The sequence below is a fragment of the Pseudomonas sp. B3G-3 genome, from assembly GCF_028640915.1.
GTDB classification, from domain to species: domain Bacteria; phylum Pseudomonadota; class Gammaproteobacteria; order Pseudomonadales; family Pseudomonadaceae; genus Aquipseudomonas; species Aquipseudomonas chlororaphis_I.
This window is the reverse complement of the sequence record NZ_JAQZAB010000065.1, coordinates 168,410-209,121: the sequence shown is the minus strand read 5'-3', so window position 1 is coordinate 209,121 and position 40,712 is coordinate 168,410. Positions and strand designations below refer to the sequence as shown.

Sequence of the window (40,712 nt, the reverse complement as noted above, 5' to 3'; positions counted from 1 at the left end):
TTGCCCGCGATGAGGCCGGTACTGTCAGCTCATGGCTTTCAAATCGCCGGCTGACTGTGGGGAAACAGCAGGTCGACGAACCTTTCGGCCGTCGGCTGCGGCTCATGGTTGGCCAGGCCGGCGCGCTCGTTGGCCTCGATGAACACGTACTGCGGCTGGTCGGCCGCCGGCACCATCAGGTCGAGGCCGACCATGGGGATATCCAGCGCCCGCGCCGCACGGATCGCGGCGTCCACCAGTTCCGGATGCAGAATCGCGGTGACATCCTCCAGGGTGCCGCCGGTATGCAGGTTGGCGGTGCGCCGCACGAACAGCCGTTCGCCGGCCGCCAGGATGCTGTCGTAGCCATGCCCGGCGGCCTGCAGGGTGCGCTGGGTTTCGTGGTCCAGGGGGATCTTGCTTTCGCCGCCGGTGGCGGCCTGGCGACGCCGGCTTTGTGCCTCGATCAGCTCTCTGATGGAATGCTGGCCATCGCCGATCACCTCGGCCGGCCGGCGAATGGCCGCGGCGACCACCTCGAAGCCGATCACCAGAATGCGCAGGTCCAGACCCTCGTGGAAGCTCTCGAGCAACACCCGGCTGTCGAACCGCCGAGCGTTGTCGATCGCCTGTTGCAGCTCTTCGATGGTACGCAGATCCACGGCCACACCCTGGCCTTGTTCCCCGTCGAGTGGCTTGACCACCACCCGTTCATGCTCGTCGAGAAACGCCAGGTTGTCGTCGGCGTTGCCCGCGAGTTGTTGCGCCGGCAGGTTCAGCCCGGCCTGTTTCAGCACCTTGTGGGTCAGGCTCTTGTCCTGGCACAGGCTCATGCTGATGGCGCTGGTCAGATCGCTCAGGGATTCGCGGCAGCGCACCCGGCGGCCGCCATGGCTGAGGGTGAACATCCCGGCTTCGGCGTCGTCGACCTGCACGTCGATGCCGCGACGATGGGCTTCCTCGACAATGATCCGCGCATAGGGGTTGAACGCTGCCTCGGGCCCGGGGCCGAGGAACAGCGGCTGGTTGATGCCGTTCTTGCGCTTGATGGCGAAGGTGGAGAGGGTGCGAAAACCCAGCTTGGCGTAGAGGCTCTTGGCCTGGCGATTGTCGTGCAGTACCGACAGGTCGAGGTAACTCAGGCCGCGGCTCATGAAGTGTTCGATCAGGTGCCGGACCAGCACTTCGCCGACCCCCGGGCGGGTGCAATGCGGGTCCACCGCCAGGCACCACAGGCTGCTGCCGTGCTCCGGATCGTGGAAGGCCTTCTGGTGATCCAGGCCCATGACGCTGCCGATCACCGTGCCGCTGTCTTCGTCTTCGGCCAGCCAGTACACCGGCCCGCCGGCATGGCGCGGGGTCAGCAGATTCTGGTCGACCGGCAGCATGTTGCGGGCCAGGTACAGCTGGTTGATGGCCTGCCAGTCCGCCGCGCTCTGCGCCCGGCGGATGCGGAAGCCGCGAAACACCCGGGTGGCCTGGCGGTAGTCGCTGAACCACAGGCGCAGGGTGTCCGACGGGTCGAGGAACAACTGGGTCGGCTCCAGGCCGAGAATCTGCTGCGGCGCGGCGACATACAAGGCGATGTCGCGTTCGCCGGGGTGTTCGTTGAGCAGCTCCTCGGCCAGGCTCGTCGGGTCGGGAAAGGTATGGCCGATCAGCAGCCGGCCCCAGCCGCAGTGCACGGCGATGGGGTCGGTGCCGAGGGCGCTGCGGTCTTCGGCGAAACGCGCCTGCAGACGCTCGTAGGAGGGCGCCTGACCGCGCAGCAAGCGTTGGCTGTAAGCCGTGGCGTGGGGTTTCATGGGTCAGATTCCTTGTTCGCTGAGCCACAGGTTCAGCGCGGCCAGTTGCCACAACTTGGAGCCGCGTAACGGCGTCAGCTGGCCTTGTGGGTCGGTCAGCAGGCGGTCGAGCATCGCCGGGTTGAACAGGCCGCGGTCCTGGCTTGGGTCGAGCAGCAGCTCACGCACCCAGTCCAGGGTGTCGCCCTGCAGGTGCTTGAGGCCGGGCACCGGGAAGTAGCCTTTCTTGCGGTCGATCACCGCGCTGGGGATCACCAGGCGCGCGGCTTCCTTGAGTACCTGCTTGCCGCCATCGGGCAGTTTGAATTCGGCCGGTACTCGCGCCGACAGCTCCACCAGCCGGTAGTCGAGGAACGGCGTGCGTGCCTCCAGGCCCCAGGCCATGGTCATGTTATCCACACGCTTGACCGGGTCGTCGACCAGCATCACCGTGCTGTCCAGGCGCAGTGCCTTATCCACAGGCGCGGTGGCACCAGGCTGGGCGAAGTGCTCACGGACGAAATCGCCGGCGGCGTCGTTGGCGGTCAGCCACTGCGCTTGCACGGTGGCCGCGTAGTCGTCGTAGCTGCGGTCGAAGAACGCCTCGCGGTAGGCCGCGTAAGGGTCGCTGGCGCCATCCACCTGCGGATACCAGTGGTAACCGGCGAACAGCTCGTCGGCGCCCTGGCCGCTCTGCACCACCTTGCAGTGCTTGGCGACTTCCCGCGACAGCAGGTAGAAGGCGATGCAGTCGTGGCTGACCATGGGTTCGCTCATGGCGCGGAACGCCGCCGGCAGCTGTTCGATGATCTCGCGCTCGTCGATGCGCAACTGATGGTGATCGGTGCCGTAGTGCTGGGCAATCAGGTCCGAATACTGGAACTCGTCGCCGCGTTCGCCCCCGGCATCCTGGAAGCCGATGGAGAAGGTCGACAGGTTATCCACTCCCACTTCGCGCAGCAGGCCGACCAGCAGGCTCGAGTCGACGCCGCCGGACAGCAGCACGCCGACATCCACCGCCGCCCGTTGGCGGATCGCCACGGCTTCGCGAGTGCTGTCGAGCACGCGGTCGCGCCAGTCTTCCAGGCTCAGCCCGGCTTCATCGGCGCGCGGGCCGTAGGGCAGGGTCCACCAGGTTTGCTGCTCGGTGCGGCCGTCGGCTTCGATGCGCATCCAGGTGGCCGGCGGCAGTTTCTCGATGCCCGCCAGCAGGGTGCGCGGCGCGGGCACCACGGCATGGAAGTTCAGGTAATGGTTGAGCGCCACCGGGTCGAGCAGCGGGTTGATGTCGCCACCCTTGAGCAGCGCCGGCAAGGCTGAGGCGAAACGCAGGCGCTGGCCGGTGCGCGACAGGTACAGCGGCTTGACGCCCAGGCGGTCGCGGGCGATGAACAGGCGCTTGGCGTCACGTTCCCAGATGGCGAAGGCGAACATGCCATTGAGCCGCGGCAGCAGCTCGGTGCCCCAGGCGTGATAACCCTTGAGCAGCACCTCGGTGTCGCCGCCGGAGTAAAAGGCGTAGCCCAGGCTTTCCAGCTCGGCGCGCAGTTCGGGGAAGTTGTAGATCGCGCCGTTGAAGGCCAGGGACAGGCCCAACTGGTTGTCGATCATCGGTTGGGCCGAGCCGTCCGACAGGTCCATGATTTTCAGGCGTCGGTGGCCCAGGGCTATCGGGCCCTGGCTATGGAAGCCCCAGGCATCGGGGCCACGAGGGGCGAGGTGGTGGGTGATTCGTTCAACCGCTGCCAGGTCGGCGGGTTGATGATCAAAACGTAGTTCTCCAGCTAATCCGCACATAAGTCCTTACCGGTTTTTCCGTTGGGGAGGGGGGAATCGCGACCGGCCAGAAACGGCAGGTACCCGGAAACTGACCTAGGTGAAACCCTGGAGTTTTAGACCGATGGGTTATAAGCGGCGGGGTGCTAGTGCGTTGCGGGCCGAGGTAAAGGCCTTGATCTGCCTGGAGTTTTGCCGCTCGGGCAGGGCCCGTGGGCGTTTGCGCGGCGATGCCAGGGCGCCTGGCATCGCGGTTTGTTTTCATGGCTTGCCGCGAATCAACCGACGCAAGGCAAAGCGATTGGGGTGACAGGCTTCGGCCACGCTGCGTGGCAGGGGTAGCGGTTCATTGTCCAGCCAGGCGGCCAGCAACTCGCCCGACAGTGGCGCGGTAATCAGCCCGCGCGAGCCGTGGCCGCTGTTGATATACAGGCCGTCCAGCCAGGGGCAGGGCAGGTCCGGGACCTGGCGCGCATCCTTGCCCAGCACCGCGTAGACCTCGGCGAATGTCGCCTGGTCCGCCAGGGGACCGACGATCGGCAGATAGTCCGGGCTGGTGCAACGGAAGGCGGCCCGTCCTTCGAGGGTTCCCGCTTGCAGGCGGTCGGCTTCCAGGCGTTCCACCAGGTCCTGGGAGATCTCTTCGAGCATCTGCAGGTTGCCCGCGTGCTCGGCGGCGGTGGGCGTCAGGTCTTCGCTCTTGAAGTCGAAACTGGCGCCCAGGGTGTGTTCGCCCAGGCGCGCGGGGGCGACATAGCCTTCGGCGCACACCACCGTGGCCAGGTCCTGGCTGCGCGCGGTCTGCGGCAGGCGGGTGATCTGCCCGCGGATGCGCTTGAGCGGCAGCTCGGCGCTGGGCGGGAAGCGCTTGATCTCGGCGGCGCCGGCGAGGATCACCACCTCGGCACTGGCCAGCAGCCGCTCGCCGTCCCAGGCCTGCCACTGGCCATCGACCCGGCGCAATTCCAGCACATCGTGATGGGGCAGCAGGCGAATCCGTGGATGCGCGGCTTGCCACTGGCACAGGGCCGGCGGGTGCACCCAGCCGCCTTCCGGGTAGAACAGCCCGCCGTGGGCCAGGCCGATGCCGGCCAGGGCCTGGGCCTGGGGTTGGTCCAGTTGATGCAACAGGTCCGTCGGGAAGGCGGCCGCCAACTGCGCCTGGCGCTCGGCTTCCTTGGCGTTGAAGGCCAGTTGCAGCACGCCGCAGCTGTCCCAGTCGACGCCCCGTTGCAGCTGCTCGAGCAGGCGCCGGGTGTAGCCGAAACCGCTGAGAATCATCTGCGACAGGGCGGTGCCGTGGGCCGAGAGTTTCAGGTACAGCACGCCCTGCGGGTTGCCCGAGGCTTCCTGGGCCAGTTGCCCGTGGCGCTCCAGCAGGCTGACCTGCCAACCCCGCGCGGCGAGGCTGGCGGCGCTGGCGCAACCGGCCAGGCCGGCGCCGATCACCAGGGCGTGTTTGTCCTGGATCCGTTGAGTGGGGCGGGCGAACCAGGGCTTGCTGGCGGCAGGCTTCGGCGTGTCTTCGGGCCAGCCGAGAAACTCGCCGCGCAGCACTTCCCACTTGTGGCCGATGCCCGGGGTGCGTTTCATCTTGAAGCCCGCGGCATTCAGCAGGCGGCGCACCCAGCCGGTGCTGGTGAAGGTGCTGATGCTCGAACCCGGAGCGGCCAGGCGCGCCAGTTCGGCGAACAGCTCGGCGGTCCACATCTCGGGGTTTTTCGCCGGGGCGAAGCCGTCGAGGAACCAGGCATCGACCTGCCCGTCGAGTTGCGGCAACTGCTCCAGGGCATCGCCGATCAGCAGGGTCAGGGTAACGCGGCCCTCGTCCAGCACCAGGCGTTGAAAGCCCTGATGCACGGCGACATAGGCGCGCAACAGGCGCTCGGCCAGGGGTGCGAGCTCCGGCCACAGGGCCAGGGCGCGCTGCAGGTCGGCTGGCGTCAGCGGGAATTTTTCCACGCTGACGAAATGCAGGCGTGCGCTGGGGTTGGCCTGTTGCTCGAACAACTGCCAGGCGCAGAGAAAATTCAGGCCGGTGCCGAAGCCGGTCTCGCCGATGACGAAGCGGCCACTGGGCGGCAACGCGGCAAAACGCTCGCGCAGGCGGTTCTGTTCGAGAAACACATGGCGGGTTTCATCCAGGCCCGAGTCGGTGGAGAAATACACGTCGTCGAAAACCCGCGAACGCGGGCGGCCCTGGTCGTCCCAGTCGAGTTGGGCATGGGACTGGGCATGGGGCTGGGTGTGGGACAGTTCAGCGGTCATGTTCGGCTCGGTAACGGCAAGGCGACCATTCTAGCCGATCGACACAGGGGGTAATGATCCACGGCAATGGCTGGCATCTTCCCTGCCGACAAATCAGGTGTCGATCCGCTAGTCTTGCTCCATCTTGCCAGGGAGTCGCTCATGTTCGAATCAGCCGAAATCGGTCACGCCATCGACAAAAAAACCTTTGACGCCGAAGTCCCGGCCCTGCGCGAAGCCCTGCTGGAAGCCCAGTTCGAGCTGAAGCAGAAAGCTCGTTTCCCGGTGATCGTATTGATCAACGGCATCGAAGGCGCCGGCAAGGGCGAGACGGTGAAACTGCTCAACGAGTGGATGGACCCACGCCTGATCGAGGTCCGCACCTTCGACCAGCAGACCGACGAGGAGCTGGCGAGGCCACCGGCCTGGCGCTACTGGCGGATGCTCCCGGCCAAGGGACGCATGGGCGTGTTTTTCGGCAACTGGTACAGCCAGATGCTCCAGGGACGGGTGCACGAGCTGTTCAAGGACGGCCGTTTCGACCAGGCCATCGCCGGCGCCGAACGCCTGGAGAAAATGCTGTGCGACGAAGGCGCGCTGATCTTCAAGTTCTGGTTCCACCTGTCCAAGAAACAGATGAAGGCCCGCCTCAAGTCGCTGCAGGACGACCCGCTGCACAGCTGGCGCATCAGCCCGCTGGACTGGCAGCAGTCGGAGACCTACGACAAGTTCGTCAAATATGGCGAGCGGGTGTTGCGCCGCACCAGCCGCGACTACGCGCCCTGGCATGTGATCGAAGGCGTGGACCCGCATTACCGCAGCCTGGCGGTGGGCAAGATTCTCCTCGAGGGCCTGCAGAGCGCGCTCAACCGGCCCGCGGTCGAAGCCGAGCCCCATGTGGCGCCGTTGGCCGAGGCGGTCGACAAGCTGACCCTGCTCGACAGCCTGGACATGAGCCAGCAACTGGACAAGGACGACTACGAGGAACAATTGATTACCGAGCAGGCGCGCCTGGCCGGCCTGCTGCGTGACAAGCGCATGCGCAAGCACGCGCTGGTGGCGGTTTTCGAGGGCAACGACGCCGCCGGCAAGGGCGGGGCGATCCGCCGGGTAGCGGCGGCGCTGGACCCGCGCCAGTACAGCATCGTGCCGATTGCCGCACCGACCGAGGACGAGCGTGCCCAGCCTTATCTGTGGCGCTTCTGGCGGCACATTCCGGCCCGGGGCAAGTTCACCGTGTTCGACCGTTCCTGGTACGGCCGGGTGCTGGTGGAGCGGGTCGAGGGCTTTTGCAGCCCGGCGGACTGGTTGCGCGCCTATGGCGAGATCAACGACTTCGAGGAGCAGCTCGAGGACGCCGGGGTGATAGTGGTCAAGTTCTGGCTGGCGATCGACAAGCAGACCCAGCTGGAGCGTTTCCAGGCCCGCGAAGAGATTCCGTTCAAGCGCTTCAAGATCACCGAGGACGACTGGCGTAACCGCGAGAAATGGGACGCCTACCGCGCCGCCGTCGGCGACATGGTCGACCGCACCAGTACCGAGGTCGCGGCCTGGACGCTGGTGGAGGCCAACGACAAGCGCTGGGCCCGGGTCAAGGTGCTGCGCACCCTCAACCGCGCGCTGGAAGAGGCATTCGACAAGTCCGAGAAAAGGGACAAGAAAGGCAAGAAGAACAAGAAATAACCGTCGCCGGCGATGAGCGGGTCAAGGCACGGGCCCGGCGGCGCGATGGTTTTGCATATGCCGGATGAATGATCGTCGCGGTCGGGCAAGGGCTGGATTTATGCTCGACCCACTCACAACCGACAACAACAATGAGGTATGCCATGCGTGAAGTGGTGATCGTCGATAGCGTGCGGACCGGCCTGGCCAAGTCCTTTCGCGGCAAGTTCAACCAGACCCGTCCGGATGACATGGCCGCCCATTGCGTCAATGCGCTGCTGACCCGCAACGGTATCGACCCGGCCAGCGTCGAGGACTGCATCGTCGGCGCCGGTTCCAACGAAGGCGCCCAGGGCTACAACATCGGGCGTAACGTCGCGGTGCTGTCCCGCCTGGGCACCGGTACCGCGGGCATGACCCTTAACCGTTTCTGCTCTTCCGGCCTGCAGGCGATCGCCATCGCGGCCAACCAGATCGCGTCCGGTTGCAGCGACATCATTGTCGCCGGCGGCGTCGAGTCCATCAGCCTGACGATGAAAAGCGTCAACACCGACAACCTGATCAACCCGCTGCTCAAGGAGCAGGTGCCGGGCATCTACTTCCCCATGGGCCAGACCGCCGAGGTGGTCGCCCGGCGTTACAACGTGAGCCGCGAGGAGCAGGACCTGTACGCCCTGCAAAGCCAGCAGCGCACTGCGGCGGCCCAGGCGGCCGGGCTGTTCGACGACGAGATCGTGGCGATGGCGGTGAAGTACAAGGTCGAGGACAAGAACAGTGGCCAGGTACAGATCCTCGACGGCGTGGTCGATCGTGACGACTGCAACCGCCCGGACACTACCCTGGAAAACCTGGCCGGCTTGAAACCGGTGTTCGCCGAAGACGGTTCGGTGACCGCGGGTAACTCCTCGCAGCTGTCCGATGGTGCGTCCATGACCCTGGTCATGAGCCTGGAGCGGGCCCTGGCGCTGGGGCTCAAGCCCAAGGCGTTCTTCCGCGGTTTCACCGTGGCCGGTTGCGAGCCGGACGAAATGGGCATCGGCCCGGTGTTCTCGGTACCCAAGTTGCTCAAGGCCAAGGGCCTGCAAGTGGATGACATCGACCTCTGGGAGTTGAACGAGGCCTTCGCGTCGCAATGCCTGTACAGCCGCAACCGGCTGCAGATCGACAACGCCAGATACAACGTCAACGGTGGCTCGATCTCCATCGGCCACCCGTTCGGCATGACCGGTTCGCGCCAGGTCGGCCACCTGGTGCGCGAACTGCAACGGCGCAACCTGCGCTACGGCATCGTCACCATGTGCGTCGGCGGCGGCATGGGCGCGACCGGGTTGTTCGAAGCGGTGCGCTAAGCCCGTCAGGCGGGGGCGGATCTGTCTGCCTTACGAACCTATCGCGGGCAAGCCTCACTCCTGCAGATACAGCACTGNCTGTTCTGTAGGAGCGAGGCTTGCCCGCGATGCTTTTTACGACCAGCACAATCCCAATCACGCTCAGCCGGCAATTGTCCCTGTGTTCGTCACAGCCCCCGGGCCTAGAATGCGGGCTCCCTCCATCAGGCTTTTGGGGTTCGCATGCACATCTCGTCCGGTCGCTGGGTCTACGGCTTGTTCCTTGCGCTGCTGACGGCGCTGTTGTGGGGCATCCTGCCGATCAAGCTCAAGCAGGTGTTGCTGGTGATGGACCCGGTGACCGTGACCTGGTTTCGCCTGTTGGTGTCCGGTGGTTTCCTGCTGGTCTACCTGGCGGCGGTCAAGCGTTTGCCGAGCTGGCGGGTGCTCGGGCCGCGTGGCGGCTGGCTGGTATTGATGGCGGTCTGCGGGCTGGTGGGCAACTACGTGCTGTACCTGATGGGGCTGAACCTGCTGAGCCCCGGCACCGCGCAACTGGTGGTGCAGATGGGGCCGATCCTGCTGCTGATCGCCAGCCTGTTTGTGTTCAAGGAGCGTTTCAGCCTGGGGCAGGGGATTGGCCTGGCGGTGCTGCTGATCGGTTTCGGGCTGTTTTTCAATCAGCGCCTGACCGAGCTGCTGACGTCCCTGAGCAACTACACCGCCGGGGTGCTGACGGTGCTCGCCGCCTCGGCGGTCTGGACCTTCTACGCCCTGGGCCAGAAACAGTTGCTGACGGTGTGGAATTCCCTGCAGGTGATGATGGTGATCTACCTGTTCTGCGCGCTGTTGCTCACGCCGTGGGCCCATCCCCTCGAGGCGCTGGAGTTGAGCCCGCTGCAAGGCTGGCTGTTGCTGGCCTGTTGCCTGAATACCCTGATCGCCTACGGTGCCTTTGCCGAAGCGCTGGCTCATTGGGAGGCGTCGCGGGTCAGCGCCACGCTGGCGATCACACCCTTGGTGACCTTCGCCGCGGTGGCTGTGGCGGCCTGGTTGTGGCCCGAATATGTGCATGCCGAACAGATCAACGGCCTGGGTTATGGCGGGGCGGTGTTGGTGGTGCTGGGGTCGGCGTTGACGGCCCTGGGGCCGTCGCTGATGGCCGGGCTCAAGGCGCGGCGGGTGCGTATGCAAGTGCCGGAGAGCTAGGGCGCGTTATCCTTGATCGCGGGCAATCCCCCTATCCTGTAGGAGCGAGGCTTGCCCGCGATAGCGTCTGTTCAATCACCGCCTTCCATCAGCCCTGCTTGCCAGCCTCCAGCATGTTTTCCGGCCGCACCCAGGCATCGAACTCTTCGTCCGTCAGATACCCCAGCTCCAGGGCCGCTTCACGCAAGGTGCGGTTCTCGGCATAGGCCTTCTTGGCGATCTCGGCGGACTTGTCGTAGCCGATATGGGTGTTGAGCGCGGTGACCAGCATCAGCCCGCGTTCCAGGTGGTCGGCCATCTGCACCGGGTCGGGCTCCAGCCCGGCGATGCAGTGCTGCTGGAAGTTGCTGCAGCCGTCGGCGAGCAGGCGTACCGATTGCAGCAGGTTGTGGATGATCACCGGCTTGAATACGTTCAGCTGCAGGTGGCCCTGGCTGGCGGCGAAGCCGATGGCGACGTCGTTGCCCATCACCTGGCACGCCAGCATCGACAGGGCTTCGCACTGGGTCGGGTTGACCTTGCCTGGCATGATCGAGCTGCCCGGTTCGTTGGCCGGCAGCCTGACCTCGGCCAGCCCGGCGCGTGGCCCGGAGCCCAGCAGGCGCAGGTCGTTGGCGATTTTCATCAGGCACACCGCCAGGGTCTTCAGGGCGCCGGAGAGGGTGGTCAGGGGTTCATGGCCGGCGAGGGCGGCGAACTTGTTCGGCGCGGTAACAAACGGCAGTCCGGACAAGGCCGCCAGCTCGGCGGCGATCGCCTCGCCGAAACCGTGGGGCGAGTTCAGCCCGGTACCGACGGCGGTACCGCCCTGGGCCAGTTCGCAGACCGCCGGCAGGGCCGCGCGAATGGCGCGCTCGGCGTAGTCCAGCTGCGCGATGAAGGCCGACAGCTCCTGGCCGAAGGTGATGGGCGTGGCGTCCATCATGTGGGTGCGCCCGGTCTTCACCAGCTTCATGTGGCGTGCCGCAAGTTCGGCCAGGCCGCCGGACAGCTCGGCGATCGACGGCAACAGATGCTGCTGCACCGCCTGGGCCGCGGCGATGTGCATCGCCGTGGGGAAGCAGTCGTTGGAGCTTTGCGAGCGATTCACGTGGTCGTTGGGGTGCACCGGCGACTTGCCGCCGCGCGGGTTGCCGGCCAGTTCGTTGGCGCGACCGGCGATCACCTCGTTGACGTTCATATTGCTCTGGGTGCCGCTGCCGGTCTGCCAGACCACCAGCGGGAACTGGTCGTCATGCTGGCCGTCCAGCACCTCGTCGGCGGCCTGTTCGATCAGCCGGGCGATATCGGCGGGCAGGTCGCCGTTGCGGTCGTTGACCCGGGCCGCGGCCTTCTTGATCAACGCCAGGGCATGCAGGACCGACAGCGGCATGCGCTCGTTGCCGATGGCGAAGTTGATCAGCGAACGCTGGGTCTGGGCGCCCCAATAGGCGTCGTCCGGGACTTCAACCTGGCCAAGGCTGTCGGTTTCGATTCGACTCATCGTGCTCACTCCTGTAGGTCTGATTGCGCAGTTTAGGCCGTGATCCACAGCCTGGGTTCCATAAAGCGCCTTTTGTGTCATTTGGTCGAGCAAATGCAGGCACCACAAGGCTTGGGGTTGAGCGACAGAGTTTTTTAGGCGCAGAATGGTCGCCCTTGGGGTTATACCTCGCCTGCTAGAAAAGGAAACTCGATGACTCGTCTTCGTGCCATCTGTACCGCGGTTGCTCTGGTTTGCGCCAGCGGCCAGGTGCTTGCCGATACCGCCAGCCACAACGCCAGTGCCGAAGCTTTCCTGACCCTGGCGCACGCTGACAAGCTGGGCACTCCGGTGTACATGCAAGTGCAGCAAATGTTCGCTCAGCGCTTTGAACAGACCAAAGCCCCAGAGTCGAAAAAAGCCGTGCTGGAAACCTACCAGGCCAAGGCCAACGCCGCCCTGGACCAGGCCATCGGCTGGAACAAGCTGAAGCCGGACATGGTCAAGCTCTACACCAGCAATTTCAGCGAATCCGAGCTCAAGGACCTGGTGGCGTTCTACCAGTCGCCGCTGGGCAAGAAAGTCCTGGAAAAAATGCCGCAGCTGACCCAGCAATCGGCCCAGATGACCCAGGCCAAGCTGGAAAGCGCGGTACCGGTAGTCAACAAGCTGCTGGCCGACATGACCGCCGAACTCGAGCCTAAGGCCGCACCGGCGAAGAAGAAGTAAGCGGAGCCAGGAATGACCATGCAACAACGTATCGAATCGGCACTGGGCGCATTGCAGCCTGAGCATTTGCAGGTGCTGGATGAAAGCCACATGCACAGCCGCGGCCTGGAGACCCACTTCAAGGCCGTGCTGGTCAGCGAGCAGTTTGCCGGGCTCAACAGCGTCAAGCGTCACCAGAAGGTCTACGCGACCCTGGGCGAGCTGATGGGCCAGTTCCATGCGTTGGCGCTGCATACCTACACGCCGCAAGAATGGGCGAAGATTGGCGTGGCTCCGGCCTCGCCGACCTGCGCTGGCGGCAGCAAGCATTAACCACAGGTTTTTTGCTAGAATCCGCAACGCGCCGCTCAGTCGGCGCGTTTTTTTTGCATCCGGTTCACCCTTTACGAGGGTAGCCACCTGGAGAATTACCCATGACACAACCTATTGTCGTGGCGGCACTGTATAAGTTCGTCACCCTCGAAGATTACGTTTCCCTGCGCGAACCGCTGCTCAACGCGATGCTCGACAACGGCATCAAGGGCACCCTGCTGATCGCCGAAGAAGGCATCAACGGCACCGTTTCCGGCAGCCGCGAAGGCATCGACGGGCTGCTGGCCTGGCTCAAGAACGACCCGCGCATGGTCGACATCGATCACAAGGAATCGTACTGCGACGAGCAGCCGTTCTACCGCACCAAGGTCAAGCTCAAGAAAGAGATCGTGACCCTGGGCGTGCCCGGCGTCGACCCGAACAAGAAGGTCGGCACCTATGTCGAGCCGCAGGACTGGAACGCGCTGATCAGCGACCCGCAAGTGCTGCTGATCGACACCCGCAACGACTATGAAGTGTCGATCGGCACCTTCGAAGGCGCCATCGACCCGAAGACCACCAGTTTTCGCGAGTTCCCCGACTACATCAAAGCCAACTTCGACCCGAGCAAGCACAAGAAGGTCGCGATGTTCTGCACCGGCGGCATTCGTTGTGAGAAGGCTTCGAGCTATATGCTCAGCGAAGGTTTCGGCGAGGTCTTCCACCTCAAGGGTGGCATCCTCAAGTACCTCGAAGAGGTGCCGCAGCAGGAGAGTAAATGGCAGGGCGACTGCTTCGTCTTCGATAATCGGGTGACCGTGCGTCACGACCTCAGCGAAGGCGACTACGATCAATGTCATGCCTGCCGCACACCGGTAAGCGTCGAAGATCGCGCCAGCGAGCACTATGTACCGGGTATCAGCTGCCCGCATTGCTGGGACACGCTGAGCGAGAAAACCCGCCGCAGCGCCATCGACCGGCAGAAGCAGATTGAACTGGCCAAGGCTCGCAACATGCCGCACCCGATCGGTTACAACTACAAGCAATCTTCTTCCGAGGCCTGAGCCATGTCTGCCCGCCTGCTCTATGTGATGGACCCTATGTGTTCGTGGTGCTGGGGCTTCGCTCCGGTGGCCGAGGCCCTGGTCGAGCAGGCGCGCGCAGCGGGCGTCGAGTTGCATCTGGTGGTGGGCGGCCTGCGTACCGGCAGTGGCTCGGCACTGGAGCCGACCACTCGCCGCTACATCATCGAACACTGGCAGGCGGTCACCGAGGCCACCGGCCAGCCGTTCAAGTTCGAGGGCGCCTTGCCCGACGGTTTTGTCTATGACACCGAGCCTGCGTGCCGCGCCATTGTGACGGCGCGCAGCCTGGCGCCGGATTGCGCCTGGAAACTTTTGCGGCTGATCCAACAGGCTTTTTACGTCGAAGGCCGGGATGTCACTCGCGCCAGCGTTCTGGTGGAACTGGCCGAAGCAGCGGGTGTGCCGCGCATCGAGTTCGCCGAGGCTTTCGATCGCGCCGAGCAGCATGCCGCCACCGCCGCCGATTTCACCTGGGTCCAGGACCTGGGGATCGCCGGCTTCCCGACCTTGCTGGCCGAACGCAATGGCCAGCTGGCCTTGTTGACCAATGGCTACCAGCCCCTGAGTGAGCTGTCTCCACTGCTCGGCCGCTGGCTGGAGCGTGCCGCCTGTGCGTGACCTGGTTGGTGATCCACAAGCGCCGGAACCCGTCGATCGCCTGAGCTGGGCGGAAGTCCGCCGGCTGGCACTGCAGCATAAAAAAGCGTTGTGGATCGCCAATGGCGTGGCTGTCCTGGCGACGCTGTGCAGCGTGCCGATTCCGTTGCTGCTGCCATTGCTGGTGGACGAAGTACTGCTGGGGCACGGCGATGCCGCGCTGAAGGTGATGAACCACGCCTTGCCTGCGGGCTGGCAGAGCGCCGCCGGCTATATAGGCCTGATGTTGCTGATCACCCTGATGCTGCGTTGCTCGGCGCTGCTGTTCAACGTGCTGCAGGCCCGGTTGTTTGCCGGGTTGGCCAAGGACATCGTCTATCGCATCCGCCTGCGGCTGATCGAGCGCCTCAAGCGCATTTCCCTGGGCGAATACGAAAGCCTGGGCAGCGGTACGGTGACGACTCACCTGGTCACCGACCTCGACACCCTGGACAAGTTTGTCGGCGAAACCCTCAGCCGTTTTCTGGTGGCCATGCTCACGCTGGTGGGTACCGCGGGCATCCTGATGTGGATGCACTGGCAACTGGCGCTGCTGATCCTGCTGTTCAACCCCCTGGTGATCTACGCCACGGTGCAGCTGGGCAAGCGGGTCAAGCACCTGAAGAAGCTCGAGAACGACAGCACCTCGCGGTTCACCCAGGCCCTGACCGAAACCCTGGATGCGATCCAGGAAGTCCGCGCGGGCAACCGCCAGGGCTTTTTCCTCGGCCGTCTCGGCCGGCGTGCCCAGGATGTGCGGGACTACGCGGTGGCCTCGCAGTGGAAGAGCGACGCCTCCAATCGTGCCAGCGGGCTGCTGTTCCAGTTCGGGATCGATATCTTCCGCGCGGCGGCCATGCTCACCGTGCTGTTTTCCGACCTGTCCATCGGCCAGATGCTGGCTGTGTTCAGCTACCTGTGGTTCATGATCGGCCCGGTGGAACAACTGCTGAACCTGCAATACGCCTACTACGCCGCCGGTGGCGCGCTGTCGCGCATCAACGAGCTGCTGTCGCGGGCCGACGAGCCGCAGTACGCCGGCGGTGTCGACCCGTTCCAGGGGCGCGAGACCGTGGGGATCGAAGTCAGCGGCCTGAGCTTCGGCTACGGCGACGAGCTGGTGTTGGACCAGATGAACCTGTCGATCGAGCCGGGGGAGAAGGTGGCGATCGTCGGCGCCAGCGGCGGTGGCAAAAGTACCCTGGTGCAGCTGTTGCTGGGGCTCTATACACCGCAGGCGGGCGTGATTTGTTTTGGCGGCAAGACCCAGCAGGAAATCGGCCTGGAAACCCTGCGCGAAAACGTCGCGGTGGTGTTGCAGCATCCGGCGCTGTTCAACGACAGCATCCGCGCCAACCTGACCATGGGCCGCGAGCGCAGCGACGAGGCCTGTTGGCGGGCGCTGGAGATCGCCCAGCTGGATTCGACGGTGCGCGCCCTGGCCAACGGCCTGGACAGTGTGGTCGGCCGCTCCGGCGTGCGTCTGTCCGGCGGCCAGCGCCAGCGCCTGGCGATCGCGCGGATGGTCCTGGCCGAGCCCAAGGTGGTGATCCTCGACGAAGCCACCTCCGCCTTGGACGCCGCCACCGAGTACAACCTGCACCAGGCGCTGACCCGTTTCCTGCATGGCCGGACTACCCTGATCATTGCCCACCGCCTGTCCGCGGTAAAACAGGCGGATCGGGTTCTGGTGTTCGATGGCGGACAGATTGCCGAAGATGGCGACCATCAGCAGCTAATTGCCGACGGCGGCCTTTACGCCAAGCTTTACGGGCATTTGCAGCAAGTCCAACGACCTTGAGTTTTATCCGGTTTTCTGTGCTTAGTGCTTGAATTCTCTGGTGGAAATGACCCTCCTGGGGCACGGCCCTGTCGTGTCTCGACTGGCAGCGTGCTCGAACGTCATAGCCTGTGCGTTCGAAGCCGCGGAAATTAGCCTAGTCTGTGCTGTCAGGAGCGTTATTTTCTCGGGTGTTCATCTGGCAGTGCTTATGCAAGGGACCTCATGAAGCAAAAGCGGACTCTCGGAACGCCACGGTTATTGGGCATCGTCTGGCCATTTATTGCGGTGGTGTTGTTTCAAGCGCTGTTGGGTGGCCTCAGCTTATATGTCCTTTCGGCGGTACGTGGTTACGTTGCCGGGGAGAGCCTTTGGTCCAAGGGCCAGAAGGACGCCATCTACTACCTCAATCTCTACGCCGACAGCCGCGACGAATCGATCTTCCTGAAGTACCAGAACGCCATTGCCGTGCCCCAGGGCGGGCATGAGCTGCGTGTTGCCCTGGATCAGCAGCCGCCCGACCTGAATGCCGCGCGGGCGGGGATTCTCAAGGGCGGCAACCACCCCGACGACAGCGACAGCGTGATCTGGCTGTACCTGAACTTCCGCCATTTCAGCTACCTGGAAAAAGCCATCGACCTGTGGACCGTGGGCGACAGTTATCTGGTGCAGCTCGATAGCGTGGCCCATGAAATGCACCGCAGCATTACCAGCAACCAGGCCTCCGAAGCCGATATCCAGCGCTGGAAGAACCAGATTTTCGCCATCAACGATGGCGTGACGCCGGCAGCCAAGGCCTTTAGCGATGCACTGGGCGAGGGCTCGCGGGTCATCCTGCGGCTGTTGCTGATCACCAACCTGGCCACCGCGCTGGGGCTGATTGTCCTGGCGTTGCTGCGCACCCATAAGCTGCTGGCCCAGCGTCATGAATTCGCCAGCGCCTTGCAGCTGGAAAAGGAGCGGGCGCAGATCACCCTGCAATCCATTGGCGACGGCGTCATCACCACCGACGTGGACGGCGCCATCGCCTACATGAACCCGGCCGCCGAGGAAATGACCCACTGGAAGGCCGAGCAGGCCGTGGGGCTGCCGCTGGCGGCCTTGTTCAATCTGCTCGATGAAAATGCCCAGACCGACGGCTTCACCCTGATCGAACATATCCTCAGCGGCCAGCTCAGTGGTGGCAGCGAGCATTCGAAGCTGATCCAGCGCCTGGATGGCAGCACGGTGTCGGTGACCCTGGTCGGCGCGCCTATCCAGAACGCCGGCAAGGTCAGCGGCACGGTGCTGGTGCTGCACGACATGACCCAGGAACGCCAGTACATCGCCAATCTGTCCTGGCAGGCGACCCACGATGCCTTGACCGGCCTGGCGAACCGCCGCGAGTTCGAATACCGCCTGGAGCAGGCGCTGCACAACCTGAGCCGGCAGTCGGGGCGGCATGCGCTGATGTTCCTCGACCTGGACCAGTTCAAGCTGGTCAACGACACCTGCGGCCATGCGGCAGGGGACGAGCTGCTCCGGCATATCTGCGCCTTGCTCCAGTCGGGCCTGCGCGAGGGCGATACCCTGGCGCGCCTGGGTGGCGACGAATTCGGCATCCTGCTGGAAAACTGCTCGCCGGAAGCGGCGGAAAAGATCGCCGAAGGCCTGCGCCAGACGGTGCAGAACCTGCATTTTGTCTGGAAGGGCCGGCCCTTCGTGACCACGGTCAGTATCGGCCTGGTGCACGTGGCGCACACCCCGACCACCCTCGAAGCATCACTGCGGGCAGCGGACATGGCGTGCTACATGGCCAAGGAGAAAGGGCGCAACCGGGTTCAGGTCTATCACGCGGACGACTCGGAGCTGTCCCTGCGGTTCGGTGAAATGGCCTGGGTCCAGCGCCTGCACATGGCCCTGGAGGAAAACCGCTTCTGTCTTTATGCCCAGGAAATAGCCGCCCTGGGGCATGTGGACCGGCTTGGCGGGCATATCGAGATTCTGCTGCGCCTGCACGACGAGGCCGGGCGGATGATCCTGCCCGACAGTTTCATTCCGGCCGCCGAGCGTTACGGCCTGATGACCTCTCTGGACCGTTGGGTAGTGGAGAATGTGTTCAAGATCATCGCCGAATGCATCCGCGAGGAGCGTGAAGGGCCGCTGGCGATGTGTGCGATCAATCTGTCGGGCGCGACCATCGGTGACGAGGCTTTCCTGGACTTCCTGCGCGAGCAGTTCATCGTCCATGGCGTGCCGCCGGACCTGATTTGTTTTGAAATCACCGAGACCAGCGCTATCTCCAATCTCGGCAGTGCGATTCGATTTATCAACGAGCTCAAGGGCTTGGGCTGCCATTTTTCGTTGGACGACTTTTGCGCGGGAATGTCGTCATTCGCTTATCTCAAACATTTGCCTGTAGACTTCCTGAAGATCGATGGAAGTTTCGTAAAGGATATGCTGGACGACCCGATCAATCGCGCGATGGTCGAGGTGATCAACCATATCGGTCATGTGATGGGCAAACGCACGATTGCCGAGTTTGTCGAAACACCGCAGATTGAGCAGGCATTGTTGGAGATCGGCGTGGATTACGCTCAGGGCTACCTGATCGAGCGCCCGCAACTCTTTACCTGCGACAGCCTGCAGTGCCGGCCTTCACGACCACAGCCTCTGCTATTCAAGGCTCCTGGCACGTTCCGTTGAATCTCTCGCTGATCCGTACCATCACCATCAAAAGGAGCCCCGACAGTGATCGACGCATTCAACAGGACCGGTCCGCTCATGGACGCTGCAAGCTATCCGGCCTGGGCCCAGCAGCTGATCCAGGATTGCAGCGAGAGCAAGCGCCGCGTGGTCGACCATGAACTGTACCAGCGCATGCGTGACAACAAGCTCAGCAACAAGACCATGCGCCAGTACCTGATCGGTGGCTGGCCGGTTGTCGAGCAGTTCGCCCTGTACATGGCGCAGAACCTGACCAAGACCCGTTTTGCCCGTCACCCCGGCGAAGACATGGCGCGGCGCTGGCTAATGCGCAATATCCGGGTCGAGCTCAATCATGCCGATTACTGGGTGAACTGGAGCCGCGCCCATGGCGTGAGCCTGGAAGATCTGCAGGCGCAGCAGGTCCCTCCGGAGTTGCATGCCTTGAGTCATTGGTGCTGGCACACCAGCTCCGCCGACTCGCTGATCGTGGCGATCGCCGCGACCAACTACGCAATCGAGGGGGCAACGGGTGAGTGGTCGGCGCTGGTCTGCTCCACTGGCGTGTATGCGGCGGCCTTTCCCGAAGAAGAGCGCAAGCGGGCGATGAAGTGGCTGAAAATGCATGCCCAGTACGACGATGCGCATCCTTGGGAGGCGCTGGAAATCATCTGCACCCTGGCCGGCATGAAGCCGAGCAAAGCCTTGCAGAGCGAACTGCGTCAGGCGATCTGCAAGAGTTATGACTACATGTACCTGTTCCTGGAGCGTTGCCTGCAACAGGAAAAGACCCCCGCGGTCCGTGAGCGGATGGCACTGGTCGAAGGTTGAGTGGCTGCCTCCGATGGAGGCGGTCCAGCGTTCTTCAGCCGGCCATCGCCAGGCGATTGCGGCCTTCGCGCTTGGCCACGTACAGCGCGCTGTCCGCACGGCGTAGCAGGCTCTCGGCTGATTCCCCCGGCAGCAGGGTCGAGCAACCCAGGCTGACCGTCAGTTCGATCAACTTGCCATCCGCCCAGTAATCCTTGGCCTGGGCCGCCTGGCGCAGCCGTTCTCCCACCATGGCGGCAGCATCGCGGCCGGTGTTGGACAGCAGGATCAGGAACTCCTCGCCGCCAAAACGAAACACCATGTCGACGTTGCGCAACTGCGCCTTGATGGCCGCGGCAACGGCCTTGAGCACTTCATCGCCGGCGCTGTGGCCGTGGCTGTCGTTGATTCTCTTGAAGTGATCGATATCCAGCATCAGCAGCGACAGCGGGTGCAAGTGGCGGCGGGCCATTTCAATTTCCCGCTGCAGCGTCTGGTCCATGGCGATCCGGTTGCCGGTGTCGGTCAAGGGATCGCGCAGGGCGCTACGGGTGGCGGCCCGATAGAGCAGGGCATTGCGCATCGGGTAAAGCAGGGTGGACAGCAGGGATTCCAGATGGCTCTGTTCCTGGTCGCTGAAGCGCTGATTGCGCCGAAACACCAGCTCACCCATGGTCTCGCCTTCATGGCTCAGGCTGTAGCTGATGGAGTGGTGGCCGCGCTGGCCGAATTCCAGGCGCAGGTCGCTGGGTTTGTGCTGGTAAACCAGGGCATCCAGGGGCACAAGGCGTTGGGTTTCGCGGAAGAACAGGCCGAGAATGCGTTGCGGTTCCAGGCTGGTCTGCAATTGCAGGCTCAGTTGCTGGCGCAGCTGGGCGAGGCTGACCGGGCGTTGCAGGAGTGGTGACTGCTGGCCAAAGCCCAGGCGTTGCAATTTGGCACTATCGAAGTCAATTGCGTTGGTCTGGGTCGGTGTTTTCATATGGCGTGAGCCCCTGAGCACGTAATGCAATCTTTACTGGCTGGGTGAGAGCGGCTCATGGCTGCACGTCATACTGTTCCATCAGTCCCGCAGGACAAAGTGCCCACAGTCTAATCCGCTTTAGAGCCCGTTATAAGCCCCGACCCGATCGCCGCCGAGTTTCGCCAATACACTGCCTATCTGAGGGAGGTTAGAGCGAAAGGCGTGCCATTTGCTTCATCTGAGCAAAATGCTTTTGAATTCAGATGGTTGGCTGACAGTGCCGAGGTTTGGCGTAGCCAAGGGTGGCATTTGTCTGGCGATGGCTCGGCAAAGGCCGGCGAAGAAAGGAGCGCCGCGACGGTATTCCGCCGCGGCCAAAGAAAGGATTACTGGGCGTCGAATGCCTGGCCGTTGATCCCGCTACTGTCCGGACCCATGAGGTACAGGTAGACCGGCATGATCTCCTCGGGGGCCGGGTTGTTGCTCGGATTTTCCCCCGGGTAGGCCTGGGCGCGCATGCTGGTGCGGGTAGCGCCTGGATTGACGCTGTTGGCGCGCACCGGTGCGACGCCGTCGACTTCGTCGGCCAGGGTTTGCATCAGGCCTTCGGTGGCGAACTTCGAAACGCCATAGGCGCCCCAGTAGGCACGGCCCTTGCGGCCAACGCTGCTGGAGGTGAACACCACCGAGGCGTCCTGGGACAGCTTGAGCAGCGGCAGCAGGGTACTGGTCAGCATGAACATAGCGTTGACGTTGACTTGCATCACACGCATGAAGTTCTCGCCCGACAGCTGTTCCAGCGGCGTGCGTGGACCAATGATCGAGGCGTTATGCAGCAGGCCGTCGAGGTGGCCGAACTCGGCTTCGACCATGGCGGCCAGTTCGTCGTACTGGTGCGGCAGGGCGGTTTCCAGGTTGAACGGAATCACCACCGGCTGAGGATGGCCGGCGGCTTCGATCTCGTCGTAGACCTGGGTCAGGTTGGCTTCGGTCTTGCCCAGCAGCAGCACGGTGGCGCCGTGGGCGGCGAAGGTCTTGGCGGCAGCGGCACCGATGCCGCGGCCAGCGCCGGTGACCAGGATGACCCGATCCTTGAGCAGTTCGGGGCGGGCGGAATAATCAAACATAAAAACCTCGGGAAATCAGAAGCGAAAGCCTGGGCCGGTCAGCAGCTGCACAGCGCCTGATCCAGGACCTGGCGCAGTTCCAGTGGGTGATCGACCACCACGTCGGCGCCCCAATGCTTGGGATTGTCGTCCGGATGGATGTAGCCGTAGGTCACGGCGGCGGTCCTGGTGCCTGCATCGCGGCCCGATTCGATGTCGCGCAGGTCGTCGCCGACGAACAGGACGCTGGCCGGGTCGAGGTCGAGCATCTTGCACGCGAGGATCAACGGTTCCGGATCGGGTTTACTGTTCTTTACGTGATCCGGACAGATCAGCAGGGCGGAACGTTCCGCCAGGCCCAGCTGCTGCATGATCGGCTCGGCAAAACGCACCGGCTTGTTGGTGACCACGCCCCAGAGCAGATTGGCCTTCTCGATATCGGCCAGCAGCTCGGCCATGCCGTCGAACAGCTTGCTGTGCACCGCGCAATGCTTGAGGTAGCGCTCGAGGAACTCCAGGCGCAGTTCCTCGAAGCCCGGGGACTCCGGGTCCATCGAGAAGGTCACGGCCACCATCGCCCGGGCGCCGCCGGAGATTTCGTCACGAATATGCTTGTCCGCGATCGGCGCCAGGCCGCGGTCGGCGCGCATGGCCTGGCAGATGGCGATGAAGTCCGGCGCGGTGTCGAGCAGGGTGCCGTCCATGTCGAAAAGAACTGCTCTGATACGCATGGGCTTATTCCTCTCGCAGGGTCTGGATCATGTAGTTGACGTCGACGTCGGCGGCCAGCTTGTAGTGCTTGGTCAGCGGGTTGTAGGTCAGGCCGATGATGTCCTTGACGGTCAGGCCGGCGTCGCGGCTCCAGGCACCCAGTTCGGAAGGGCGGATGAATTTCTTGAAGTCATGGGTGCCGCGTGGCAGCAGCTTCATGATGTATTCGGCGCCGATGATGGCGAACAAGTAGGCCTTCGGATTGCGGTTGATGGTGGAGAAGAACACCTGGCCGCCGGGCTTGACCATGCGGAAGCAGGCGCGGATCACCGAGGACGGGTCCGGTACGTGCTCGAGCATCTCCAGGCAGGTGACGACGTCGAACTGCTCGGGCATCTCCTCGGCCAGGGCTTCGGCGGTGATCTGCCGGTATTCGACGTTCACCCCGGACTCCAGTTGATGCAGCTGTGCCACCGCCAGCGGGGCCTCGCCCATGTCGATGCCGGTTACCGTGGCGCCGCGCTGGGCCATGGCTTCGCTGAGGATACCGCCGCCGCAACCGACGTCGAGGACTTTCTTGCCGGCCAGGTTGACGCGCTCGTCAATCCAGTTGACCCGCAGCGGGTTGATATCGTGCAGCGGCTTGAATTCGCTTTCGCGGTCCCACCAACGATGGGCGAGGGCTTCGAATTTGGCGATTTCGGCGTGGTCGACGTTGCTCATGGGTAATCCTCTGAATCTGGAAAATGCTTGCTATCGGTCTCGAGCCGCGGCTCGAGGGTTCCTGCTATTCGGTATGGCCGCTGATGCGCCGGCCCCAGGCTGTCGCCGTGGCGTGCAGCTGTTGTTCGTCCAGGCGCGTCAGGCGCCGGTCGTCGAGCAATTGCTTGCCGGCGACCCAAAGGTGTTTCACGCAATCGCGGCCGGTGGCATATATAAGCTGCGAAACCGGGTCGTAGATCGGTTGCTGCGTCAGGCCAGACAGGTCGAAGGCCACCAGGTCCGCGGCCTTGCCGAGCTCCAGCGAGCCGATTTCGCTCTCCAGGCCCAGGGCCCGCGCGCCGTTGAGCGTGGCCATGCGCAGTGCCTGGTGGGCATTCAGGGCGGTGGCCGAGCCCGCCACGGCCTTGGCCAGCAGCGCGGCGGTGCGGGTTTCGCCGAGCAGGTCCAGGTCGTTGTTGCTGGCGGCCCCGTCGGTGCCTACTGCAACATTGACGCCAGCCTGCCACAGCCGTTCCACCGGGCAGAAGCCGCTGGCCAGTTTCAGGTTCGACTCCGGGCAATGAATGACATTGCTGTTGGTTTCTACCAGCAAAGCCAGGTCGTCATCGCTGATTTGGGTCATGTGTACGGCCTGGAAGCGCGGCCCGAGCAGTCCCAGCCGCGCCAGGCGGGCCAGGGGGCGTTCGCCGTGCCGGGCGATGGCCTGTTCCACCTCGAAGGCGGTTTCATGGACATGCATATGAATGGATGCATCGAGTTCTTCGGCAATGATCCGGATCTTCTCCAGGTTTTCGTCGCCGACCGTATAGGGCGCGTGGGGGCCGAAGGTGATCTTGATGCGCGGATGATGCTTGAGGTCGCTGAACAGCTCGACGCCCTGGCGGATGGCCTCGTCGGCGCTGTGGGCGCCCGGAATCGGAAAGTCGAGGATCGGAATGGCGATCTGCGCCCGAATGCCGCTGTTGTGCACGCGCTCGCTGGCAACCTTCGGGAAGAAGTACATGTCGGAAAAACAGCTGATGCCGCCTTTGAGCTGTTCGGCGATGGCCAGGTCGGTACCGTCGCGGACGAAGGCTTCATCGACCCATTTGGCTTCGGCGGGCCAGATGTGGTTTTCCAGCCAGGTCATCAGCGGCAGGTCGTCGGCCAGGCCGCGGAACAGGGTCATCGCCGCGTGGCCGTGGGCATTGATCAGGCCGGGGCTGAGCAGCATGCCAGGCAGCTCGCGGACCTCGGCAGCCTGCAGCTTCAAGGCGTCGGCACGCGGGCCGATGAACACGATGCGGCCGTCGCGGATACCCAGGCCGTGCTCCTTGAGCACTACGCCGGCCGGTTCAACAGGCACCAGCCAGGTCGGCAACAGGAGTAGGTCGAGCGCAACGACAGGGTTCGGCATCGAAGATCGGTTCCAGGGCGTTTGTGGAGGATGGCGAAGTATACCCGAGCGTCTTCGCCGGGGGATCGCTATAATCGGCGGCTTTTGTTCATGAGTGCGGGGTGAGGGATGCGCGACCGACTGTTGGCTGCGGAGAAGGTGAAGGCCATCGATTGGCGGGATGACGCCCTGTATCTGCTCGATCAGCGTATTTTGCCCTTCGAAGAACGCTGGATCGCCTACACCAGCGCGGCGGGCGTCGCAGGCGCCATTCGCGAAATGGTGGTGCGTGGTGCGCCGGCGATCGGTATCAGCGCCGCGTATGGCGTGGTCCTGGCCGCGCGCGCGCGTTTTGCCGCCGGTGGCGACTGGCAGGCGGCGATGGAGGAAGACTTTGCGCTGCTCGCCGATTCGCGCCCGACCGCGGTCAACCTGTTCTGGGCGCTGAACCGCATGCGTGAGCGCCTGGAGCGCCTCAAGGGCCACGCCGACCCGCTGGCGGTGCTGGAAGCGGAAGCCCTGGCCATTCATGAAAGCGACCGCGAAGCCAACCTGACCATGGCCCAATTAGGTGTTGACCTGATTCGCCGGCATCAGGGCAATGCCCAGGCCATCCTGACCCATTGCAACACCGGCGCCCTGGCGACCGGAGGCTTCGGCACGGCCCTGGGGGTGATTCGCGGGGCCTTTATCGAGGGGATGGTCGAGCGGGTGTATGCCAATGAGACCCGTCCCTGGCTGCAGGGCTCGCGGCTGACCGCCTGGGAGCTGGCCAACGAAGGCATCCCGGTGACCTTGAATGCCGACTCCGCCGCTGCGCACATCATGAAAACCAAGGGCGTGACCTGGGTGATCGTCGGTGCCGACCGCATTACTGCCAACGGCGACGTGGCGAACAAGATCGGCACCTATCAGCTGGCGGTCAATGCGATGCACCACGGGGTGCGTTTCATGGTGGTCGCGCCGAGTTCGACCATCGACATGGCCCTGGCCAGCGGCGAAGACATTCCGATCGAAGAGCGTGATGGCAAGGAGTTGCTCGAGGTCGGTGGCAAGCGGGTCGGGGCGGATGTGGAGGCCTACAACCCGGTATTCGACGTCACCCCGGCGGACCTGATCGACGCCATCGTCACCGAGAAAGGCATCGTCGAGCGTCCCGACACCGCAAAAATGGCCCAGTTGATGTGCCGCAAGCGCCTGCACTGAGGTCATTTTGCAAAAAGTTTCGCTGGCGGCTGTCGAGGGACGGTCGTCAGTCCGGAAAAAATCCGCATTTATGCGCGAAATCCGCCTCTGAGCTTCTCTCGTCTCTTATCAGCCTGTCATCGGTCAACTAACTATGCTCCATGCGCATCAGGGGGATAGGTGCGTGGCGGCGATTGTGATAACATCCGGCGGTTTCCAAGGTGGTCCGAAGTGACCGCCTTCACTGCGCAAATCCATGGCATAACTTGTTGATTTGTCGTAAGTCGGTGCATGGCACTAGGCCTGCAGCGGCGAGCTTCGTTCGTCCCATATGGATGTGACGAAGTTTCACCAGAAAAAGGAATCAGGCTTCTCATGGGCGAACTGGCCAAAGAAATCCTCCCGGTCAATATCGAAGACGAGCTGAAACAGTCCTATCTCGACTACGCGATGAGCGTAATCGTCGGGCGGGCACTGCCTGATGCGCGCGATGGCTTGAAGCCCGTGCACCGGCGTGTGCTGTACGCGATGAGCGAGCTCGGTAACGACTGGAACAAGCCGTACAAGAAATCTGCCCGTGTTGTCGGTGACGTGATCGGTAAGTATCACCCGCACGGTGATACCGCGGTGTACGACACCATCGTTCGTATGGCCCAGCCATTCTCCCTGCGCTACCTGCTGGTAGACGGCCAGGGTAACTTCGGTTCGGTCGACGGCGACAACGCGGCGGCCATGCGATACACCGAAGTGCGCATGACCAAGCTGGCGCACGAGCTGCTGGCCGACCTGCACAAGGAAACCGTGGACTGGGTGCCGAACTACGACGGCACCGAGCTGATCCCCGCGGTCATGCCGACCAAGATCCCCAACCTGCTGGTCAACGGCTCCAGCGGTATCGCCGTGGGCATGGCGACCAACATTCCGCCGCACAACCTCGGCGAAGTCATCGACGGTTGCCTGGCGTTGATCGACAACCCGGAACTGACCGTCGATGAGCTGATGCAGCACATCCCGGGCCCGGATTTCCCGACTGCGGCGATCATCAACGGTCGCGAAGGCATCATCGAAGCCTACCGTACCGGTCGCGGACGCATTTACATGCGTGCCCGCTCGATCATCGAGGACATCGACAAGGTCGGTGGCCGTCAGCAGATCGTCATCACCGAGCTGCCTTACCAGTTGAACAAGGCGCGTCTGATCGAGAAGATCGCCGAGCTGGTCAAGGAGAAGAAGCTCGAAGGCATCACCGAGCTGCGCGACGAGTCCGACAAGGACGGTATGCGCGTGGTGATCGAGCTGCGCCGTGGCGAAGTGCCGGAGGTGATCCTCAACAACCTCTACGCCCAGACCCAGCTGCAGAGCGTGTTCGGTATCAACATCGTTGCGCTGATCGACGGTCGTCCGCGGATCCTCAACCTGAAGGACCTGCTGGAAGCCTTCGTGCGTCACCGTCGTGAAGTGGTGACCCGCCGCACTGTGTTCGAACTGCGCAAGGCTCGTGAACGTGGCCACATTCTCGAAGGCCAGGCCGTTGCCCTGTCGAACATCGACCCGGTCATCGCCCTGATCAAGGCTTCACCGACCCCGTCGGAAGCCAAGGAAGCGCTGGTCAGCACGCCTTGGGAATCCAGCGCGGTGATGACCATGGTCGAGCGCGCCGGCGCGGATTCCTGCCGTCCGGAGAACCTCGATCCGCAATACGGTCTGCGCGACGGCAAGTACTTCCTGTCGCCAGAGCAGGCACAGGCCATCCTGGAACTGCGTCTGCACCGCCTGACCGGCCTCGAGCATGAAAAACTGCTGGCCGAGTACCAGGAGATCCTCAATCAGATCGGCGAGCTGATCCGCATCCTCAACAGCGCCACGCGCCTGATGGAAGTGATCCGCGAAGAGCTGGAAGTGATTCGCGCCGAATACGGCGATGTGCGTCGCACCGAGATCCTCGATGCCCGTCTCGACCTGACCCTGGGCGACATGATTCCGGAAGAAGAACGCGTCGTGACCATTTCCCACGGCGGTTATGCCAAGACCCAGCCGCTGGCTGCGTACCAGGCCCAGCGTCGTGGCGGTAAAGGCAAGTCGGCAACCGGCGTCAAGGATGAGGACTACATCGCTCACCTGCTGGTGGCCAACAGTCACACCACGCTGTTGCTGTTCTCCAGCAAGGGCAAGGTCTACTGGCTGAAAACCTACGAAATTCCCGAGGCTTCCCGTGCCGCCCGCGGCCGTCCGCTGGTCAACCTGCTGCCGCTGGACGATGGTGAGTACATCACCACCATGCTGCCGGTCGAGGAATACACCGAAGGTCACTACATCTTCATGGCGACCGCCAACGGCACCGTGAAGAAGACCCCGCTGGAATCCTTCAGCCGTCAGCGCAGCGTCGGTCTGATCGCGCTGGAACTGGACGAGGGCGATGTGCTGATTTCCGCCGCGATCACCGATGGCGAGCGCGAAGTCATGCTGTTCTCCGATGGCGGCAAGGTGACTCGCTTCAAGGAGTCCGACGTTCGTGCCATGGGCCGTACCGCCCGCGGTGTGCGCGGCATGCGTCTGCCGGAAGGGCAGAAGCTGATCTCCATGCTGATCCCGGAAGAAGGCAGCCAGATCCTCACCGCTTCGGCGCGTGGTTATGGCAAGCGTACGGCGATCACCGAGTTCCCTGAGTACAAGCGTGGCGGTCAAGGCGTTATCGCCATGGTCAGCAACGAGCGTAACGGCCGTCTGGTCGGCGCGGTCCAGGTGCTCGACGGCGAGGAAATCATGCTGATTTCCGACCAGGGCACCCTGGTGCGCACCCGGGTCGACGAAGTGTCCAGCCTGGGTCGTAACACCCAGGGCGTGACCTTGATCAAGCTGGCTAACGACGAAACGCTGGTAGGCCTTGAGCGGGTTCAGGAGCCGTCCGAAGTCGAAGGCGACGAATTGGAAGACGAAGATGGCGAGGTGCTCGAGGGCGCCGTGCTGGATGCGGCGACCGACTCGGATGATGCCGTCGAAGGCCAGCAGGCTGACGCCGCAGGCGAAGAAGAGTCGCAAGACTAAATAAATCGTAGCAGGGCAGAGTGTTTGCTCTGTCCGCTACCGTGAATGCATAGCGAGAGTGGATGTGAGCAAACGAGCCTATAACTTCTGCGCAGGTCCCGCTGCGCTACCTGAAGCTGTCCTGTTGCGTGCCCAGGCCGAATTGCTGGATTGGCATGGCAAGGGCCTGTCGGTCATGGAGATGAGCCATCGCAGTGATGAGTTCGTCTCCATCGCCACCAAGGCCGAGCAGGATCTGCGTGATCTGCTGAATATCCCCTCGAACTATAAAGTGCTGTTTCTGCAAGGCGGCGCCAGCCAGCAATTTGCTCAGATCCCACTGAACCTGCTGCCGGAAAATGGCACTGCCGACTATATCGACACCGGTATCTGGTCGCAGAAAGCCATTGAAGAAGCCTCGCGCTACGGCCATGTCAATGTGGCTGCCACCGCCAAGCCTTACGATTATTTCGCCATCCCTGGTCAGAACGAATGGCAGCTGTCGAAAGACGCGGCCTACGTGCACTACGCGCCGAACGAAACCATCGGCGGCCTGGAATTCCAGTGGGTCCCGGAAACCGGCGACGTTCCGCTGGTGGCCGACATGTCCTCCGACATCCTCTCGCGCCCTGTGGATATCTCCCGTTTCGGCATGATCTACGCCGGCGCGCAGAAAAACATCGGCCCGAGCGGCATCCTGGTCAATATCGTTCGCGAGGACCTGCTGGGTCGCGCGCGCTCGCTGTGCCCGACCATGCTCGACTACAAGGTCGCGGCGGATAACGGCTCGATGTACAACACTCCACCGACCCTGGCCTGGTACCTGTCCGGCCTGGTGTTCGAGTGGCTCAAGGAGCAGGGTGGGGTGGAAGCCATCGCCAAGCTCAATGACGTCAAGCAGCGCACCCTGTACGACTTCATCGACGCCAGCGGCCTGTACAGCAACCCGATCAACAAGTCGGACCGCTCGTGGATGAACGTACCGTTCCGCCTGGCCGATGACCGTCTGGACAAGCCGTTCCTGGCCGGTGCCGACGCGCGTGGTCTGTTGAACCTCAAGGGTCACCGTTCGGTAGGCGGCATGCGCGCCTCCATCTACAACGCCGTCGACATCAATGCGGTCAACGCGCTGGTGGCGTACATGGCAGAGTTCGAGAAGGAACACGGCTAATGTCTGAGCAAGAACTCAAGGCACTGCGCCTGCGCATTGACGCTCTGGACGAGAAAGTCCTGGAGTTGATCAGTGAGCGTGCGCGCTGCGCCCAGGAAGTCGCGCGAGTAAAGATGGCCTCGCTGGCCGAAGGCGAAGTGCCGGTGTTCTATCGTCCTGAGCGTGAAGCTCAGGTGCTCAAGCGGGTGATGGAGCGCAACCAGGGGCCGTTGGGCAACGAAGAGATGGCGCGGCTGTTCCGTGAAATCATGTCGTCCTGCCTGGCGCTCGAGCAGCCGCTGAAAGTGGCTTACCTCGGTCCGGAAGGCACCTTCACCCAGGCTGCAGCCATGAAGCACTTCGGTCACGCGGTGATCAGCAAGCCGATGGCGGCGATCGACGAGGTGTTCCGTGAAGTGGCGGCGGGTGCGGTGAACTTTGGCGTGGTGCCTGTGGAAAACTCCACCGAGGGTGCGGTCAACCACACCCTCGACAGTTTCCTGGAGCACGACATGGTGATCTGCGGCGAGGTCGAGCTGCGTATCCACCATCATCTGCTGGTCGGTGAAAACACCAAGACCGACAGCATCAGCCGCATCTACTCTCATGCCCAATCCCTGGCGCAGTGCCGCAAGTGGCTGGATGCCCATTATCCGAATGTCGAGCGGGTTGCGGTTTCCAGCAACGCCGAAGCGGCCAAGCGGGTCAAGGGCGAATGGAACTCGGCGGCCATCGCCGGCGACATGGCGGCGAGCCTGTACGGCTTGACCCGTCTGGCCGAGAAAATCGAGGATCGCCCGGACAACTCCACGCGCTTCCTGATGATCGGCAACCAGGAAGTACCGCCGACCGGCGACGACAAGACCTCGATCATCGTTTCCATGAGCAACAAGCCTGGCGCTCTGCATGAGCTGCTGGTGCCTTTCCATGACAACGGCATCGATCTGACGCGTATCGAAACCCGGCCTTCGCGCAGCGGCAAGTGGACCTATGTGTTCTTCATCGACTTCGTCGGCCACCATCGCGATCCATTGATCAAGGGTGTGCTGGAAAAGATCAGTCAGGAAGCAGTGGCACTCAAGGTGCTGGGTTCCTACCCGAAAGCGGTTCTCTGAGGCTTTAACAATGAGTGGCGACTTCCTCGCTCTGGCGCAGCCGGGCGTGCAACAACTTTCGCCTTACGTTCCGGGCAAGCCCGTGGACGAACTGGCACGCGAGCTGGATATCGATCCGGCGAAAATCGTCAAGCTGGCGAGCAACGAAAACCCGCTGGGCGCCAGCCCCAAGGCGCTGGCGGCGATTCGCGAAGAGCTGGCCGAGCTGACACGTTACCCAGATGGCAATGGCTTTGCGCTCAAGACCCTGCTGGCCGAGCGCTGTGGCGTCGAGCTGGCGCAGGTCACCCTGGGTAACGGTTCCAACGACATTCTGGAACTGGTTGCCCGAGCCTATCTGGCGCCTGGCCTGAATGCGGTGTTCAGCGAACACGCCTTTGCGGTCTACCCGATCGTTACCCAGGCAGTGGGCGCCGAAGCCCGCGTGATTTCGGCCAAGGACTGGGGGCATGACTTGCCGGCCATGCTGCAGGCCATCGATGCCGATACCCGGGTGGTCTTTATCGCCAACCCGAACAATCCGACCGGTACCTGGTTCAGCGCCGAGGCGCTGGACGAGTTCCTCCAGGACGTACCGGCGCATGTGCTGGTAGTGCTGGACGAGGCGTACATCGAATATGCCGAAGGCAGCGATCTGCCGGATGGCCTGGATTTCCTGGCGGCCTATCCGAACCTGCTGGTTTCGCGAACCTTCTCCAAGGCCTACGGCCTGGCCGCGTTGCGGGTGGGTTATGGCTTGTCGACTCCGACAGTGGCTGATGTGCTCAATCGCGTTCGCCAGCCATTCAACGTCAACAGCCTGGCCCTGGCGGCGGCGTGTGCGGCGCTGGAGGATACCGATTACCTGGCCGAGAGCCGTCGTCTGAACGAGGCGGGCATGCAGCAGCTGGAAGCCGGTTTCCGGGAGCTGGGCCTGAGCTGGATCGCTTCCAGGGGCAACTTCATCGCGGTGGATGTCGGGCGGGTTGCCGCGCCGGTGTTCCAGGGCTTGTTGCGTGAAGGGGTGATCGTGCGTCCGGTGGCCAACTACGGCATGCCGAATCACCTGCGCGTGACCATTGGCCTGCCGGCTGAAAACACGCGTTTCCTCGAGGCTTTGGCCAAGGTTCTGGCTCGTGGTTGATGTCATTCCAGTGCAACCTGCGGTGCCTATGATCGGTCGCCTGGTGGTAGTCGGTCTGGGACTGATCGGCGGTTCCTTTGCCAAGGGCCTGCGTGAAAGTGGCGTATGCCGCGAGGTGGTCGGCGTCGATCTCGATCCGCAATCGCGCAAGCTGGCCGTTGAGCTGGGCGTGGTGGATCGCTGTGAAGAAGACCTGGCGCTGGCGTGCCAGGGCGCTGACGTGATCCAGCTGGCGGTACCGATTCTGGCCATGGAAAAGCTACTGGCGATTCTGGCCGGCATGGATCTGGGGCAGGCGATCCTGACCGATGTCGGCAGCGCCAAGGGCAATGTGGTGCGAGCGGCGACCGAGGCTTTTGGCGGCATGCCGCCGCGCTTCGTCCCGGGGCATCCGATCGCCGGTTCCGAGCAGAGTGGGGTGGAGGCCGCCAATGGCCAGTTGTTCCGTCGCCACAAGGTGATCCTGACACCGCTGGAACAGACCGACCCGGCAGCGCTGGCGGTGGTCGACAAGCTCTGGCGAGAGCTGGGGGCCGATGTCGAGCATATGCAGGTCGAGCGCCACGATGAAGTGTTGGCGGCGACCAGTCATCTGCCGCACTTGCTGGCGTTCGGTCTGGTCGATTCGTTGGCCAAGCGCAGTGAAAATCTGGACATCTTCCGCTACGCTGCGGGCGGTTTCCGTGATTTCACGAGAATCGCCGGTAGTGACCCGGTCATGTGGCACGATATCTTCCTCGCCAATCGCGAAGCTGTCCTGCGCACACTCGATACATTTCGCAACGACCTCGACGCCTTGCGCGACGCGGTCGATGCAGGGGATGGGCACCAGTTGTTGGGCGTATTCACTCGCGCCCGGGTTGCTCGCGAGCATTTCAGTAAAATCCTGGCCCGTCGGGCCTATGTGGACGCTATGAACTCCAATAACCTGATTTTCCTGGCAAATCCTGGTGGCCGCCTGACTGGGCGGATTCGTGTACCAGGCGACAAGTCGATTTCTCACCGTTCGATCATGCTCGGCTCCCTGGCTGAAGGTACTACCGAAGTCGAAGGCTTCCTCGAGGGCGAGGACGCCCTGGCGACGCTGCAGGCTTTCCGTGACATGGGCGTGGTGATCGAAGGCCCGCACCATGGTCGCGTGACCATTCATGGCGTTGGCCTGCATGGCCTGAAGCCGGCTCCGGGACCGATCTATCTGGGCAATTCCGGCACCTCGATGCGTCTGCTGTCCGGCCTACTGGCTGCGCAGAGTTTCGATAGCGTGCTGACGGGTGATGCTTCGCTGTCCAAGCGTCCGATGAATCGCGTAGCCAATCCGCTGCGCGAGATGGGGGCGGTGATTGAAACTGCCGCGGAAGGGCGTCCGCCGATGACCATCCGTGGCGGTCACAAGCTCAAGGGCCTGACTTACACCATGCCAATGGCCAGTGCCCAGGTTAAGTCCTGCCTGCTGTTGGCTGGCCTGTACGCCGAGGGCAAGACCACGGTGACTGAGCCTGCGCCAACCCGTGATCACACCGAGCGCATGCTGCGTGGTTTCGGTTATCCGGTGGCGGTCGACGGCGCCACGGCCTCGGTCGAGTTCGGTGGCAAGCTGCAGGCGACCCATATCGAGGTGCCTGCGGATATCTCCTCGGCGGCCTTCTTCCTGGTGGCTGCGTCCATCGCCGAAGGTTCCGAGCTGGTGCTCGAGCACGTTGGCATTAACCCGACTCGTACCGGGGTAATCGATATCCTGCGCCTGATGGGGGCTGATATCAGCCTGGAGAACCAGCGGGAAGTCGGCGGCGAACCGGTGGCGGACCTGCGTGTTCGCGCAGCGAAGCTCAAGGGGATCGATATTCCGGAAGAACTGGTCCCGTTGGCGATCGACGAATTCCCGGTGCTGTTCGTTGCCGCGGCCTGTGCCGAAGGGCGTACCGTGCTGCGTGGCGCTGAAGAGCTGCGGGTCAAGGAGTCCGACCGTATTCAGGTGATGGCGGATGGCCTGCTGGCCCTGGGCGTCAAGTGCGAGCCGACGCCGGACGGTATCATCATCGATGGCAGCCAGATTGGCGGCGGCGAAGTGCACGGGCATGGCGACCACCGTATCGCCATGGCGTTCAGCGTGGCCTCGTTGCGCGCCAATGCGCCAATCCGCATCCATGATTGCGCCAACGTTGCCACGTCCTTCCCGAACTTCCTCGCATTGTGCGCGCAGGTCGGCATTCGCGTTGCGCAAGAGGCTCAGTCGTGAACATCAAGGCACCCGTCATCACCATCGATGGGCCAAGTGGCTCGGGCAAGGGCACTATCGCCGGGATTCTGGCCAAGCGCTTGGGTTGGTGTCTGTTGGATTCCGGTGCCTTGTACCGTTTGCTGGCTTTTGCTGCGCGCAATCATGGTGTCGACTTGACCAATGAGGAATCGCTGAAACTGTTGGCGGCTCATCTGGATGTGCAGTTCGTCGGCGCGACCGAAGGTCATCCGCAACGCATCATCCTGGAGGGTGATGACGTCACCGACGATTTGCGCAACGAGCAGGTGGGCGCCTGGGCATCCCAGGTTGCTGCGCTGCCGGCCGTGCGCGATGCGCTGCTGCAGCGTCAGCGGGCTTTTCAGGAGCCGCCGGGACTGGTGGCCGATGGGCGCGACATGGGGACAGTGGTATTTCCCGATGCGCCCCTGAAGATATTTCTCACTGCCAGTGCCGAGGAACGTGCGCGCCGCCGTTACTTGCAGTTGAAGGGAAAAGTCGATGGTGTTAGTCTGTCGAGTCTGCTAGATGAGATTCGTGCGCGCGATGAGCGTGACACCCAGCGAGCAGTCGCCCCGCTCAAACCGGCGGTTGACGCGATACAGCTGGATTCCACGGAGTTGTCCATCGAGCAGGTGTTGGAACGCATCCTGAGTGAAATCGCCATTCGCGATATCGCCGGGTGACCAAGGAGGAGCGCAGGGGACCAGTCATAGTCCTGCGGTCCTTCTTTTATATGAACGTAACCCACATTGTCTGGGATGTGGCAGATGGGCGTATTCTTCGCCCTTATCAACAGGAATTAAAATGAGCGAAAGCTTTGCGGAACTCTTTGAAGAAAGCCTAAAAACCCTGAACCTTCAGGCAGGCTCCATCATCACCGGTGTTATCGTCGACATCGACTACCAAGCGCGTTGGGTAACCGTTCACGCTGGTCTGAAGTCTGAAGCGCTTATCCCGCTTGAGCAGTTCTACAACGATGCTGGCGAACTGTCCATCAATGTTGGTGATGAAGTTCACGTTGCTCTGGATTCGGTTGAAGACGGCTTTGGCGAAACCAAGCTGTCCCGTGAAAAAGCCAAGCGCGCTGAATGCTGGATCGTTCTGGAAGCAGCCTTCGCAGCCGAAGAAGTGGTCAAGGGCGTTATCAACGGTAAGGTTAAAGGCGGCTTCACTGTCGACGTTAACGGCATCCGTGCGTTCCTGCCAGGTTCTCTGGTTGACGTCCGTCCAGTGCGCGACACCACGCACCTGGAAGGCAAAGAGCTCGAGTTTAAAGTCATCAAGCTCGACCAGAAGCGCAACAACGTTGTCGTTTCCCGCCGTAGCGTCCTCGAGGCCGAGAACTCCGCTGAGCGTGAAGCTCTGCTGGAATCCCTGCAGGAAGGTCAGCAAGTCAAAGGTATCGTCAAAAACCTCACCGATTACGGCGCATTCGTCGATCTGGGTGGCGTCGATGGCCTGCTGCACATCACCGACATGGCTTGGAAGCGTATCAAGCATCCTTCCGAAATCGTCAACGTTGGCGACGAGATCGATGTCAAGGTTCTGAAGTACGATCGCGAGCGCAATCGTGTTTCCCTGGGCCTGAAGCAACTGGGCGAAGATCCATGGGTCGCTATCAAAGCCCGTTACCCAGAAAGCACTCGCGTTACCGCTCGTGTAACCAACCTGACCGACTACGGCTGCTTCGCTGAGCTGGAAGAAGGCGTTGAAGGTCTGGTGCACGTTTCGGAAATGGACTGGACCAACAAGAACATCCATCCTTCGAAAGTCGTACAAGTCGGCGACGAAGTGGAAGTTATGGTTCTGGACATCGACGAAGAGCGTCGTCGTATCTCCCTGGGCATCAAGCAGTGCAAATCTAACCCATGGGAAGATTTCTCTGGCCAGTTCAACAAGGGCGACAAAATCTCCGGCACCATCAAGTCGATCACCGATTTCGGTATCTTCATTGGTCTGGACGGTGGCATCGACGGTCTGGTTCACCTGTCCGACATCTCCTGGAACGAAGTGGGCGAAGAAGCCGTACGCCGCTTCAAGAAGGGCGACGAGCTGGACACCGTTATCCTGTCGGTTGACCCGGAGCGTGAGCGCATCTCCCTGGGTATCAAACAGCTGGAAAGCGATCCGTTCTCCGAGTACGTTCAAGAGAACGACAAGGGTGCAATCGTTAAGGGTGTTGTAAAAGAAGTTGACGCCAAAGGCGCCATCATCACCCTGGCCAACGATATCGAAGCGACTCTGAAAGCCTCCGAAATCAGCCGTGACCGCATCGAAGATGCTCGTAACGTCCTGAAAGAAGGCGAAGAAGTTGAAGCCAAGATCATCAGCGTTGACCGTAAGAGCCGTGTAATCCAGCTCTCGATCAAGTCGAAAGACGTTGAAGACGAGAAAGAAGCTATCCAGAGCCTGCGCGACAAGCCAGCTGCTTCGGATATCGCTGCTGGTCCTACCACTCTGGGCGACCTGCTGCGTGCACAGATGGAAAAGCAGAACTAAGTTCTGTCAGACCATAGAAAAAGGGCGACTTCGGTCGCCCTTTTTTGTGTCTGCGATTTGGGTTCTGGCTTGCATCTGTCAAGGGGGAAACCAATAGAGTCATTCGGGTGTCTATTTTCTTAAGCGGATCAATAACCTATTCAGGGCTAGGCTTGCTTGAGCTGAATGATGGTGGGGCGATTGCCCGGTATAAGGAAGTAGATGAAAAATCTCATTGTGGTTTTTGCGGTTCTAGTCTTGGTGGGTTGTACGACCAACGCCAAGGTCCATGCGATCCGTGGTGTCAGCGGCATCGAGATCGACTGCTCCGGTCTTGGGGCTGGATGGGGCAAGTGCTACAGGCGCGCTGAGCGTGAATGCAAGGGGGATGGCTACAAAGTCATCACCAGATCCAGTGATGCCAAAGACGAAGAGGGTGACTATCCCTTTGGTTGGAATCCTGCGGGGTACCTCACGCGGACCATGCTTGTCATATGCCGCTAGTAGGATGGCGTGGAGGAAGGTCGAATTGCCGTTGGGTTTTCGTTCCGCGTGCTGTTGAATGCCTTTGCTTGTGGCGTTTTCGCAAGGTGGGAGATAAGTCAATGCTTGGGCTGTTCAAAATCCCCCGGTCGTGCTAAAACCTTTGAAGCGCTTATCTAGCTGCTTGAAAAAGAAGGGAAAAATATGACGAAGTCGGAGTTGATCGAACGAATTGTCACCCATCAAGGGCTACTCTCATCCAAGGATGTGGAACTGGCCATCAAGACCATGCTTGAGCAAATGTCCCAGTGCCTGGCAACCGGAGATCGTATCGAGATTCGGGGCTTTGGTAGCTTCTCTCTGCACTATCGTGCGCCGCGTGTAGGTCGTAATCCGAAGACTGGTCAGTCTGTCAGTCTCGACGGAAAATTCGTTCCTCATTTCAAACCAGGCAAAGAGCTTCGGGATCGGGTGAATGAGGATGAAGAGGGCGAAGTTCACGTTTGAGCGGGCAGGTAGAGGAGAGGGGTGTGCGTAATCTGAAAAAGCTGCTGCTGGTGCTGATCGTATTGGTGATTGTGGCTGTCGTGTTGTTGTTTGTGCTGGAGAATCAGCAAAACGTGGTTTTGGTGTTTTTGGGTTGGGCTGGGCCGCAACTGCCTGTCTCGATGCTGGTGTTGGCGGCGTTTTTAGTGGGATTGGCGATCGGACCGGTACTGGCTGCCGTCACTGTATCGAGGCGTCGCAGGCTGAGTATCGGTAGGGCGTTGTAGTGGCCTAAGAGGTGGCAAGCCAATGCTGTCGATGCAATACAGCTCATGCCCTTTTTCTTCCGATCGTCGCATAATCATCGTCAATGAAAGCGGTAGGAAGACCCAGTGTGCATAATGTTGTGGTCGGGCTATCTGGGTATTGGCTACCTAGGATGATGTGTAACTTTCTCGGAATGTGTCGGCTGGCTATCAAGTTGTATTGGCGTTATCAATGATGTCGCTTTTTTATGTGCCTGATGGCTATGGCTCGCATTCTCATTGCTATGCTCATCTTCCTGACGTTGCGCGTGCAAGCTTCGGCCAATATTCTCTGATATTCTTGCAATTCTGCCAGCGTTGGCTCGGAGCAATCAAGCGACGGTAAGGTAGTGTGTAAAGTAAGTTCGTTCAGTGAGGGCTAGTGGCATATTGCTAGAGCTCCGCTGAAAAAATATGACTGTAGCCAGCTCAGATCTACCATCTTCGAGTGGCGGTTAAGGATTCAAAATATGGAATTGATCCCGGTAATTCTATCCGGTGGTGTTGGTAGTCGCTTGTGGCCTGTTTCTCGTGAGACTCATCCAAAGCCTTTCATGGCCTTGCCGGATGGGCAGAATCTGATTCAGAAAACCTTCCTGCGTGCATCGAAGCTTGAAGGCGTGGTTGAGGTGTTAACCGTCACTAATCGCGAGCTTCTGTTCAAGACCGAAGATGAATATCGCGCCATCCATGGTAATGGTCTGGCACAAGGGTACATCCTTGAACCCTTTGGCCGTAATACGGCTGCGGCCGTTGCAGCTGCGGCCTTGCATTTGAAAGAGGTCCATGGTCTTGATGCTTACATGCTGGTGCTGGCCGCTGACCACTTGATTCAAGATGAAATTGCTTTTGCCGATGCAGTGGCAAATGCTATCAAGCTAGCCGCCAAGGGGTGGTTGGTGACCTTCGGTATTCAGCCCCAGTATCCTGAAACCGGCTTCGGTTATATCGAGGCGGCCAAAGGTGCTGCACTTGAAGGTGGTTTGCAGGTCGAACGCTTTGTTGAAAAGCCAGATTTGAAAACTGCCGAGTCCTATATTGCCGCCGGTAACTATTTCTGGAACTCAGGAATGTTCTGCTTCCGTGTTGGTACTGTACTAGATGAGTTGCAGAAACATGCTCCAGAAGTGCTCGCTGCTGTGGCTCTGACCTTGGAGCAATCGCGCCTTACTGCTGCCACTGGGTATAGTTGTTTGGCGTTGGACGCTGGTTCCTTTGCCAATGTTCCGGATATCTCTATCGATTATGCGTTGATGGAGCGCTCCTCTAAAGTTGCTACTATCCCGTGTGATATTGGTTGGAGCGATATTGGTTCTTGGAATGCTGTCAGTGAGCTTACTGCGGCGGATGACCAGGGGAACCGCTTTGAAGGTGAGGTGTTCTCCCATGGTTCGCGCAACAATTACGTCAACAGTGAAGGACGCTTGACTGCATTGGTTGGTGTTGAGGATCTGTTGGTTGTCGACACTCCAGATGCTGTTCTGATTGCTCATAAGGATCATGCCCAGGATGTGAAACATATTGTGGGGCGGCTGAAGGCTCAGGGGCACCATCTACATCTGCTTCACCGTACCGTTCATCGTCCATGGGGTACCTATACTACTTTGGAGAGCGGTGAGCGTTTCAAGATCAAGCGTATTGTGGTCAAACCCGGCGCCTCCTTGTCGTTGCAGATGCATCACCACCGTAGCGAACATTGGATCGTCGTCAGTGGCATGGCAGTGGTTGTCAATGACGCCCAAGAGCTGATGCTCAACACTAACGAATCCACCTTTATTCGTGCAGGTCATAAGCATCGTCTGAAAAATCCAGGTGTGATCGATTTGGTGCTGATCGAAGTGCAGAGCGGTGATTATCTAGGGGAAGATGATATTGTGCGCTTTGAAGATAATTATGGTCGAGTTGATAAATAATTAATTCCGGACCGGATATGGGGCAACCTCAGTCTCTGGCTGGGAGTGGCAATATGCTCCTAGGGAAACCACTCTTGGTATTACTGACTTAGAGTGGTATCGGATATTTCAGTTGGTGAATAGTATGTATCCTCCTATCATGGCACAATGTTTCAAGGCTTATGATATCCGTGGGCAGGTTCCGGCCCAGCTCAATGATGATATCGCCTATCGCATAGGGCGCGCACTCGTTGCTGAGTTGCAGGGAAAGAACTTTGTGGTTGGTCGAGATATGAGGCTGGAAAGCCCATCTCTAGCCGCGGCGCTTGTTCGGGGGATTACTGAGGCTGGCGCCAATGTAATTGATATCGGGCTTTGTGGTACAGAAGAAGTCTATTTTGCCACTGGTTACTATCAGGTCGACGGTGGAGTAATGATTACCGCAAGTCATAACCCAAAGGGTTATAACGGTATGAAGTTGGTGCGAGAGGGGGCTCGTCCTATCAGTGGTGATACTGGTTTGGATGCAATTCGCGTACGTGTCAATAATGGTGATTTAGGTGAGGCCTCAGCAACTAAAGGAACGGTTCGCCAAACCTTCAGCAAGGTCGCCTATATCGATCATCTGTTGACCTATATTGATGTTAATGCGCTGAAGCCTCTAAAGATCCTAGCTGATCCAGGTAATGGTGCCGCTGGTCCAGTATTGCGCGCGCTAGCTAAAGGGTTGCCGTTTCATTGGGTGTTCATTAATGATGAGCCTGATGGCAACTTTCCAAATGGGGTACCCAACCCACTACTACCTGAGAATCGCAAGCTGACAAGTGAGGCTCTGGTAGCTAACCAGTGTGATTTGGGGTTGGCCTGGGATGGTGATTTTGATCGCTGTT

32 protein-coding genes (1 of these 32 cut by a window edge) are annotated in these 40,712 nt (G+C 61.5%); 23 read left to right on the top strand and 9 right to left on the bottom strand.

The features are described 5' to 3' along the window. Positions 1 to 38: 38 nt before the first annotated feature. The 3 genes from ngg to mnmC all read right to left on the bottom strand — a co-directional run bounded on the left by ngg (position 39) and on the right by mnmC (position 5,807). Entirely contained in the window at positions 39 to 1,784 is a 1,746-nt protein-coding gene (gene ngg, locus PVZ80_RS05900) for an N-acetylglutaminylglutamine synthetase (protein ID WP_273863525.1), read from the bottom strand. 3 nt (positions 1,785 to 1,787) lie between these two features. Further along, a complete protein-coding gene (locus PVZ80_RS05895; RefSeq protein ID WP_273863524.1) occupies positions 1,788 to 3,560 on the bottom strand; it encodes an N-acetylglutaminylglutamine amidotransferase in 1,773 nt (590 codons plus the stop codon). Positions 3,561 to 3,800: 240 nt separating this feature from the next. Beyond that, on the bottom strand, positions 3,801 to 5,807 hold the full coding sequence (gene mnmC, locus PVZ80_RS05890; RefSeq protein ID WP_273863523.1) for a bifunctional tRNA (5-methylaminomethyl-2-thiouridine)(34)-methyltransferase MnmD/FAD-dependent 5-carboxymethylaminomethyl-2-thiouridine(34) oxidoreductase MnmC: 2,007 nt from the start codon (positions 5,805 to 5,807) through the stop codon (positions 3,801 to 3,803). A 141-nt stretch (positions 5,808 to 5,948) separates the two neighbouring features. Here mnmC and pap point away from each other — a divergent pair, with 141 nt between their 5' ends. The 3 genes from pap (at position 5,949) to PVZ80_RS05875 (ending at position 9,985) form a co-directional block, all read left to right on the top strand. Further along, the gene (gene pap / locus PVZ80_RS05885; RefSeq protein ID WP_038634185.1) at positions 5,949 to 7,469 is read left to right on the top strand and encodes a polyphosphate:AMP phosphotransferase; all 1,521 of its coding nucleotides are present in this window, start codon (positions 5,949 to 5,951) and stop codon (positions 7,467 to 7,469) included. A gap of 143 nt (positions 7,470 to 7,612) precedes the next feature. After that, a complete protein-coding gene (locus PVZ80_RS05880; RefSeq protein ID WP_135006846.1) occupies positions 7,613 to 8,797 on the top strand; it encodes a thiolase family protein in 1,185 nt (394 codons plus the stop codon). Between the two features lie 222 nt (positions 8,798 to 9,019). Beyond that, the gene (locus PVZ80_RS05875; protein WP_124315354.1) at positions 9,020 to 9,985 is read left to right on the top strand and encodes a DMT family transporter; all 966 of its coding nucleotides are present in this window, start codon (positions 9,020 to 9,022) and stop codon (positions 9,983 to 9,985) included. Between the two features lie 88 nt (positions 9,986 to 10,073). Here the strand turns inward: PVZ80_RS05875 and PVZ80_RS05870 are convergent, their stop codons facing one another. Continuing rightward, positions 10,074 to 11,468: a class II fumarate hydratase gene (locus tag PVZ80_RS05870; protein WP_009050179.1), complete on the bottom strand. Its 1,395-nt coding sequence runs from the start codon at positions 11,466 to 11,468 to the stop codon at positions 10,074 to 10,076. 192 nt (positions 11,469 to 11,660) lie between these two features. Between PVZ80_RS05870 and PVZ80_RS05865 the strand changes: the two genes are divergently transcribed. From PVZ80_RS05865 to PVZ80_RS05835, 7 genes are all read left to right on the top strand, one after another. Next, positions 11,661 to 12,176: a DUF2059 domain-containing protein gene (locus PVZ80_RS05865; RefSeq protein WP_009045024.1), complete on the top strand. Its 516-nt coding sequence runs from the start codon at positions 11,661 to 11,663 to the stop codon at positions 12,174 to 12,176. Between the two features lie 12 nt (positions 12,177 to 12,188). Then, entirely contained in the window at positions 12,189 to 12,488 is a 300-nt protein-coding gene (locus PVZ80_RS05860; RefSeq protein WP_009050178.1) for a BolA family protein, read from the top strand. 101 nt (positions 12,489 to 12,589) lie between these two features. Further along, positions 12,590 to 13,531, top strand: coding sequence for an oxygen-dependent tRNA uridine(34) hydroxylase TrhO (gene trhO / locus PVZ80_RS05855; protein WP_038634177.1), 942 nt, complete (start codon positions 12,590 to 12,592; stop codon positions 13,529 to 13,531). A 36-nt stretch (positions 13,532 to 13,567) separates the two neighbouring features. Continuing rightward, a complete protein-coding gene (locus PVZ80_RS05850; RefSeq protein WP_172833393.1) occupies positions 13,568 to 14,170 on the top strand; it encodes a DsbA family protein in 603 nt (200 codons plus the stop codon). Further along, entirely contained in the window at positions 14,163 to 15,989 is a 1,827-nt protein-coding gene (locus PVZ80_RS05845) for an ABC transporter ATP-binding protein (RefSeq protein WP_435307277.1), read from the top strand. Before PVZ80_RS05850 ends, PVZ80_RS05845 begins: the two co-directional genes overlap by 8 nt. Before the next feature lie 204 nt (positions 15,990 to 16,193). Continuing rightward, a complete protein-coding gene (locus PVZ80_RS05840; protein WP_009050174.1) occupies positions 16,194 to 18,653 on the top strand; it encodes an EAL domain-containing protein in 2,460 nt (819 codons plus the stop codon). A gap of 78 nt (positions 18,654 to 18,731) precedes the next feature. After that, a complete protein-coding gene (locus PVZ80_RS05835; RefSeq protein ID WP_371923067.1) occupies positions 18,732 to 19,484 on the top strand; it encodes a TenA family transcriptional regulator in 753 nt (250 codons plus the stop codon). Positions 19,485 to 19,518: 34 nt separating this feature from the next. Here PVZ80_RS05835 and PVZ80_RS05830 read toward each other — a convergent pair whose 3' ends face one another. The 5 genes from PVZ80_RS05830 to PVZ80_RS05810 all read right to left on the bottom strand — a co-directional run bounded on the left by PVZ80_RS05830 (position 19,519) and on the right by PVZ80_RS05810 (position 24,363). Continuing rightward, the gene (locus tag PVZ80_RS05830; RefSeq protein WP_009050172.1) at positions 19,519 to 20,445 is read right to left on the bottom strand and encodes a GGDEF domain-containing protein; all 927 of its coding nucleotides are present in this window, start codon (positions 20,443 to 20,445) and stop codon (positions 19,519 to 19,521) included. A 368-nt stretch (positions 20,446 to 20,813) separates the two neighbouring features. Beyond that, positions 20,814 to 21,554 (bottom strand): YciK family oxidoreductase, encoded by a 741-nt coding sequence (locus tag PVZ80_RS05825; RefSeq protein WP_016704371.1) that lies wholly within the window; start codon positions 21,552 to 21,554, stop codon positions 20,814 to 20,816. A 38-nt stretch (positions 21,555 to 21,592) separates the two neighbouring features. Continuing rightward, positions 21,593 to 22,264 carry an N-acetylmuramic acid 6-phosphate phosphatase MupP gene (mupP, locus tag PVZ80_RS05820; protein ID WP_007932213.1) on the bottom strand — a complete coding sequence of 224 codons (672 nt, stop codon included), beginning with the start codon at positions 22,262 to 22,264 and terminating at the stop codon, positions 21,593 to 21,595. Positions 22,265 to 22,268: 4 nt separating this feature from the next. Beyond that, positions 22,269 to 22,967, bottom strand: coding sequence for a bifunctional 2-polyprenyl-6-hydroxyphenol methylase/3-demethylubiquinol 3-O-methyltransferase UbiG (gene ubiG / locus PVZ80_RS05815; RefSeq protein ID WP_007932212.1), 699 nt, complete (start codon positions 22,965 to 22,967; stop codon positions 22,269 to 22,271). A gap of 64 nt (positions 22,968 to 23,031) precedes the next feature. Further along, on the bottom strand, positions 23,032 to 24,363 hold the full coding sequence (locus tag PVZ80_RS05810) for a TRZ/ATZ family hydrolase (protein WP_273863522.1): 1,332 nt from the start codon (positions 24,361 to 24,363) through the stop codon (positions 23,032 to 23,034). 108 nt (positions 24,364 to 24,471) lie between these two features. Here PVZ80_RS05810 and mtnA point away from each other — a divergent pair, with 108 nt between their 5' ends. The 13 genes from mtnA to PVZ80_RS05745 form a co-directional block, all read left to right on the top strand. Further along, the gene (gene mtnA, locus PVZ80_RS05805; protein ID WP_009050169.1) at positions 24,472 to 25,548 is read left to right on the top strand and encodes an S-methyl-5-thioribose-1-phosphate isomerase; all 1,077 of its coding nucleotides are present in this window, start codon (positions 24,472 to 24,474) and stop codon (positions 25,546 to 25,548) included. Between the two features lie 354 nt (positions 25,549 to 25,902). Further along, positions 25,903 to 28,572: a DNA gyrase subunit A gene (gene gyrA / locus PVZ80_RS05800; protein WP_009050168.1), complete on the top strand. Its 2,670-nt coding sequence runs from the start codon at positions 25,903 to 25,905 to the stop codon at positions 28,570 to 28,572. 64 nt (positions 28,573 to 28,636) lie between these two features. Next, positions 28,637 to 29,722, top strand: coding sequence for a 3-phosphoserine/phosphohydroxythreonine transaminase (serC, locus tag PVZ80_RS05795; RefSeq protein ID WP_009050167.1), 1,086 nt, complete (start codon positions 28,637 to 28,639; stop codon positions 29,720 to 29,722). Continuing rightward, positions 29,722 to 30,816, top strand: coding sequence for a prephenate dehydratase (gene pheA, locus PVZ80_RS05790; RefSeq protein WP_009045010.1), 1,095 nt, complete (start codon positions 29,722 to 29,724; stop codon positions 30,814 to 30,816). The genes serC and pheA overlap by 1 nt, the downstream gene beginning before the upstream one ends. A gap of 10 nt (positions 30,817 to 30,826) precedes the next feature. Further along, positions 30,827 to 31,939, top strand: coding sequence for a histidinol-phosphate transaminase (gene hisC / locus PVZ80_RS05785; RefSeq protein WP_273863521.1), 1,113 nt, complete (start codon positions 30,827 to 30,829; stop codon positions 31,937 to 31,939). A 28-nt stretch (positions 31,940 to 31,967) separates the two neighbouring features. Next, on the top strand, positions 31,968 to 34,175 hold the full coding sequence (locus tag PVZ80_RS05780) for a bifunctional prephenate dehydrogenase/3-phosphoshikimate 1-carboxyvinyltransferase (protein WP_273863536.1): 2,208 nt from the start codon (positions 31,968 to 31,970) through the stop codon (positions 34,173 to 34,175). Beyond that, positions 34,172 to 34,861, top strand: a complete 690-nt coding sequence (gene cmk / locus PVZ80_RS05775) for a (d)CMP kinase (RefSeq protein WP_007931317.1) — start codon at positions 34,172 to 34,174, stop codon at positions 34,859 to 34,861. The genes PVZ80_RS05780 and cmk overlap by 4 nt, the downstream gene beginning before the upstream one ends. Before the next feature lie 121 nt (positions 34,862 to 34,982). Next, a complete protein-coding gene (gene rpsA / locus PVZ80_RS05770) occupies positions 34,983 to 36,677 on the top strand; it encodes a 30S ribosomal protein S1 (protein ID WP_007931318.1) in 1,695 nt (564 codons plus the stop codon). A gap of 201 nt (positions 36,678 to 36,878) precedes the next feature. Further along, positions 36,879 to 37,160, top strand: a complete 282-nt coding sequence (locus PVZ80_RS05765; RefSeq protein ID WP_198919222.1) for a hypothetical protein — start codon at positions 36,879 to 36,881, stop codon at positions 37,158 to 37,160. A gap of 183 nt (positions 37,161 to 37,343) precedes the next feature. After that, on the top strand, positions 37,344 to 37,646 hold the full coding sequence (gene ihfB / locus PVZ80_RS05760) for an integration host factor subunit beta (RefSeq protein WP_273863520.1): 303 nt from the start codon (positions 37,344 to 37,346) through the stop codon (positions 37,644 to 37,646). A 23-nt stretch (positions 37,647 to 37,669) separates the two neighbouring features. Further along, entirely contained in the window at positions 37,670 to 37,912 is a 243-nt protein-coding gene (locus tag PVZ80_RS05755; protein WP_273863519.1) for a LapA family protein, read from the top strand. Between the two features lie 488 nt (positions 37,913 to 38,400). After that, a complete protein-coding gene (locus PVZ80_RS05750; RefSeq protein WP_273863518.1) occupies positions 38,401 to 39,843 on the top strand; it encodes a mannose-1-phosphate guanylyltransferase/mannose-6-phosphate isomerase in 1,443 nt (480 codons plus the stop codon). Positions 39,844 to 39,967: 124 nt separating this feature from the next. Beyond that, a protein-coding gene (locus PVZ80_RS05745) for a phosphomannomutase (protein WP_273863517.1) crosses the window boundary here: on the top strand, positions 39,968 to 40,712 show its 5' portion. 638 nt of this gene lie beyond the right edge of the window; 745 of the gene's 1,383 nt are visible here — the first part of the coding sequence; its start codon is at positions 39,968 to 39,970; its stop codon lies beyond the right edge, outside the window.

Coding starts and splice junctions, on each gene's coding strand:
- ngg (WP_273863525.1), bottom strand. CDS start 1,784: ATGAAACCCCACGCCACGGCTTACAGCCAACGCTTGCTGCGCGGTCAG.
- PVZ80_RS05895 (WP_273863524.1), bottom strand. CDS start 3,560: ATGTGCGGATTAGCTGGAGAACTACGTTTTGATCATCAACCCGCCGAC.
- mnmC (WP_273863523.1), bottom strand. CDS start 5,807: ATGACCGCTGAACTGTCCCACACCCAGCCCCATGCCCAGTCCCATGCC.
- pap (WP_038634185.1), top strand. CDS start 5,949: ATGTTCGAATCAGCCGAAATCGGTCACGCCATCGACAAAAAAACCTTT.
- PVZ80_RS05880 (WP_135006846.1), top strand. CDS start 7,613: ATGCGTGAAGTGGTGATCGTCGATAGCGTGCGGACCGGCCTGGCCAAG.
- PVZ80_RS05875 (WP_124315354.1), top strand. CDS start 9,020: ATGCACATCTCGTCCGGTCGCTGGGTCTACGGCTTGTTCCTTGCGCTG.
- PVZ80_RS05870 (WP_009050179.1), bottom strand. CDS start 11,468: ATGAGTCGAATCGAAACCGACAGCCTTGGCCAGGTTGAAGTCCCGGAC.
- PVZ80_RS05865 (WP_009045024.1), top strand. CDS start 11,661: ATGACTCGTCTTCGTGCCATCTGTACCGCGGTTGCTCTGGTTTGCGCC.
- PVZ80_RS05860 (WP_009050178.1), top strand. CDS start 12,189: ATGACCATGCAACAACGTATCGAATCGGCACTGGGCGCATTGCAGCCT.
- trhO (WP_038634177.1), top strand. CDS start 12,590: ATGACACAACCTATTGTCGTGGCGGCACTGTATAAGTTCGTCACCCTC.
- PVZ80_RS05850 (WP_172833393.1), top strand. CDS start 13,568: ATGTGTTCGTGGTGCTGGGGCTTCGCTCCGGTGGCCGAGGCCCTGGTC.
- PVZ80_RS05840 (WP_009050174.1), top strand. CDS start 16,194: ATGAAGCAAAAGCGGACTCTCGGAACGCCACGGTTATTGGGCATCGTC.
- PVZ80_RS05835 (WP_371923067.1), top strand. CDS start 18,732: ATGGACGCTGCAAGCTATCCGGCCTGGGCCCAGCAGCTGATCCAGGAT.
- PVZ80_RS05830 (WP_009050172.1), bottom strand. CDS start 20,445: ATGAAAACACCGACCCAGACCAACGCAATTGACTTCGATAGTGCCAAA.
- PVZ80_RS05825 (WP_016704371.1), bottom strand. CDS start 21,554: ATGTTTGATTATTCCGCCCGCCCCGAACTGCTCAAGGATCGGGTCATC.
- mupP (WP_007932213.1), bottom strand. CDS start 22,264: ATGCGTATCAGAGCAGTTCTTTTCGACATGGACGGCACCCTGCTCGAC.
- ubiG (WP_007932212.1), bottom strand. CDS start 22,967: ATGAGCAACGTCGACCACGCCGAAATCGCCAAATTCGAAGCCCTCGCC.
- PVZ80_RS05810 (WP_273863522.1), bottom strand. CDS start 24,363: ATGCCGAACCCTGTCGTTGCGCTCGACCTACTCCTGTTGCCGACCTGG.
- mtnA (WP_009050169.1), top strand. CDS start 24,472: ATGCGCGACCGACTGTTGGCTGCGGAGAAGGTGAAGGCCATCGATTGG.
- gyrA (WP_009050168.1), top strand. CDS start 25,903: ATGGGCGAACTGGCCAAAGAAATCCTCCCGGTCAATATCGAAGACGAG.
- pheA (WP_009045010.1), top strand. CDS start 29,722: ATGTCTGAGCAAGAACTCAAGGCACTGCGCCTGCGCATTGACGCTCTG.
- hisC (WP_273863521.1), top strand. CDS start 30,827: ATGAGTGGCGACTTCCTCGCTCTGGCGCAGCCGGGCGTGCAACAACTT.
- PVZ80_RS05780 (WP_273863536.1), top strand. CDS start 31,968: ATGATCGGTCGCCTGGTGGTAGTCGGTCTGGGACTGATCGGCGGTTCC.
- rpsA (WP_007931318.1), top strand. CDS start 34,983: ATGAGCGAAAGCTTTGCGGAACTCTTTGAAGAAAGCCTAAAAACCCTG.
- PVZ80_RS05765 (WP_198919222.1), top strand. CDS start 36,879: ATGAAAAATCTCATTGTGGTTTTTGCGGTTCTAGTCTTGGTGGGTTGT.
- ihfB (WP_273863520.1), top strand. CDS start 37,344: ATGACGAAGTCGGAGTTGATCGAACGAATTGTCACCCATCAAGGGCTA.
- PVZ80_RS05750 (WP_273863518.1), top strand. CDS start 38,401: ATGGAATTGATCCCGGTAATTCTATCCGGTGGTGTTGGTAGTCGCTTG.